44 protein-coding genes, 1 tRNA gene and 1 pseudogene (1 of these 46 cut by a window edge) are annotated in these 52,764 nt (G+C 67.1%); 24 read left to right on the forward strand and 22 right to left on the reverse strand.

What is annotated here, in order from left to right:
- Both ACWGKS_RS00480 and ACWGKS_RS00485 read right to left on the reverse strand, forming a co-directional pair.
- On the reverse strand, positions 1-948 hold the start of the coding sequence (locus ACWGKS_RS00480; RefSeq protein WP_358507332.1) for a DUF262 and DUF1524 domain-containing protein. The gene continues 1,149 nt to the left of window position 1, outside the view; 948 of the gene's 2,097 nt are visible here — the first part of the coding sequence; the start codon lies at positions 946-948; the stop codon falls past the left edge of the window.
- Positions 949-1,006: 58 nt separating this feature from the next.
- Positions 1,007-1,450, reverse strand: coding sequence for a hypothetical protein (locus ACWGKS_RS00485; RefSeq protein ID WP_358507334.1), 444 nt, complete (start codon positions 1,448-1,450; stop codon positions 1,007-1,009).
- Here ACWGKS_RS00485 and ACWGKS_RS00490 point away from each other — a divergent pair.
- Positions 1,449-2,234: an HsdM family class I SAM-dependent methyltransferase gene (locus tag ACWGKS_RS00490; RefSeq protein WP_358507336.1), complete on the forward strand. Its 786-nt coding sequence runs from the start codon at positions 1,449-1,451 to the stop codon at positions 2,232-2,234. The genes ACWGKS_RS00485 and ACWGKS_RS00490 overlap by 2 nt on opposite strands.
- A 594-nt stretch (positions 2,235-2,828) precedes the next feature.
- Here ACWGKS_RS00490 and ACWGKS_RS00495 read toward each other — a convergent pair.
- Positions 2,829-3,080, reverse strand: coding sequence for a DUF397 domain-containing protein (locus ACWGKS_RS00495; protein WP_358507338.1), 252 nt, complete (start codon positions 3,078-3,080; stop codon positions 2,829-2,831).
- Complete coding sequence (locus ACWGKS_RS00500; RefSeq protein WP_358507340.1) at positions 3,077-3,934, reverse strand: helix-turn-helix domain-containing protein; 858 nt, start codon at positions 3,932-3,934, stop codon at positions 3,077-3,079. Before ACWGKS_RS00500 ends, ACWGKS_RS00495 begins: the two co-directional genes overlap by 4 nt.
- A gap of 221 nt (positions 3,935-4,155) precedes the next feature.
- Between ACWGKS_RS00500 and ACWGKS_RS00505 the strand changes: the two genes are divergently transcribed.
- Positions 4,156-4,713, forward strand: coding sequence for an ATP-binding protein (locus tag ACWGKS_RS00505; RefSeq protein WP_358507342.1), 558 nt, complete (start codon positions 4,156-4,158; stop codon positions 4,711-4,713).
- Positions 4,714-4,818: 105 nt separating this feature from the next.
- Positions 4,819-5,214: a hypothetical protein gene (locus ACWGKS_RS00510; RefSeq protein ID WP_358507344.1), complete on the forward strand. Its 396-nt coding sequence runs from the start codon at positions 4,819-4,821 to the stop codon at positions 5,212-5,214.
- Positions 5,215-5,687: 473 nt separating this feature from the next.
- Here ACWGKS_RS00510 and ACWGKS_RS00515 read toward each other — a convergent pair whose 3' ends face one another.
- On the reverse strand, positions 5,688-7,244 hold the full coding sequence (locus ACWGKS_RS00515) for a hypothetical protein (protein WP_358507346.1): 1,557 nt from the start codon (positions 7,242-7,244) through the stop codon (positions 5,688-5,690).
- 518 nt (positions 7,245-7,762) lie between these two features.
- Here ACWGKS_RS00515 and ACWGKS_RS00520 point away from each other — a divergent pair.
- Positions 7,763-8,365: a DUF7691 family protein gene (locus ACWGKS_RS00520; protein ID WP_358507348.1), complete on the forward strand. Its 603-nt coding sequence runs from the start codon at positions 7,763-7,765 to the stop codon at positions 8,363-8,365.
- Positions 8,366-8,509: 144 nt separating this feature from the next.
- Complete coding sequence (locus ACWGKS_RS00525) at positions 8,510-10,273, forward strand: SpoIIE family protein phosphatase (protein ID WP_452521337.1); 1,764 nt, start codon at positions 8,510-8,512, stop codon at positions 10,271-10,273.
- A gap of 196 nt (positions 10,274-10,469) precedes the next feature.
- On the opposite strand, the gene ACWGKS_RS00530 is transcribed toward ACWGKS_RS00525, so the two are convergent.
- On the reverse strand, positions 10,470-10,697 hold the full coding sequence (locus ACWGKS_RS00530) for a hypothetical protein (RefSeq protein ID WP_358507352.1): 228 nt from the start codon (positions 10,695-10,697) through the stop codon (positions 10,470-10,472).
- A 484-nt stretch (positions 10,698-11,181) separates the two neighbouring features.
- On the opposite strand from ACWGKS_RS00530, the gene ACWGKS_RS00535 reads away from it, so the two are divergent.
- Positions 11,182-12,366 (forward strand): DNRLRE domain-containing protein, encoded by a 1,185-nt coding sequence (locus ACWGKS_RS00535; RefSeq protein WP_358507355.1) that lies wholly within the window; start codon positions 11,182-11,184, stop codon positions 12,364-12,366.
- Between the two features lie 217 nt (positions 12,367-12,583).
- Here ACWGKS_RS00535 and ACWGKS_RS00540 read toward each other — a convergent pair whose 3' ends face one another.
- The 3 genes from ACWGKS_RS00540 to ACWGKS_RS00550 form a co-directional block, all read right to left on the reverse strand.
- Positions 12,584-13,213 carry a hypothetical protein gene (locus ACWGKS_RS00540; protein WP_358507357.1) on the reverse strand — a complete coding sequence of 210 codons (630 nt, stop codon included), beginning with the start codon at positions 13,211-13,213 and terminating at the stop codon, positions 12,584-12,586.
- 89 nt (positions 13,214-13,302) lie between these two features.
- The gene (locus ACWGKS_RS00545) at positions 13,303-14,097 is read right to left on the reverse strand and encodes a helix-turn-helix domain-containing protein (RefSeq protein WP_358507359.1); all 795 of its coding nucleotides are present in this window, start codon (positions 14,095-14,097) and stop codon (positions 13,303-13,305) included.
- Between the two features lie 58 nt (positions 14,098-14,155).
- The gene (locus ACWGKS_RS00550; RefSeq protein WP_452457048.1) at positions 14,156-16,045 is read right to left on the reverse strand and encodes a PASTA domain-containing protein; all 1,890 of its coding nucleotides are present in this window, start codon (positions 16,043-16,045) and stop codon (positions 14,156-14,158) included.
- Between the two features lie 154 nt (positions 16,046-16,199).
- Here ACWGKS_RS00550 and ACWGKS_RS00555 point away from each other — a divergent pair, with 154 nt between their 5' ends.
- The 3 genes from ACWGKS_RS00555 (at position 16,200) to ACWGKS_RS00565 (ending at position 18,308) form a co-directional block, all read left to right on the forward strand.
- Positions 16,200-17,138, forward strand: coding sequence for a GNAT family N-acetyltransferase (locus tag ACWGKS_RS00555; protein ID WP_452457049.1), 939 nt, complete (start codon positions 16,200-16,202; stop codon positions 17,136-17,138).
- Between the two features lie 157 nt (positions 17,139-17,295).
- On the forward strand, positions 17,296-17,994 hold the full coding sequence (locus ACWGKS_RS00560) for a hypothetical protein (protein ID WP_452521340.1): 699 nt from the start codon (positions 17,296-17,298) through the stop codon (positions 17,992-17,994).
- The gene (locus ACWGKS_RS00565) at positions 17,991-18,308 is read left to right on the forward strand and encodes a hypothetical protein (RefSeq protein ID WP_452521342.1); all 318 of its coding nucleotides are present in this window, start codon (positions 17,991-17,993) and stop codon (positions 18,306-18,308) included. Before ACWGKS_RS00560 ends, ACWGKS_RS00565 begins: the two co-directional genes overlap by 4 nt.
- Before the next feature lie 74 nt (positions 18,309-18,382).
- Here the strand turns inward: ACWGKS_RS00565 and ACWGKS_RS00570 are convergent, their stop codons facing one another.
- Genes ACWGKS_RS00570 through ACWGKS_RS00580 form a run of 3 tightly spaced genes read right to left on the reverse strand, consistent with a single transcriptional unit; the run spans position 18,383 to position 21,562 of the window.
- Positions 18,383-19,936, reverse strand: a complete 1,554-nt coding sequence (locus ACWGKS_RS00570) for a tripartite tricarboxylate transporter permease (protein ID WP_452521344.1) — start codon at positions 19,934-19,936, stop codon at positions 18,383-18,385.
- Between the two features lies 1 nt (position 19,937).
- A complete protein-coding gene (locus ACWGKS_RS00575) occupies positions 19,938-20,573 on the reverse strand; it encodes a tripartite tricarboxylate transporter TctB family protein (protein WP_452521346.1) in 636 nt (211 codons plus the stop codon).
- Positions 20,570-21,562 (reverse strand): Bug family tripartite tricarboxylate transporter substrate binding protein, encoded by a 993-nt coding sequence (locus ACWGKS_RS00580; protein WP_358507372.1) that lies wholly within the window; start codon positions 21,560-21,562, stop codon positions 20,570-20,572. Before ACWGKS_RS00580 ends, ACWGKS_RS00575 begins: the two co-directional genes overlap by 4 nt.
- A gap of 253 nt (positions 21,563-21,815) precedes the next feature.
- Here ACWGKS_RS00580 and ACWGKS_RS00585 point away from each other — a divergent pair, with 253 nt between their 5' ends.
- From ACWGKS_RS00585 to ACWGKS_RS00595, 3 genes are read left to right on the forward strand one after another with little or no spacing between them, the layout of a single operon-like run.
- Complete coding sequence (locus tag ACWGKS_RS00585) at positions 21,816-22,640, forward strand: IclR family transcriptional regulator (RefSeq protein ID WP_452521348.1); 825 nt, start codon at positions 21,816-21,818, stop codon at positions 22,638-22,640.
- Positions 22,637-23,863, forward strand: a complete 1,227-nt coding sequence (locus tag ACWGKS_RS00590; RefSeq protein WP_452521350.1) for a CaiB/BaiF CoA transferase family protein — start codon at positions 22,637-22,639, stop codon at positions 23,861-23,863. Before ACWGKS_RS00585 ends, ACWGKS_RS00590 begins: the two co-directional genes overlap by 4 nt.
- Positions 23,860-24,705, forward strand: coding sequence for a citryl-CoA lyase (locus tag ACWGKS_RS00595; protein WP_452521352.1), 846 nt, complete (start codon positions 23,860-23,862; stop codon positions 24,703-24,705). Before ACWGKS_RS00590 ends, ACWGKS_RS00595 begins: the two co-directional genes overlap by 4 nt.
- Before the next feature lie 70 nt (positions 24,706-24,775).
- Here ACWGKS_RS00595 and ACWGKS_RS00600 read toward each other — a convergent pair whose 3' ends face one another.
- Together ACWGKS_RS00600 and ACWGKS_RS00605 are read right to left on the reverse strand one after the other, a co-directional pair.
- Complete coding sequence (locus ACWGKS_RS00600) at positions 24,776-25,072, reverse strand: hypothetical protein (protein WP_452521354.1); 297 nt, start codon at positions 25,070-25,072, stop codon at positions 24,776-24,778.
- A 406-nt stretch (positions 25,073-25,478) separates the two neighbouring features.
- Entirely contained in the window at positions 25,479-26,366 is an 888-nt protein-coding gene (locus ACWGKS_RS00605) for a CPBP family intramembrane glutamic endopeptidase (protein ID WP_452521356.1), read from the reverse strand.
- A gap of 230 nt (positions 26,367-26,596) precedes the next feature.
- Here ACWGKS_RS00605 and ACWGKS_RS00610 point away from each other — a divergent pair, with 230 nt between their 5' ends.
- Positions 26,597-27,211, forward strand: coding sequence for a TetR family transcriptional regulator (locus tag ACWGKS_RS00610; protein ID WP_452521358.1), 615 nt, complete (start codon positions 26,597-26,599; stop codon positions 27,209-27,211).
- A gap of 94 nt (positions 27,212-27,305) precedes the next feature.
- On the opposite strand, the gene ilvD is transcribed toward ACWGKS_RS00610, so the two are convergent.
- The 7 genes from ilvD to ACWGKS_RS00645 form a co-directional block, all read right to left on the reverse strand.
- Positions 27,306-29,036, reverse strand: a complete 1,731-nt coding sequence (ilvD, locus tag ACWGKS_RS00615; RefSeq protein WP_452521360.1) for a dihydroxy-acid dehydratase — start codon at positions 29,034-29,036, stop codon at positions 27,306-27,308.
- 382 nt (positions 29,037-29,418) lie between these two features.
- Positions 29,419-29,494: transfer RNA gene (locus ACWGKS_RS00620), tRNA-His, on the reverse strand.
- 67 nt (positions 29,495-29,561) lie between these two features.
- Entirely contained in the window at positions 29,562-30,212 is a 651-nt protein-coding gene (gene orn, locus ACWGKS_RS00625) for an oligoribonuclease (protein WP_452521362.1), read from the reverse strand.
- A 104-nt stretch (positions 30,213-30,316) separates the two neighbouring features.
- Complete coding sequence (locus ACWGKS_RS00630; protein WP_452521364.1) at positions 30,317-32,224, reverse strand: DUF2510 domain-containing protein; 1,908 nt, start codon at positions 32,222-32,224, stop codon at positions 30,317-30,319.
- A gap of 98 nt (positions 32,225-32,322) precedes the next feature.
- On the reverse strand, positions 32,323-32,994 hold the full coding sequence (locus ACWGKS_RS00635; RefSeq protein WP_452521366.1) for a hypothetical protein: 672 nt from the start codon (positions 32,992-32,994) through the stop codon (positions 32,323-32,325).
- A 371-nt stretch (positions 32,995-33,365) separates the two neighbouring features.
- Entirely contained in the window at positions 33,366-35,132 is a 1,767-nt protein-coding gene (locus ACWGKS_RS00640) for a substrate-binding and VWA domain-containing protein (RefSeq protein ID WP_358507442.1), read from the reverse strand.
- Positions 35,133-35,519: 387 nt separating this feature from the next.
- On the reverse strand, positions 35,520-37,253 hold the full coding sequence (locus ACWGKS_RS00645) for a substrate-binding domain-containing protein (RefSeq protein WP_452521367.1): 1,734 nt from the start codon (positions 37,251-37,253) through the stop codon (positions 35,520-35,522).
- Between the two features lie 432 nt (positions 37,254-37,685).
- On the opposite strand from ACWGKS_RS00645, the gene ACWGKS_RS00650 reads away from it, so the two are divergent.
- The 7 genes from ACWGKS_RS00650 (at position 37,686) to ACWGKS_RS00680 (ending at position 47,172) form a co-directional block, all read left to right on the forward strand.
- Positions 37,686-38,303, forward strand: coding sequence for a hypothetical protein (locus ACWGKS_RS00650; protein ID WP_358507446.1), 618 nt, complete (start codon positions 37,686-37,688; stop codon positions 38,301-38,303).
- An 18-nt stretch (positions 38,304-38,321) separates the two neighbouring features.
- On the forward strand, positions 38,322-39,215 hold the full coding sequence (locus ACWGKS_RS00655; protein WP_358507448.1) for a TrmH family RNA methyltransferase: 894 nt from the start codon (positions 38,322-38,324) through the stop codon (positions 39,213-39,215).
- 94 nt (positions 39,216-39,309) lie between these two features.
- On the forward strand, positions 39,310-40,881 hold the full coding sequence (locus ACWGKS_RS00660; RefSeq protein ID WP_452521369.1) for a type I restriction-modification system subunit M: 1,572 nt from the start codon (positions 39,310-39,312) through the stop codon (positions 40,879-40,881).
- Entirely contained in the window at positions 40,878-41,804 is a 927-nt protein-coding gene (locus ACWGKS_RS00665; RefSeq protein ID WP_258299705.1) for a restriction endonuclease, read from the forward strand. Before ACWGKS_RS00660 ends, ACWGKS_RS00665 begins: the two co-directional genes overlap by 4 nt.
- A complete protein-coding gene (locus ACWGKS_RS00670) occupies positions 41,801-42,973 on the forward strand; it encodes a restriction endonuclease subunit S (RefSeq protein WP_452521372.1) in 1,173 nt (390 codons plus the stop codon). Before ACWGKS_RS00665 ends, ACWGKS_RS00670 begins: the two co-directional genes overlap by 4 nt.
- Positions 42,974-44,041, forward strand: coding sequence for a hypothetical protein (locus tag ACWGKS_RS00675; protein ID WP_452521374.1), 1,068 nt, complete (start codon positions 42,974-42,976; stop codon positions 44,039-44,041). It abuts the gene before it with no gap.
- Complete coding sequence (locus tag ACWGKS_RS00680) at positions 44,038-47,172, forward strand: type I restriction endonuclease subunit R (protein ID WP_452521375.1); 3,135 nt, start codon at positions 44,038-44,040, stop codon at positions 47,170-47,172. Before ACWGKS_RS00675 ends, ACWGKS_RS00680 begins: the two co-directional genes overlap by 4 nt.
- 106 nt (positions 47,173-47,278) lie before the next feature.
- On the opposite strand, the gene ACWGKS_RS00685 is transcribed toward ACWGKS_RS00680, so the two are convergent.
- Positions 47,279-47,587: a hypothetical protein gene (locus ACWGKS_RS00685; RefSeq protein ID WP_452521377.1), complete on the reverse strand. Its 309-nt coding sequence runs from the start codon at positions 47,585-47,587 to the stop codon at positions 47,279-47,281.
- Positions 47,588-47,900: 313 nt separating this feature from the next.
- Here ACWGKS_RS00685 and ACWGKS_RS00690 point away from each other — a divergent pair.
- The 4 genes and pseudogenes from ACWGKS_RS00690 to ACWGKS_RS00705 all read left to right on the forward strand — a co-directional run.
- A pseudogene (locus tag ACWGKS_RS00690) lies at positions 47,901-48,332 on the forward strand (TrmH family RNA methyltransferase); the annotation flags it as partial.
- Positions 48,333-48,398: 66 nt separating this feature from the next.
- Positions 48,399-49,316, forward strand: coding sequence for a 2-hydroxyacid dehydrogenase (locus ACWGKS_RS00695; protein ID WP_358508891.1), 918 nt, complete (start codon positions 48,399-48,401; stop codon positions 49,314-49,316).
- 97 nt (positions 49,317-49,413) lie between these two features.
- Positions 49,414-51,105: a bifunctional 3'-5' exonuclease/DNA polymerase gene (locus ACWGKS_RS00700; protein ID WP_358508893.1), complete on the forward strand. Its 1,692-nt coding sequence runs from the start codon at positions 49,414-49,416 to the stop codon at positions 51,103-51,105.
- 193 nt (positions 51,106-51,298) lie between these two features.
- Positions 51,299-52,522 (forward strand): C40 family peptidase, encoded by a 1,224-nt coding sequence (locus ACWGKS_RS00705; protein WP_358508894.1) that lies wholly within the window; start codon positions 51,299-51,301, stop codon positions 52,520-52,522.
- Positions 52,523-52,764: the final 242 nt, after the last annotated feature.

The raw sequence follows: 52,764 nt of genomic DNA on the forward strand, positions 1-52,764 counted from the left end.
GACGGCGCAGTACCGCGAGGCGTAGGAGCGGAGCTCCTTGACCAGTGAATCGATCGTCCCCCCATCGGCACCGTGGCGTCGCGAGTACGTCTTGAAGGCCCCATAGACGTCTCCGATGCGCGGGATCTCCCCGGTCACCACCGTGAGGTAGTGCCGGACGAAGTCGTCGAACTGCTTCTCGTAGGCGGCCTGGCCGAAGTCCTTCTCCATGGGCCGCCAGTAGGTGGTGTACAGGAGTTCCTGCACCTTGGGCTTCAGCCCCATCAACACGAAGTTGCGGATCAGGTCGGCCTGGGTCAGCCTCAACCCGGTCGAGTTCATGGACTCGAAGATCAACTGCGGATTGTCGTGCGTGCGGTCCAAGCGGATGTCGACGACGACCAGCTTCGCCAAACCCCGGCAGACCGCCGCGAGGTCCGTGTCCGGTTTGCTCAGGTGTTTCAGGAAGCTCTCGAAGTTCTCGTGCACACGTTCGGAGGCGTCCGAGGGCAAAGGGGCATCGCCGACGATCGCCTTCAAGGTGTCCTTGTCCTTTTCCGAGAGCAGGAGCTTGAAGTACTCCTCACCGTCCTCGTCGTCGTTCACGAGGTAGCGCTTGCGCAGCTTCTTGGGCGAGAACCCCTTCCACGGCTCACGCTCTCCCTCCGGATACCCGTCCAGGACGCGGGCCAAGGCGGCGATCAACAGCGTCACCGTGGTCATCCGCTGTTGCCCGTCGATGACCAGGTTGGGCTCCTGAGTGGTCAGGTTGGACAAGCCCTTCTCCACGTGCACGATCGACCCGGTGAAGTGGGACTTCAGCGTGTCATTGCTGCCCGCGCGCTCGATGTCGGCCATCAGTTGGTCGCACTCGGACGCGGACCAAGAGTAAGCGCGCTGGTAGATCGGGATCACGAACTGGTGGCCCTGGTCGAGTAGGTCGAGCAACGGTGTCTCGGAGGCTTTCACGGTGTCGAGACGCCTTTCTGATGATCAGGAGGGATTCCGGGAGGGATGACGCCTGACGTCACCCTGCCACAGGACGAGGACACGGGTCACGGGAGAACGGGCAAGAGCGGGCGGTCCAGTGCTGGTCAGGAGACATTGCGGGCGCAATGAACGGTTTTGCGCACTTTGTCATCATTGGCCTCCCAAGCGCTGAATACCGGGTCGTCCCAAGCTTCTTTAGGGGACTTTGAGACGCGGCCATGAGAATGCCTACTGGCACCTGCTCGAAGAACTTGGCAACCAGCCGGGGACACTGGGTCTGATCTTCCGCAAGGAACAGAACAAACTCCAGGACCCGGCCAAGCTCAAGCGTCTGGTCCAGGACTACATCGACAAGGAGAACTGGTCCCTCCAAGGAGTCGATGTCAACGGCGACGCCTATGAGGCCCTCCTGGAAGCCGGTGCGGAGGACACCAAAACCGGCGCCGGACAGTACTTCACCCCCCGCGCTCATCGACGCCATGGTGGACTGTGTTCAACCCACCGCAGGCGACACCATCACCGACCCTTCCGTCGGCACCGGCGGTTTCCTCCTCGCCGCGCACGCCCACATCCTCAAGCAAGCCGAACTCGGACCCCTCACCCCCGAGCAGCGCGAGCACATTCAGCAGGGCGGTATCCGGGTCACCACCACCAACAAACAGCTCATCTTCCTCCAGCACATCGCTTCGCTTCTAGAGATCCATGGCCGAGTCGCCGTGGTGCTGCCGGACAACGTGCTCTTCGAGGGTGGTGCGGGGGAGAGCAACCGGCGCAGGTTGCTCCAACGGTTCGACCTGCACACGATGTTGCGCCTGCCCACGGGCATCTTCTACGCGGGTGGGGTGAATGCGAACGTTCTGTTCTTCGAGCGGAAACCGGCGCGGACCTCCGGCGAGTCTTGGACCAAGAAGATGTGGGTCTACGACTTCCGTACCGGGCAGCGGTTCACCCTCAAACAGAGCCCCTTGACCAGGGCGCATCTGGATGACTTCGTCGAGTGCTACAAGCCGGGCGAGGATCGTGAGAAGCGAGTCGAGACCGAGCGGTTCAAGGCGTTCACCCTCGAAGAGCTCTTGGCGCGCGACAAGGTGAACCTGGACATCACCTGGATGCGGGACCCCGGACTCGACGACGTCGACTCGCTAGCGCCGCCCGAGGTCATCGCCGCCGAGATCGTGGAGGACCTGCAAGCCGCGCTCGCCGAGTTCGCCGCCATCGCCGAATCATTGGGAGCGGCGGAAAAGCCCGAAGCGCTTCCGGAGTAGGGACAGCCGGGCCGCCGGAGTAGATGCCCTGACTGGGGCGGAAATCTGGACGAAGGCCCACGGCCGTCGCCGGCGGAGGTCTGCTTGAGCGCTGCCACCGTAGGTTTTTCTTCGGGGCTCTGTTGCCTGCCTCAGGGCCCGAAACCGATCGCCACCCCCTCTCAGAGCCACCTTCTACGCCGAAAATGGCTCTGAGAGGGGGTGGCATCCCAGCAATACCGGCTGGTTGCCCGAAGCGTCAGAGGGGTCGACCGCGGGGAGGCGCGCAGGCCATCACTAACCCGTTTTGGCCCTTCGTTTCTCTGCCGACGCATGCGGGGACGCACGCACCGATTCCCACCAGACGAAGGCTCAGGGATTCGGCCGGCCACAGCCGGAGGGGTTGGACCCCAACCACCCTCCCCTCACCCGACAGCCCCCAACCGCCGTTGGAGCGAAGCGGGTCGAAGTCACTTGCCACGGCGTAAGGGGACACGACACCGCCTTAACGCGCGCAGCGGAGACAGCAACGATCACGCGGCGGGAAAGGGGAAGGCCCGAGCCTGGTCTCTAGCCCGGGCCGTACTCGCTTTAGGGAAGTCGGTGTTGGTGGTCCTAGCGGGAGAGAGCTGAGGAGAGGAAGCCGGTCCACTCGGGGGCGGGGAAGGGGAGGTATCCGGCGGTGGGGTGCCTGGAGTCGCGGATGGCCGCGCCGCAGGGGAGTTCGGCGACCTCAACACAGTTCTGAGCGTGTCCGCTGTAGCTGCTCTTCTGGAAGTTCGTGGGAATGTGAGCGACCTCGACGCATTCGACCCGGTCACTGCTGTAACTGGATTTGAAGAACCTCAGCCCGGCTCTGGTGGTCATGTCAGTTTCTCCTGCTCCATGATCTGCTGGATGAACTGGGTGGTGCGCGAAGCTTGCAGCGCTGCTGAATTCAGGTGCGAGAAAATCGTGACATAGCGTTGCACGTCATCAGAATCTTGAGCAAAAAGGCTGGCTGTTGCAGATTCGGTGTAGGCGATGCAGGGATCAGCAGGGTTAGGGAAGTCCAACAAGACGAACGAACCAGACAACCCAGCGTGCATACCTGCATCAAAGGGCAACACCTGGATGTCCACGTTCTTTCTGGTTGCCATGTCCAGCAGGTGCTGTAGTTGTTCGCGCATGATCTCTGGATCGTCGAGTCGCCTTCTCAAGGCCGCTTCGTCGATCACAGCCCAAAAGTGCGGTGGCTGGTACCGGCCCAGGACTTGCTGGCGCTGTAGCCGGGCATCAACGTTGCGCCTGACCTCGTCATCCGAGTACGCACGTCCGCCTCGAAAGACGGATTCGCTGTACCTGGGGGTTTGTAGAAGACCAGGGACGACTTGGCACTGATAGGTCCGGATCATGGAGGCTTCGACCTCGAAGTCCGGTATGGCGTTATTGCCGAAGACGTCCTTGTAACTGGACCACCAGCCTTGTTCCTTGGACTCTTTCGCAAGCTCATGAAGCGCTGTACGGACATCGTCTGAGGCTCCGTACAGGCCAGCGAGGGCATCGATGTCCCGCGCCTTGATGCGGCGTGCGTCCGCACCCTCGATGTTGCTGAGTGTGGACTGAGGTACGTCTGCGGTTTTCGCAGCCACAGACAACTTCAATCCCTGTGACTCACGTAGTCGCCGAAGCTCGCGCGCCAGTCGTCGTCGACGCACTGTGGGGCTGAAGGGGCTGTGCATGGTGAGATTCTAGACCAAGTTCTTTTGGATTATCGTTGACAGTTCGATAATCGAGCAGCATCATGTAAGTATAGTCAGTGACCGGTGGATCACTCAGGGTTCATCTGCCCAGGCTATGCCTTGCCCGTTCCGCGCATCACGGCCTCCGTGAGACTCCTCCAACGGGTACTTCGCATGACCCCCGACTCATGTGTTCAGCCATGCCAAGGAGTGTGTTCGTCATGCCCGAAACCGCCCTCGCGCCCACCACTGTCCCGATCCAGGGTGAGGCCACGGTGCCGTTGGCTAGCTTCATCCGGCCCTTCCAGCGCCACTACTTCTCCGGGCTCCCGGAGCGTCCCAACTACCGGGCCCGTAGCTACGACTTTGCCGGAGTCCCCGCGCTGATGCCGCTGGTCCGAGCGTTCCTGGACACCTGCGCGGCCACCGAAACGGGCGACTACCGCTACCTGTTCACCCTGCTGGGCAGTGAACTCGCCAACAACGCGCTCCGACACAGCCTCTCCGGCCTACCTGGTGGCACCTACACCCTGCGGGTGCACCGCAACAAGGAAGGACTCCGCCTGACCTGCCATGACCGAGGGGGCCTGCGCACTCGCAACGCGCAACTCATCCCGGCCCCGGACGGGCTGAAACTGGGAGCCGAATCCGGACGCGGGCTGGCCATGGTCGACGCCTTCGCCACCAGCTGGGGTGACAACGGCAATGCCGAGTACCGCACCGTCTGGCTCTACCTGGCCTACGACCTCACCGACAGCGGCTGGCACAGCCACAACTAACGACATGTCTCGGACATGAGACGGGCCCAGGAGAGCGCGCCAACGCTCTTCCGGGCCCTGAACCCCCGAAACCCAACACGGTCATATGCAAGGAAAGAGGATCTGATGAACCACCCTATCCCCGCGCCGCGACGCCCCGTGGACACTCGCCCCACCCACTCCGCCGGCACGACCTTCACCCCCGCCCCTCGACGCCCGGTCCCCGCCACCGGCCCGGCCTACGCGTCCTGCGTTCACCGCACCTGCCGCACCCAGCGCGCCGGCACCTTGCCCCGCCTGGGTGGGCACCGCGCCGAGTTCGCCTTGGAGCACCACCAGGCCGCCGCTCTCCAAGCTCGTCACCGGGGCCTGATCACATGGTTCGGCGAGGCGACTCAATCGTTCTGGGTGGCCTCCGCGACCGGCATGTACGAGGCCACGACCTACGACGATCTGCTCGCCCACCTGTGGGCCCAATCCCAGAGCCGGCTACTGCCCCGGGACCTTCAGTTCCAACACTGATCCCGAAACCCCCACGCCCCGGCGCCACCTCCTCAGAGGCAGGTGCCGGGGCGGGACCCCAGACCCGGTCAGCACGAAACCGGCGCGAGATCGAGCCGGGAACCCGAGGTTCCGGATCGCCTCATGGGCCGACCGGAAACGTTCACCCGGTCCGTCGTTCACGTCGAAGAAGCTCAAACACGTCTCGTGCCGGGACTCGGTCGGACCGGGCTCGCTGACGATGGTCGTCGAGTAGGGCCACCAAGGAAACGTCAGGGCCCGGATCCGATGCGAGAACGATGGCCGCCGACCGGTCGATGTCGATACGCGGTCTCCCGCGGCCTTACCGAAGTGATCGAAGTGGTGGCCGCGTATCCGATGAACAACGCCGTGAGGGTGCTCGTCGGCCATCTCGGCCTTGTCCTCGCGAGTGGACGCCAACCGAACGGCTACCCCTCGCCGTGCGACCGACGAACCGCTCACCGGTATGCCGGCTACTCCGGCCAACGGCCAGAGCTGTGGTTCATCAGCGGAAGCCCGTCGGTGTGTACTCCGAGCACCACCGACCTCCCCGAGGAAAGGGACACCTCCAGCTCCTGGTAGAGCTGCTCGGTCCCCGTTCCCCGACTACCCAGCCAACCATTGGAGAACAGTGAGATGAAGTCGGAGCCGTTGAGGTAACGAGGGATCTCCCTCCGCCGGATGCGCTTGCCCTTCGCGTAACCCTCTTCTTCGGCGTTCTCGTGCAGGATCTCGAAGTGCTCCCGGCTGAAGTACATCCCGGAGGCGATCTCGACACCGGCGGACATGCGCGTCTGAGGAGCACAGAGCTTGATGAAACAGGGGGTGTCCACCAGACGGATGTCGTGATGGCGCGGGTTGGGGTCCCGGAACCGTTCATCGGTTTCCCGCATGCGATCGATCTGTTCGAGGAAGCGTGGGTCGACGCTGCTGTGCAGGCCGCCTCGCACGGTCTCCTCCAGCACCTTGTATTGGAGCATGACGAAGTTGCCACCGTGCGGGTTGTAGTAGACCAGGTCCACCCCCGTGGCATGTTCGACCGGGGTGCGATCGATGTTGGCCACCAGAAGCGACCTGGACTTGTACTTGTTGGTGAACACGCCCCAGGCCACGTAGTCGGACCGGTGAAAGGACCAGCCAGGCAGGTGGGTGGCGTCGAAGTCCACCAGCCACTTCTCCTGAGGGTTGTAGCGCCCTCCCTTCAGCGCACCGTTGACGCCGCTGAGGAACGGGTCCCCGTCACCGGTCGGACGCCAACTCAGCAGGTGCTCCCGGTCGATGTCGAAGGCCTCGAACAGCACACCGACGGCGTCCTTCTCCAGAGCGCGGACAGGCCGGTCCTTGATGTCGGGTTCTTCCAGGGCCAACCGTGTTTCGAGGGAGCGGATCCGCTCCGCCGCCTCGTCCGAGGTCGCGGCCAACTTGTTCAGGATCTTCTTGCCGGTGGCTGAGGGAATTCCTCGGTTGCGGTCGAAGGCGTCCCGCACGAGCTTGCCCAGGTGCGAGAAATGTTCCACCGGAATCGGTAGTGACAGGGCGGTGAAGTGGGAGACCTCGACCTTACGTTCGAAGGTTCCGGACTTTCCGATCGGTGCCACCAAACCCAGAGCCGCGATCGTACGGTGTTCAGGCCCGGGCCGCTCGTTGAGGAAAAGCCCCAGGTAGGTTCCGCGTTTCCACGATTCTGAGCCGCTGCGAACGGCGTACTGACCACTGTCGGTCCGGCCAGGGAGGAGAAATTCGTGCATCACGTCGGTGAGCGCCAAAGCAGCGAGGCTCGTCTCCGTGTCGTGCTGCTTCTGCTTCGGGAACTGCCCCTTTGCCTGGAGGTCACCGAAACGCTTCGAGTGGATATCGAAGGCCGCGAGCTCCTGGCCGATCTTCTCCGTGGTCTCGGTGCGTAGCACGCTTTCCGTGTGCAGGTCGACCAAGGTGAAGAGGGTGTCGTCGCTCGCGCCCCGAACCTCATCGATGACCGAGTACACCCAGTCGGCGACGGCGGAGACACCGACGACGGATCCTCGATTCATCCAATACCGTACCTCTGGCTCTTCAGTGGGAGAGAGCGAGAGAGACCACCCCGCGGCTTCGTGCCACTCGATCGATCCGCCACTGATGCCTCTGGGATAGGGGGAGCGTAGGAGCGCTCGCGCTGACCGCTCTGTGCTCGTACCTGAGGTTTCCAAAGGGCGCAGGCTCAGCGACGTGCTCAGGGCCGCGTAGACCCGTCCGACATAGGGTCTGTGATCGCTCATGTGGGGGTTTCTAGTGAGAGGATTATTCAACTGAATACGGGCTTCGGCGAGCCGGTCGGCCCCGTAGCCGTTTCGGGATCGTCGGTATTCGTTGGGCCCCACAGTTGTATCGTGTGATGGTCGTGTCCTGAAACACCGGGCGTGCGGCCGGAGGAGCGCTTCGGTGATCTGTGAGAGTTTCCCATCGCCGCATACGACACGGATGCCCTCTTTCGGTGCGCGTCGATCGTTGGTGACGGTAGGGGCCCAGGGGACAACCGGGAATGTCGGTGGCTGTCGGTAGCTTCCGGGGTATGAGTTTCGCGCTGATGCCCTACGTGGTCGACCTCGACGTTCTGAACGGATCCGTTGGATCCAAGGACGAAAAGCTGCGCCGGATGATCGGCGGGCGGTTCAGGCAGCACCTGGCCCACTTCGACTCCCAGTTCGATCATCTCATCGACGATGGTGGCCTTCCCATCTACGAGGCGATCCGCGCGGTCATCGACGGTGGACCCTTCGATGAGCGGTACAGCGTCATGTACAACTACGCCTTCAAATGGATCTGTGAGTTCCACGGTCGTTTCCTGGACAACTCGGACTTCTCTCCGATGAGGGCCGGATGGACCGCGAGGGTCGACGAGGGTTTGGCGGACCTGGGCGTGACCGCCGTCAGCGTCGAAGGCCTTGGCGCGGGGAGCGCCCCCTCGCCCATTCCGTACTCGTCCGAGGGGTTTCCCTTCTACGGCGAGTGGAGCCTGGCGGAGTGCGAGAAGGCCCTCGAACAGTGGAAGCAGGTCACCGAGGACCGGAAGGCCGCCATCGACCCCTACGTGCTGAAGGCCGCCGAGTCCTCCATGGGTTGGTGCGAGACCGCTGCCGCCGCAGGGCGGGGCGTGGCGGCCTTCTTCTACTGACCCGGGCTCCGACCGCCCCCGGGAGAAGGGCGGCCCACCGTCCGCCACGCCCCTTGCCTCCACCGGTCTCGGGAGCGGCGTCAATAGGCTTGGCGCCTATGTATCGGTGCTGGTCGTAGTGGGAAGGCTGGGGCGGCGTAGTCGATGGACAACGACGACGAGTTCTACGGCGGTTCCGCTCGACCGTCGGATGCCGAGGTCCCGTCCGTGACGGAGCGCCTCGGTCTGGGAGCCGAGCCGGACGAGAGCATGGATCGTTTCGCGAGCCTGGCCACGCACCTGCTCGAAGCCCCGGTGGTGGTCACACTGGCGGAGGAGGGCCGTCACGTCCTTCCCGGCCTGGTGGGGTTGGGAGAACCATGGTCCTCCTCCAGACAGGTGCCGCTGCCTCGCACGGAGGGAGCAGGTGCCCCATCCGCGAGCGAAGACGACCAAGACCTCTTCGCCTCCGTGGCGAGCGTGGCCCAAGCCCTCGGAGGGATCACCTGGATCGGGGCGCCGCTCGTCGACATGGAGGGGACCTTCCTGGGTTGCGTCCTCGCGATCGATACCGCCGAACGCACCTGGAGTGACAGGGAGATCAACGCACTGCGCGACCTGGCGCATGTGTGCGAGGCGGAGTTGCTCCTGCGCCTGTTCGTGGAGGAGAACGGAAAGTCCCGGCAACAGGACCAGCGCGCCTACGAACGCTCCCGAATGCTGATGCGTACCGCCGAGGAACTCGCCGGGGCCACGGATGTGACCCTGGTGCGGCGCAGCGTCAAGGCGCTGATCACCCTCGATCTGAGCACCGTCCGGGTGGAGTTGATGCTGGTCGAGGGTGACCGGCTATGCCGCGTCGTCGACTCCGAGGACCCCCCGGGTGCGGAAGCGGTCCATGCGGAATGCGCGTTGGACAGCGACTGGCCCGAGGCCCAGGCGGCGCGTACCGGAACCATCGTGGAGGTGCCCGATGCGGACGCCATCGCGAAGCTGTCCCCCGAGGTACGAGCCGGGTTCACCCGAATGGGGCTGGCCGGTGCGGTGTTCCTCCCCGTGCCCGTGGGCCGTGATCCCGTGGGTGTGCTCGTGTTGGGATGGGACGTGCCTCATCGAATGGAGGTCGTGGAACGCGCGTTGCTCGGTTCCCTGGCCGAATACGCCGCTCGTGCCGTGGAGCGGGTGTCATACGTGGCCCGCCGTGTCCAGGCCGCGCACATGATGCAGAAGGCCATGCTGACCGAGGTTCCTCGTATCGAAGGTTTGGAGATCGAGGCCCTTTACCGCCCCGCCGAGGGGGGAGCCACGGTGGGTGGTGACTGGTACGACGTCTTTCCCTTGGTCGACGACGAGAGCGGAACCCTGGCGATCACGATCGGCGACATCACCGGTCACAACCTCCGAGCGGCCATCTTCATGGGGCAGGTGCGCACCATGTTGCGGCAGGCCGACCTGGACCACCCCGACTATGGGCCCGCGCGGATCCTCTCGGCCTTCGAACACGCCAACCGAATACTGGGCCTGGGGGCCAGTGGCACGATGGTGCACGCCCACCTGAGGCCATGTTCCGAAAGGTGGCTGTTGACGTGGACCAACGCGGGCCACATGTGGCCCCTGGTCGCTTCTTCGGATGGGGTCGTCGAGGAGCTGACCGAGCATGGTCTGCTCTTCCATCCCGACCTTCCGGACCTGTCGCGCATCGACCACCAAAGACTCCTGGAGCCGGGCAGCACGTTGTTGATGTTCACCGACGGGCTGGTCGAGCATCGTGGCCTGGAGATGGACGTGTTCATCGCCCGCACCAAACGCATACTCGCGGCCGGTGTCGACAGCCCGCTGCCCGAACTGTTGCGACGGATCGTGGAGGAGAACGTCACCGGGACCGGTGAGGACGACATCGCGTTGCTGGCGGTACGGCTGGTGGGGTAGAAGCCTCTGTGGCCTGCCTTGTCTCACGGGTCGACTCAGGCGCGGGGGATAGTCGTCAGGTGGGGTGCCGAGGCCAGGCGGGTCGCTCCGGCCGGGGCGGGTTCCCTCTACCGGGCGGCCCGAAGACGCCGAAGGCGATCCCGGTCGTGTCCGGGATCGCCTTGGCCTGTCTCGGTTCCAGGCGAAGGGCGGGGCCTCAGCCGTTCTCCTTCTGGATCCGAGCCATGAGCATCCGCTTGCCCTGCTCACCGGCCTTCTGGTTGTTCTCCTGGATCCGACGGAACCAGCGGACGAGTTCCTCGTCGCCCTGGCTCTCCGCGTCCTTGATGTAGCCCTCCAGGCGCCAGACGTTCTCCAGCGACTGATGAAGGGCCCAGATCAGGTTGTAGTTCTTGTCCTTGATCGGGCTGGACGGCTCGGCCACGACGACCTCCTGGATGGCGCGTTCTCCCTTGTGGGGACCCGACTGCCCGGCCTCGTGGTCCGGTACACGTCACTTGGACGATGTCTCTCCGGTCTTGCCTCCCCTTGGTGTGAACACCGGTCTCGGTCGACGTGGTGTGCCGGCATGGGTGCCCGCTTCCGGGGCGGGCATGAGGCGCGTCCGGATTATCGATGGCGCGACAAAACCTTCCTGGGAAATCCGGGCTCGTCTGTTTCGGTTTTAATGCTGCTCCGAAATGGCTCCATGTGTGCGTGTCGGGCTGGTGCGATGTGGGCTTCCATCTGCGGTAGGGATGACTTTCGGTTTTCTGGTGGTGGTAATTCTGGTTTAGGTCGGTATTTATATATCCGGGGTTTGTGGGTGGCTGTGCGGATTTGGTAACTTCCTTGTTGTTGGAACGGGGCGAAAGGCCTCGCTCTGATTCTTTTTCGGACATAAATGGAATGTGTAGGCACCACCCGTAATGCGTCGTTCCCTGGCCCGTGCGACGGCGGCTTGCGCGGCCCACGCCCTGGCCTTCGCGTTGGGGACGTCGGTCGCTCCGGCCACAGCCGACGAGAAGCCCCCCGCCGAAGCCGGTGACACGGCCTCGGCCGGCACGGAATCCGGTCGGGTCGAAGCCGGTGACGTGTTCGCCGCCGTGCATTCCGATACCGAGCGGGTCGAGGTCGAGAGTGCCTCGTGGACCTACGTGGACCGTGCCTTCCCCGACCGCGCCTACGACGGCGCCCGGACCCCGAGCGTGGGCATCGGGCACCTCGAATGGGACCACGCCTACACCCGCAGGGCCCTGTTCCGATTCCCGGTCGAGTCCGCGCCCGGCAGCGTCGTGGAGTCCGCCGTGCTGCGCGCCGAAGTGGTGTGGTCCTACGACTGCGCCGGTGATTCCGTCCTGCAAGCGCATAGGGTCGACCCCTTCCACACCGGGTCCACATGGAACGATCAGCCGAAGGCCCGCGCCCTTCTCGACACCCGAAGTGTCACGGGCGGGCAGGCCGCCTGCCCGGTGAACGGCGGCGTGGAGTTCGACGTGACCGAGGCCTACCGGTGGGCCGTGCGGCGGGGTGAGTCCCACGTCCACCTGCTGCTCCGTGAGCGTGACGAGTCCCAGAGCGCGGCCTGGCGTCGTTTCGACGTCGAGGACGAACCACCGGTGCTGAGGGTCGACCACGGCGAGCCGCGGGCTCGGGCCAAGGCCGTCGCCCATGACGGGCGCGCCTTGGAACCCGCGCCCTCCCGAACCACGGAAGGCCTCACGTCTTCCGACGACCTCTCCCCAAGGGCGGGGGAGAGCGATGAAGTCCGTGTCCGCGACCTGGCCCCGGGCGGTCCACACCGGGTCGGCGGTGGGCCGGTCCGTTTCCGTCGGGGGGAACGCACCGGGCATCCGGCCGCTTCGGTTGATCGCCGCGGGCAGGTCGAGGACACGATTCCCATGGCTCGGGGGCCGCCCAGGACCACCCCGAAAGAAGAAGACGGCTTCTCTCCCGATGTGGCGCCCGTTCGGGCGGAAGGGACACGTCGGTGGCGGTCCGAGGGAGCAGGACGGACCGTTCCCGGAGCCTCGCGGTGGGGCGGGGTCCGGTGGTGGTCAGGGAGTCGTGTCATCGCCGCGCAGGTTACGGAGCAGGGTGACCGATCGCGGTAGCGACGCGCTCCGCGCCGATGAGAGAGGTGTTCGTCCCGAGATAGGACGTGTCCGAGGCAGAGTCTGGCGGGGCTCTGCGTCGGGAGGTCGAGGCGGCTCGGAACCGCCTGTGCGCGTGGGCACCGCACGGGAGGGTTCCGGGCCGCCACCGGTGTGTCGGGTGGATCGTTGTGGCCCACCTGTCCGCGCGATGGTCGGGTACGTCGACGGCGGAGGCTCAGACGACGACGGCCTCGGGGTGTTCGCGGGCGTAGGCGTCCTGACAGCCCTGGGAGCAGAACCCCAAACGCCGTCCGTCGTCCTCCATGACCAGGCTGTTCCTGCCGTCGGCCACGGTCATCCCGCAGATCGGGTCGGGCAGCCGACCCTCGGGTACCGGTGCGGAGGTTCCGCTCTCCCAGGCGGTGCGGAACTCCTCGGTGAGGAAGGCCAACACGTCGGCTCCGGTGGCCGGACGCCCGTCCAAACCGAGGCTGCCGTCCGGAACACCGTCGACCCGCACCCACAGGCTGCCGCGCGGACGCCGCCTGCCGTGGTGGTCGTCCAGCCGTTTCACGGCGGTGCGCACCAGGCCGATGAAGGTACCGGCGGCCTCCTCCCGCCACGCTTCGGGCACGGTGAGGGTGATGATGAGCGGCGGGGCGACGTCGTCGGGCAGGGGCCCGTCGCCGGTCCACCAGCCCCGTAGCTCCCGAAAGGCGATGTGGGTGGCGGTCCGCGCCCGGCGGATGGTCTCCGTCGCGTGTCCGTGGGCGTCGAGGAACAGGTCGACGACGGCGCGGGAGACCAGTTCACGATCATGGTCGTCCAGGCGCCCGGTCGGGTGGGCGATCTCGATGAGAAGCATGGGTCCGCCTTCCGCTGGGGGCGACCCGGTGGCCGCCGCTGGGATCCAGCCTGGTCGGGGTGGCGGCGGCGCGGCAATGACCTCGCAGGTCAAGCCTCGGAGGTCTCGCCGAGTTCGCGCAGGACACGGCGGGTGTGTTCGTTCGCGGGGAAGAAGGTCTCGATGGCGATCTCGTCGAGGGTGACGTCGCGCGGGGACCCGAACACGGTCACCGCGTAGACCAGGCTGAGCCGCCCGAACCCGGTGTCGAGCAGCATCGGCGCGACCAGGTCGCTCTCGGGCCCGGGCACCTCCTCGGTGGGTCGCGGCGGGGGCGGGTAACCCTCCAGTTCACGGAGCAGGTCCACGAGCGCGGGGTCGGCGGTGCGTTCGTACTGACGGCGTACCCGCCGCAGGGTGAGAGAGCGCCACTGGGCGTGGTTGACCAACTGGTGGGAGAGCCCATCGGGGTGCAGGGTGGCCCGCAGCATGTTCGGGCGCGGTTCGCGCAGTGCGGCCGGAACGGCCTGGAGGAAGCGCGACATGGCCCGGTTGGCGAGCAGTAGGTCCCAGCGGGCGTTGACGGCGACGGCCGGGTGGGGTTCGTGCCCGGACAGGACCGCGTCGACGGCACCGCGCACCGCGCCGAGATCGTCGAGGGGGCGTTCGGGGTGGGCGGGTGCGAACCCGGCGGCCAGGTACAGGTCGTTGCGTTCGCGCAAGGGGACGTCGAGTTCTTCGCAGAGCCGGTCGATCATGTCGCGGCTGGGGCTGGACCTGCCGGTTTCGAGGTAGCTCAGGTGCCGGGTGGAGACCTCGGCGGCGATGGACAGGTCGAGCTGGGACCGTCGACGGCGCTCACGCCAACGGCGCAGGTGGACTCCCACGGGTTCGTGTGCGTTCATCGCTCCAAGGTAGGGCGGGCCGGGGCGGCCCGGGGGGACCATCACCCGGCCGCCCGACTCAGCAGGTTCCGATCTCCTGCCAGGGACCCCACTCGGAGCTCTCCGGCGGTGAGACGTGGCCGGTCCACCAGATCGCCTCGTACTCGCGCCCCTCGTGGACGACCCGCGACCCCTCGGAGTAGTTTCTGCCCTCCGACCAGGGCTCGGAGGCGCACGTCGCGGGTTCGGGCGAGTCCGTCTCGGGCGACTCTTCCCCCGGCTCCCGGTGGTCTCCGTTCCGGGGGTCCCGGTCCGGGCCGTCGTCACCGCGGTCGTGCCGCTCGTTCCCCCGATCCGAGGTATCGTCTCGCGGTTGCTCGTCGAGGGTCTGGACATCTTCGTCCTCGGGGCCGGGCGAGACCGTCAGGACCACGGTGGACTCGGGCTCGACGATCGCTCCGGCGGTCGGGGACTGGGAGACGACCTCTCCTTCGGGGCTCTCCGACTCCTCGGACACCACCACCTCCGCGGCCAGACCGAGGGATCCGAGGGCCGCGAGGGCCTCCTCCTCGCTGCTTTCGACCAGGTCGGGCAGGGTAACGCCCTCGCTGACGGTGAGGGTCACGGGTGTGTCGTAGTCCACCGTCTCCTCCGCCTCGGGGTCGGTCTCCAGCACGGTCCCCGAGGGCACGGAGTCGGAGGCCTCCTGAGTGACCGTCACGTCCGTGAACCCGAGGTCGGCCAGGGCCTGACGGGCGTCCGCCTCGCGTTCGTCCACCAGATCGGGCATGGGCAGGCGCTCGGGGCCGATCGCCACCACGATGGTCACCGGGTCGTTCTCGGCGAGGGAGGCGCCCGGTTCGGGGGTGGTGGCGGCGACCAGACCCGCGTCCACGTCGTCGTCGTGGACCTGGTCGTAGGAGACGTCTGGGGAGACGGCGAGTCCGTCGATGTGTTCGGTGGCGTCCTCGGGGCTGATGCCGACCAGGTCGGGCATGGTGGCCACGACCGGTGTGGCCTCGGTTCCGTCGTCTGAGGAGGTGAGGGTCCAGGTCAGCAGCGCGGCCACGAGGAGGAACAGGACGACGCAGGCGGACGCGAGGAAGAGGGTGCGGCGGCGCCTCGTCTTCTGGGCCGGTGGCTCGTGCGCGGAACCGCCGGGACCTTCGGAGGGGTCCGTGGGGTCACCCGTGGAGGGGGCCGACGACGCGCCGGACGCGGCGTGTCGGCCGGGGGCGGCCGGGAGGCGTTCCCGTACTCGGCGAACCAGGGCCCGGTAGCGGCCCGCGTCGCGCGGGCGGTGGTCGGGGTCGGCCGCGGTGGCCTTGTCCACCAGCAGGGCGAACTCGTCGCCGGCCTCGAAGAGCGCGCCGTCGTCCTCCCCGGCGCCCGGCCCGGCGATCATGACGCGCAGCAGCTCTCCCACGGCTCGGACGTCCTCGCCGGGGTCCGTCATCGTTCGGGCGGGAGCGGTCACCAACGGCAGGAGGCGCACCGAACCGTCGTCGGCCAGGAACACGGTGTCGGGACCGACCGCGCCGTGCACCAGCCCTTGGTCGTGGAACTCCTCCAACAGCGACAGGAGGGTGTCGATCACGTCCAGGGCCTCGCGCCTGGAGACGCGTTCGCCGAACCGGCCGCCGACGATGTCCTTGAGCGGCTCGCCCGCGGGTACGTCGCAGACCACCCACGCGCGGCCGGCTTCGACTCCGTGGTCCCGGGTCCTTGGCAGGACGGGATGGTCGATCCCGCGGAGTCGTCCCCAACGCGTCGCGGGCTCGTCCGAGTGCTCGGTCACGGTCTCGTCGAGCAGGACGAGGACAGGCGTGTCGGCCACGAGGTCCCGGGCCTCGAACAGCAGTGTGTGGTCGTCCACGCGGATGCCGGCGGCGCACCGGTAACGGCCGGCCAGGGGCGCCGGGGGGACCGGGGGAGGGTACGCCGAGGAAGCGTGGGTGGAGGTCTCCATGAGGGGAATTCTATGGAGTCTGAAAGGTCTGATCTCCCACCTTTAGAGTGGAAAAGGGTGATTCGTCGGACGGGGTCGCGTGGTGCCAGGTGGCGGCCGTGCCGTGGCCGAAAATCCTTCGACAACGCGGGGCGCCCTTGCGAGGCTTGCCGGCATGGGAGATTTCAGTAGGGCCGAGCTACGGCTGATGCAGGATCTGTCCCAGCGGGTGTCGGCGCGGTGGCCGGAACTGGTCAACGGTGACGCGACCGTGGGTGAACTGGCCTGGGTCTGGGGCATGGCCCAGGACACCTTCGGGTCGTACTGGCGGCGTCGGCTGTGGTTCGACGAGGACCGGCCGGTCGCCTGGGGGTGGGCGCGCCTGCCGTACCGGATCCCGCGCGACGATGGGACGTTCCGTGAGACGAGGTCGGCCGAGCTGGTCTGGCAGACGGACCCGGACCGGCCGGAGCTGATCGACGAGGTCCTGGACTGGTACGACGAGGTGGCCGGTGACGTCGACCGGACGATGACCGTGCAGGTCGCCGACGCCCGGGCGCGTCAGCGGGTCGAGGCGCACGGGTTCGTGTTCGACGTCGAGGACGGGGGCGACGAGGGGCACTGGCTCCAGACCAACGAACGCGACCTGGTCGATGTGCCGGAACCGGTGCTGCCCGAGGGGTTCCGGTTCGTGACGGCCGAGGACGTGTCGGCGGCCGGGGTGGTGAAGGCGCATCGGGACGCCTGGCCGAACTCCCGGTTCACCGAGGCGGGGCTGGAGCGGATCCGGGAGACCTGGCCGTACCGGGGTGACCTGCACGTGCTGGTGGAGGCGCCGGGCGGGACCCTCGCCGCGTCCGCGATCATCTGGCTGGACGAGGTCACGCGCTCCGCCGAGTTCGAGCCGGTCGGCACCCACGTGGACTTCCGGCGTCGGGGGTTGGGTTCGGCGTTGCAGCTGCACGGCATGCACCGGGCCAAGGCGGCGGGGGCGGAACGCATGGTGGTCGCCTGTCTGGGCGCGCCGGCGCACCCGTCCGCGCGAGGGCTGTACTACGGCGTGGGGTTTCGTGAGTTCACCCGCGACGTGCCCTACGTCAAGACCGCGGGCTGAGGCGGGGCGACGTCGTTTCCGCTGGATGGGCGCGGGGTAGGGGCGCGAACACATGGTTCGCAAAAGGTGCAAATCAGACTTTCGATTCGATCTCCGGCGCCCGGGGCCGGTCGTGTCGACGCGCACCTACCCCACCGCTCGAAAGGGGGCGGAGGACATGCAGCAGGATGCCCAGGATGATCACGGTGCCGGTGGTTCCGCGCGTCGTCGCACCCGTCACGGGGGCCGCAAGAGGCACAAGGGGCCGGGGATGCGGCCCGAACAGGGGCCCGAAGCGGAGGCCGGGCTCGTGGAACAGCCCCGTGTGGAGAAGAAGGCGCCGCGGACACGTGAGGAGCGATCCGCCCGCCCCTCCACAAGGGACGATCCCGATGTGTACCTCGACATCCCGGTCGTGAAGGTCGACGAGATCGAACTCGACGTCGAGGACCTCGCCGCTTCCGTCTCGCTGGAGGCCGACGTGTTGGACCTGCTCAGACTGAAGGTGGGTGTCGACGTCGAACTCGGCCACGTCGGACTCACGATCAAGGGGGTCGAGGCGCAGGCGCTGCTCAAGGTTCAGCTCGACAACGTGCGGGAGATCATCGCCCGGGTCCTCAAGACCATCGACTCCAACCCACAGATCATCGAACACGTGGCCCGAGGGGTGGGCAGGTCGCTCGAAGAGGTGTCGGAGGGCACCGGCGCGGCCGTCTCGGAGGCCGGCCGGGGAGCCGGTGACGCCGTCGCGGGAGTCGGGCGAGGCGCAGGCGACGCCGTCTCCGGGGCCGGGCGGGGAGCCGGAAGGGCCCTGGAGGAGACGGCGGGCGCCGTCGGCGACGTGGTGGGGGACTTCGACGAGGAGGACGACGGATGAGGCGCCGCCGCGAGGACGAAACGGATGACATGGACGACGTGGACGACGTGGAGATCCGTGCGTCGGTGTCGGCGGAGGAACTGCTCTTCCATGAGGAACCGGACGTCCGGACCCGCGTACGAGGAACCCCCGATCGAGAGAGCCTCTCGGTCCGTGAACGCGACGGCCTGCCTTGGCGGGTGCGTGGGGGAGAGGTGTATCGCGGCGTCCACGTCGACTACCGGCTCGCCGGTGCCGTGCGGGCTTCGGAGGACGATTCCGAACCCGAGCATGGGGATGACGGCCGTGAGAGCGGACCATCGGCGAGCGGGTGAACCGACCGGCACCGTTCGAGCGGCCCGAGACCGGTCGGGAGTCGTGGCTCCTCCCGACCGGCCGCCCTCTCGGTTCACACGGTCGAGGGGGTCTTGGATTCCTCCGCGTCGGCCGAGCGTCGGGACGAACGCACCCGCGCCACCACCACGATGCCCACGGCCAGCAGGATGACGGCGTAGATGCCCAGGGTGATGGGGCCGGTGAACATGACGCCCACGTCGCCCTGACCGATCGCCAGCCCGCGTCGCAACTCGCTCTCCGCCAAGGGGCCGAGGATCACGGCGATGAGCACCGGCGCCAAGGGGATCGCGTAGCGGCGCATCATGAAGCCCAACAGTCCGAGCAGGATGAGGAGCCAGAGATCGGTGATCGCGTAGGAGGAGGCATAGACGCCGAGCGCCGCGAAACCGGTGATCCCCGCGTACAGGTACCTCTTGGGGATGAGCAGCAGTTTGGCCCACAGCGGTGCGAACGGCAGGTTCAGGATCAGCAGCATCACGCTTCCGATGAACAGGCTCGCCAGGAGCGCCCACACGAGGTCGGCGTTGCGTTCGAACAACAACGGTCCGGGCTGCATGCCGTACTGCTGGAAGGCGGCGAGCATGATGGCCGCCGTGGCCGAGGTCGGTAGGCCGAGCCCGAGGAGGGCGCCCATGGCCGTGCCCGCGGTCGCGCTGGCGGCCGCCTCCGGTGCCGCCACCCCTTCGATGGCGCCCTTGCCGAATTCGTCGGGGCGCTTGCCTCGGCGGGCCCTGAGCTGGGACAGCTTCCTCTCGGTTCCGTAGGCGAGGAACGTCGGGATCTCCGAGCCGCCGGCCGGGATGGTGCCGAAGGGAAGCCCGAAGCCCAGACCGCGCAGCCAGGCCGGGATGGCGCGGCGCAGGTCGCCGCGTCCGAGCCAGAGCGTCCCTCCCGTCTTGACCGGTCGGGCGTCGGGCCCCTGCCGGTGGATGCGGGAGGCGACGTGGAGCACCTCTCCCAGGGCGAGCAGGCCGACGGTCACGGTGACGATGCCGATGCCCTCGAAGAGGGAGGGTACGCCCAGGGTGAACCGGGCGGCGCCGCTCTGCGCGTCGATGCCGACCATCGCGATGCCCAACCCCAGGGTCAGCGCGATGAGACCGCGCACCATGGACTGGGCGACGACCGCGGACGTGGCCACGAAGGCGAACACCGCCAGCGCGAAGTACTCGGCGGGGCCGAACCGCAGGGCGATGTCGATGATGACGCCGGAGAAGAACGCGACCACCGCCGTGGAGACCACCGCGCCGATGAACGCGCCGATCGCCGAGGTGGCCAGGGCCTGGGAGGCCTTGCCGCGCCCGGCCATCTTGTGGCCTTCGATCGCGGTGGCGATGGCCGAGCTGTTGCCCGGGGTGTTCATCAGGATCGACGTGGTGGAGTCACCGAACAGACCGCCATAGTAGACGGCGGTGAACATGATGAACGCGCCGGTGGGATCGAGTTTGAAGGTGACCGGGAGCAGCAGGGCCACGGCCATCGCCGATCCCAGGCCGGGAAGCACGCCCACCGCGGTACCGAGCACCACGCCGACGAACGCCCAGAGCAGGTTCTCGGGGGTCAGGGCGGAGGCGAAACCGCCGCCCAGGAGCATGAGGGTGTCCATGTCAGAGAAGCCCTCCCAGGATCCCCGAGGGCAGGTTCAGGCCCAGCCCCGCGACGAAGGCGAGTTGGACGACGGCGGAGTAGACCAGGGCGACGGCCGCCTCGAACAGGGGCCGTTTCCCGCCGAAGGCCCAGCTCACGCCGAAGAACAGCAGGGCTCCGGACAGCAACCAGCCCAGGGGTTGCAGGAGCAGGGTGAAGGCGACGACCGCCGCCAGGACCATGCCGACCGTACGCCAGTCGCTGTGGGGACCGGTGTGTTCGGGTTCCCGGCGCACCTCGGCGGGGGCGCTCGCGGAGGTCTGGCCGGGGTCTTCGACGGACTCGTCGACCACCTCGGCGTTCTCCGATCCCTCCTCCTCCGGCGCGGTCGTCGGTCGGCGGACGATCTGGAGTACGAGGAGCGCGCCGAGCACGACCATCAGTCCGGACACCAGGCTCGGGAAGAGCCGGGGGCCGGGGCCGGTGGAGGTGTCGGGGACGTGCATGGTCAGGGTCTGGGAGGCGAGGAAGACGCCGATGCCGATGACGAGCACACCGACGAAGAGCTCGCTGCGACCCCTCCACCAGGGATCTGGTGTGTGGTCCGTCGCGTCGCCCGACGAAACGGGCGACGCGGATTCTCTGAGTGGGTTCATGACAGTCCCAGGTCCTCGGTGACGTCGGTGATACGGGTGATCTCTTCGCGCAGGAACGCCTCGAACTCGGGACCGGACTGGAAGGTGTCGTCCCACTTGTTGCGTTCGAGGGTGTCCCGCCACTCCGGGGTGGCGACCATTTCCTCCACGATGGCCGTGAGCTCCGCGCGTTCGGCGTCGGTGATCCCCGGCGGCGCCATGAAGCCGCGCCAGTTGGGGAGCACGGCCTCCACGCCCTGTTCGGGGAGCGTGGGATGGTCCTCCAGGCCGGTGACCCGCTCGTGCGCGGAGACACCCAGGACACGGAGGGCGCCCGTCTCCACCTGGTCGCTGAACTCGTTGTAGCCGGAGACGCCCACGTCGATGCTGCCCGAGAGCAGTGAGGTGAGGGCCTGGGCGCCGCCCGCGAAGGGGATGTAGTTGACGTCCGAGGGGGCGATGTCCTGGGACTGGGCCGCGAGCCCGGCCAGGAGGTGGTCGGTACCGCCGAGCGATCCGCCACCGACGGCCACCGCGCCCGGGTCGTCCTCCCAGGCCTCGATCAGGTCGCCCATGTCCTGGAGGGGGGAGTCGTCGCGGACCACGAAGACCTCGTAGTCGTCCGCCACCCGGGCGATGGGCACCACGTCCTCCAGCGTCTGGGCTGAGTCGTTGACGATGATGCCGCCGATCATGACGGTCCCCGTGGTCATCAGAGTCGTGGCGCTGCCCTCCCGCCGCACGGTCTGCGCGAGGCCGATGGTGCCTCCCGCTCCGGGCAGGTTGAGGACCTGGGTGTTGGCCACGATGTCGTTCAGCCGCATCGAGTGCTGCGCCTCTCGCGCGACGAGGTCCCAACCGCCGCCCGGGTCGGCGGGCACCACGATGTCCACTCTTGCCCGGGCCTGGGAGTCGTGCGTCTGCGAGAGCGCGGCGTTCACCCCGGCGGCACCCACCACGAGCGCCGCGCACACGGCCCCCACCGCGCGCAGGGTCCGCTGCTTGTCCATCTTCACTCCCTCTCGATCCACGTTGGTCCACTAGGTGGACCTAATGGGCCGCTGATTGGTTCAGAGAATGATGCAAATCACTCGGGTCGGTGTCAATGCGTCCCGGAGATCTTTCCTTAACGAAGTCGTCACGTCAGGCGGTTCACCATCACTTCGAAGTGGGGAGTGCGCGGGGATGTGGTGGTCGTCGGTCACTGGTGGATCGTGGCCCCTTGGGTTAACCTGTTTCGCATCGAACCATCTAGTAGTCCAAATGGTCCGTCAGATGGACCAGGGCGGGAGGGTGATGGCCGGGGAAACCGAAGGGGGAGTGCGCAGTGTGGTGCGTGCTCTGGACCTGCTGGATCTCTACGACGAGAGGAACCAGCGCTACACCACGCGAGAACTGGTGGAACTGACCGGACTGGCCAAGACCACCGTCCTGCGACTGGTCGGGACCCTCGAACAGCGCGGCCTGCTGTGGACCGGACCGGACGGTCGCGTCGGAGCCGGCCCGGGGCTGCTGCGCTGGGCGCGTCTGGCCCACGCGATCTGGCAGGTACCGGAGACCATTCGCGCGATCATGCGAGAACTCACGGTCGAGACGTCCGAGACGGTCAACCTGTACGTGCGAGCGGACACCGTTCGTGTCTGCGTCGCCCAGGAGGAGGGGCCCCAACGGCTCCGCCACGTCGTCAACACCGGTGAGGAGATGCCGCTCTGGGGCGGCGCCGCCAGCAAGGTCCTGCTGGTCGGGGTCCCCACGTCGGTGGTACGACGGGTCGCCGCCGCCTCCCCCCAAGGCCCGCGGTACGCCGATCGACTGCTCACCGAGATCGACGAGGCCCGGACCCGAGGCTTCGCGGTCAGCCACGGCGAGCGCGAGAACGGCGCCTCCGGTGTGGCCGCACCGGTGTACGGCGCCCAGGGGGCGACCCCCGTCGCCGCGCTCGCCGTCGGCGGGCCCACGGCGCGTTTCACCGATGCCGCGGTCCGCGTCTTCGGCGGTGCCGTGAGCGAGGCGGCCGAGCGCATCGGTCGGATCGGATTCGAGCCCGCCTCGCAGAACACGGCCTCGGACGAGAAGGAGAAGAGATGAGCCCCTCGACGACGGCGCGGGACGACCTGCCCCTGGCGGGAATCCGTGTCCTGGACCTGACCAACGTCCTGGCCGGACCCTTCGCGGGATACCAGCTCGCGTTGATGGGGGCGGACGTGGTCAAGGTGGAGGTCCCCGGGGCGGGTGACCTCGCACGGCAACTCGGGGCCTCACCGGAGCTGAACCGGGAACGCCTGGGCGCCTCCTTCCTCGCCCAGAACGCGGGCAAGAGGTCCCTGACCCTGAACCTGAAGTCCGACGAGGGGCGGAAGGTGATGGAGCGCCTGATCGGCGACGCGGACGTGCTGGTGGAGAACTTCCGTCCAGGGGTCATGGACCGCCTGGGGTTCGGCTGGGACGAACTACGCGGCATCAACCCGGGGCTGGTGTACTGCGCCGTCTCCGGTTTCGGGGCCGATGGTCCGCTGAGCGATCGCCCCGCCTACGACCAGATCATCCAGGGCCTCTCCGGCATGATGGACGCCACCGGAACCGAGGAGAGCGGCCCCCTGCGCGCGGGTTTCCCCATCGCCGACGTCATGGGCGGACTGGCCGCGGCGTTCGCCATCGGCAGCGCCCTGGTCCGTCGAGAACGCACCGGCCGAGGCTCCCACCTGGACGTCTCCATGTTGGAGACCGCCATCACCGCCCTGGGCTGGGGCGCCTCCAACCACCTCTCGGCCGGCGTGGAACCCACCAGGATCGGAAACGAGAACGCCACCGCGGCGCCCTCGGGCACCTTCTCCACCGCCCAGGGCATGCTCAACATCGCGGCCAACAAGCAGGAACAGTACGAGATCCTGTGCCGGCGGATCGGCGCCCCCGAACTCCTCGACGACCCCCGCTTCGCCGCACGTGAGAGCCGCAAGGACAACCGTGCCGAGCTGCGTGAGGCGATCGAGGAACACCTGGAGAAGCGGACCGCGGTCGAATGGGAGGAGATCCTCTCCGCGGCCGGGGTCCCCGCGGCCCGGGTCCTCAGCGTTCGCGACGCCCTCGAACTCGAACAGATCGACCACCGCGGCCTCGTGCGCACGCTCCCCTTCCCCGGGGACGAGGAACGCGAACTACGGGTTCTCGGCACCGGCGTACACGTGGACGGAGCGTCCCTGGGCCCGGACCGGTCACCGCCCCTGCTGGGAGAACACACCGATCAGGTTCTCCACGAGGCCGGATACGAACAGGGCGACATCGACGCGCTCAGAGAGGCCGGTGCGCTGTGACCGCTCCGAACGACCAGGCGATGACCCACGAGGAGATCGGCGACTGGTGGTCGAACTCCCTGACGCGGATCGCACCGGGTGAGATCGAACTGCGCGGCTACCCGGTCCAGGACGTCATCGGCCGCTACGGATTCATCCAGGTGGTCTGGCTCATGCTCCGGGGGGAGCTTCCCGAGCCGGCCCAGGCCCGCATGCTGGAGTCGGCGATGGTGGCCGGCGTCGATCACGGCCCACAGGCGCCCTCCATCGCCGCCGCCCGCATGGCCGCCACGTGCGGACTGGGGCTCAACAACGCGGTGGCGACGGGGGTCAATCTCCTGGGTGACGTGCACGGAGGCGCCGGACAGCAGTGCGTCGCGCTCCTGAACCGGATGGCGGAGTCGCGTTCCCACGGCACCGACGTGGGCGAGGTCGCCGAGGCGATCGTCGCCGAGTACCGGGAGAAGGGTGCCTACGTGCCCGGCTTCGGGCACCGCTTCCATCCACGGGATCCCCGTCGGGACCCGCTCCTGGCCATGGTGGAACGGGCGGTCGAGGACGGGACCGTCGACGCGGGGCCCCTGGAATCCGCGCTGGCCCTGGAACGGGCCTTGGAACAGCGCGGGGGGCGGGCGGTCCCCATGAACATCGACGGAGCCACGGCCACCGTCTACGCCTCCCTGGGCTTCGACGCGGAACTGGCCAGGGGGCTCTTCGTGCTCTCCCGTTCGGTCGGCATCCTCGCGCACGCCTGGGAGGAGAGCAACAGCGGGGCCCGGATCAAGGGCCCCCTCCCGCGCTCGGTGCTCGCCGGTTACACGGGCCCCGAGACCCGGGTCCCGGGTGAGCGCGGCGACGACTGATCCTCGCGGGAGGCCTCGCGTGCGGGCCGTGGATTCCGAGAAGGCCGATCCTTGCGACCGGTTCGACCGATCAGCCCGTGGCGGCGAACATCATGAGGTTCGCCGCCACGTAGATCACGGTCGCGACCGCCAGGCCGAGGAGCATCACCCAGACCGCGGGCCTCCTCCTGACGAGGCGCACGATGGCCCAGACGGTGACGATCAGCCAGATCACCCAGGGCGAGAAGATCATCAGCGGGAGGGCCACATCGACGGCGGTGCCGCATTCGCTCCCGCAGCTCGCGGTCGCCATGATCGAGAAGAAGCCCCAAAGGCTCGCTCCGATACAGACCGGCGGCGCCAGGCAGATGAGGACGATCGTGATCACCCTGTCCGCGGTCGACCCCTGCCCGTGCCGTGGCACAGTGCCCGGTCGATGATCGGGTCGGTGGGCGTTCGGGGGGACCCCGAAGGGGGAGGCCGAGTGCATGAGCGTCATCCTGCCACGCGCACGGGCCGACGACCAGGGTGATCGTCTTGTGGTTCCACCACTGTTCAACCTCCGGCGATCATCTCCCCGGTCCGGACGAAGGGCCCTGACCTCGCGACGTCGTCGCCGGTCAGGGCCCTTCACTGTCGGCTGCGGCTCCCCCATGTCGCCGTACTCGCGGGGCGAGCCTCGTACGCACCAGCGGGGGAGTGAGGACGAGGAGGCCGAAGCCTCCGCCACGCGGCCACACCCGTAGGGCATGACACTCGTCCCGACGGGATCGGGGTCGGGTCGTCTGGGAGGGTCACCGGGTCGTCACTCCCGATTCCTGCGCCCTTCCTTCGCGTATCCAGACGACGACCACGGTCGCCAGGACGAACACGACGGGAATGAGAAGGTGGGGGCCGCCGGCGCCCTCACTTCGCGCGACGGAGAATTCACCGCCGCCCGCCAGAAGGGTGTTCAGAATCGCGGTGAAGGTGTTGTTGGCGATGTGCCAGGCGATCGGGGCTTCCAATCCTCGGCTTCGGATGGCCATCGTGGCGGTGGCCAGACCCAAGAAGACGTGGTAGCCGAACAGCCACGGGTCCGAGGCGAAATGCGAGACGGCGAAGAGAACGCTGGACACCACGACGCCCAGGCCGAGCGCGAGCCGCTCGGGCCTGACCCACGACGCGACGGCCGGCATGGTGGCGCCACGGAACATCAGTTCCTCCGCCGCGGCGGTCAAGGGCGTGGTCAGTACCATGATCACGATGAGCGATCCGGTGGTGCCGGTGATGCCGAAGCCCACCCATGGTGTGTGGTCGATGGCGAAGACACCCAGTGCGGCGTTGCCGAGCACGGTGAAACCGAGGGCCCAACCCAGGTAGACGGTGAGTCGACGGAAGTCGAATCCTCGGCGATGGCTCAACACCTCACGCCACGAGACCCTCGCGAAGCCGGCGACGATGGGCACCGTCAGAAAACCGGTGACGATCATGCTGATGTTCACCGCGAGAAGACGCAGCGGACCGAGCGTTTCCGACTGCTCGCTCGGCCCCTCGATGAGGGTCGCGACCTGGTACAAGCCGACCTGCACAATGATCATCGCGATCGGCGGCACGAGGATCACGATGAGCGACTTCCACCGGCTCATCGATAGGTGGGCGCCGAATCGGCGTTCGTTGATTCCGGTGTTGCTCGAAGACATTCTCGGTTTCCTATCGCGTCGAGCCATCATCGGTACCGCGGCCGCGACGCGCGTTCTGCGCTCCCTACGGCGGCAGGATCCCCATACCGACCAGTAGGGCCGGTACCGGTGCGCCGGCGACCCAATCCCCTTGGTGAACGTCCGCTCGCGCGCCACCACGATAGTACATCGTACTAGTACGTAGTACTAGAGATTCTGTTGCGGCATACTGGAGGCAAGAGGAGACCTTCATGACGACGACACCACCGCTCGATACACGCGAGCGGATTCTGGCGGCCGCTGCCGCGATCCTCGCCGAGGACGGCATCACCGCACGGCTGACCGTGCGGGCGGTGGCCGCTCGTGCCGGTGTGAGCATCGGGTCCATGCGCTACCACTTCCCGACGCAGCAGGAGTTGCGAGATCAGGTCATGGAACGGGTCGGTGAGTGGCTCGCCCCGACGGAGTGGATGCGCGACGCCTCCCTCTCCGGACACGAACGTCTCCTCCGGAGTCTGCGTCAGGTGCTCGCGCGTGCGGGCATGGGACAGCAGGCGCGTGACGCCATGGTGGCCGCGGTCAACGCGTTCGTCGCCGTTGAACAGACCGATCAGGTCAGGGAGGCGCACCTGTCCATCGAACGCGACGGTCAACGACGCATCGAAGGATGGCTCGACACGCTCGCGAAGGAGGGGCTCCTCTCCCCGGACGACGTCCCTCGAAACGCTCGATTCCTCGGGACGGTTCTGAACGGCCTCTCACTACAGCGAGCCTTTCCGGCGATCGACGCGCTCGTGGAGGTGGAAGAGCAAACCCTTCAGGTGGCGGTATCCGCGGTCCTTCGGGCCGAGGGCGACCAAGCTTGAGCCGTACCCGCGACGATCTCTCCCCGACCCTTCCAGGTCGGGGTCCCTTCGTCTCCGGGGCGGGCGACGGGACCCCGACTCCGTCAGGGAGGGGTCAGTGGGTGATGGCGCCGGTGGACGCGGAGTGGACGAGTTTCGCGTACTTGCCGAGGACGCCCTCCGGGAACCTGTTGGGCAGAGGTCGCCAGTGCGCTCGACGCGCCTTGAGTTCCTCCGGGTCGACGTGCAGGGCGATGGTGCGATCGGCGATGTCGACGGTGACGCGGTCCCCCTCGTGGACGAACGCGATGGGTCCGCCCTCGACCGCCTCCGGGGCGATGTGACCCACACACAGGCCCGTGGTGCCGCCGGAGAAACGTCCGTCGGTCAGCAGCAGGACGTCGCGGCCCAGCCCCGCGCCCTTGATGGCGGCGGTGATGGCCAGCATCTCTCGCATCCCCGGGCCGCCCTTGGGGCCCTCGTAGCGGATCACCACGACGTCCCCCTTCTGGATCTCACCGGCGCTCAACGCCTCCATGGCCGCCTGCTCGCGTTCGAACACACGCGCGGGGCCGGTGAAGACCGTGGTGTCGAAACCCGCGGTCTTCACGACCGCTCCCTGCGGTGCGAGTGAGCCGCGCAGAACCGTGATGCCGCCGGTGGGGTGGAGGGGATCGTCGAGGCGGCGAAGGACGGTTCCGTCGATGGGGTCCGGTGCGAGTTCTCGGAGGTTCTCCGCGATGGTCCCGCCCGTGACGGTGAGCGCCTCACCATGCAGCAGACCCGCGTCCAGGAGCGACTTCATCAGAACGGGGATGCCGCCGACACGGTCGACGTCGTTCATGACGTACCTGCCGAACGGCTTGAGGTCGCCGATGTGGGGGACGCGGTCGCAGATCCGGTTGAAGTCGTCGAGTTCGAGATCGACCTTCGCCTCATGGGCGATGGCGAGCAGGTGCAGGACGGCGTTGGTGGATCCGCCGAGCGCCATGACCACGGTGATGGCGTTCTCGAACGCCTGCTTGGTCATGACGTCGCGCGCGGTGATCCCCTGTTCGAGCATGGCGACCACCGCCTCACCGGACCGGTGCGCGTGGTGGTCGCGACGCCGATCCGCGGACGGGGGAGCGGTGGAACCCGGCAGGCTCATACCCATCGCCTCGGCGATCGCCGCCATGGTGTTGGCCGTGAACATGCCACCGCAGGCGCCCTCGCCGGGGCAGATGGCGCGTTCGATCCGATCGAGGTCATCGACGCCCAACCGCCCGGCCTTGCACGCCCCGACGCCCTCGAAGGCGTCGATGAGCGTCACGTCCTTCTCGGTGCCGTCGGCCAGCTTCACCCATCCGGGCGCGATGGTGCCCGCGTACATGAAGACGGAGGCGAGGTCCAGGCGTGCTGCCGCCATGAGCATGCCGGGCAGCGACTTGTCGCAGCCGGCGAGCAGGACCGATCCGTCCAGGCGCTCCGCCTGCATGACCGTCTCGACGGAGTCGGCGATCACCTCACGTGAGACGAGGGAGAAGTGCATGCCCTCGTGACCCATGGAGATGCCGTCGGAGACGGAGATCGTGCCGAACTCCAAGGGGTAGCCGCCGCCCGCGTGCACGCCCCCCTTCGCCGCGCGCGCGAGACGGTCCAGGGAGAGGTTGCAGGGGGTGATCTCGTTCCACGAGCCGGCGACGCCGATGAGCGGTTTGTCCCAGTCGCCGTCGCCCATGCCGACCGCCCGGAGCATGCCACGGCTGGGGGCGGCCTCGATGCCGTCGGTGACGGTGCGGCTGCGCGGTTTCGGATCGATGCCCATATCGGTGCCTCGCATGGAGTCGTCAGCGGACCGGTTCACGGATTTCCTCCCCCTTGAGTTCGGTGTGTTCCGTGCCTTTCCGGTTCGGGGGCCCGCCAACCCTGCCGGGGCGGTACCGGCGAACGGAATTCGCCAGGGCGGGCCATTCACACAGGGCGTCCCTCCCCGGCTCATGCTCGGCTCGGGAGGGGTGTGCGTGGACCATCGCTTGGGTGGGGGTCGAAGCGAGGGAGATCGGAGAAGGTTCTCGACGACCCTTCCCAGGTCATCAGAGGGGTCCGGCCCACCCGCCGATCGCCGCTTTGTCGTGGATACGGTGGTCCGGGCCGGGTCGTGGCCGCTTCGTGTACTCGGGTGCACCCCCGGACACGCAAAAGCCCCTGACCATTTTGCGTTGCCGCTGGTCAGGGGCTTGAGCCTCTGGGGTGAGTGACGGGACTTGAACCCGCGACTTCTTGGACCACAACCAAGTGCTCTACCGACTGAGCTACACCCACCATGTGCGCCGGGCCTCTCGGCCCTGCGTACGTATGTAATCCTAGCGGACTCCGGGGAGTGCTTCGATCACTTTTCCGAGGAGGGCCGGGCGAGAGCCGCGTCACGCGCCTTGAAGCCCGTACCACCCTCGACGGTCTCGGCGGCGATGGCGCGGGCGGTCGCGGAGTCCGGGCCGGGATCGGCGACGAAGGCGGCGGCGCGGAAGTAGCGCAGCTCTCTGATGCTCTCGGTGATGTCGGCCAGCGCCCGGTGGCCGCCATTCTTCTCCGGGCTCGCGTAGTACACGCGCGGGTACCAGCGGCGCAGCAGCTCCTTGATGGAGGAAACGTCGACCATCCGGTAGTGCAGGAACTCGTCGATGCGCTTCATGTCGCGGGCCAGGAAGGTGCGGTCGGTGGCGATGGAGTTGCCGCACAGGGGCGCCTTGCCCGGCTCGGACACGTACCGGCGGATGTGCTCCAGGACGCGGTCCTCGGCCTCCTGCAGGGTCACGCCCTTGTCGAGCTCCTCCAGCAGGCCCGAGGCGGTGTGCATGTTCCGGACGAAGTCGCCCATCCGGTCCAACGTCGACTGCGGGGGTTTGATGACGATGTCGACACCCTCGTCGAGGATGTTGAGTTCGCTGTCGGTGATGAGACAGGCCACCTCGATCAACGCGTCGTTCTCGAAGTCGAGGCCGGTCATCTCGCAGTCGATCCACACCAAGCTGTCGTTCATACCGGTCAGCTTAGGGGTTTCGGGCCGTGAATCGGACGATGCGCGGGGTGCCGGGTTCTGTGCCCCGGCACCCCGCGCGCTTCACCCGGAGCCGTTCGCTCCGGTCAGTCCCAGACGAACGGGTCGGACATCCCCGGAGGGTTACCGAGGTCGAAGATCGTGTACATCCAGTCCCACACGTCCCAGAACTGCAGGTAGCCCAGGGCGAGGACGACCAGGATGATCAGCGCGAGGAAGAAGCAGCCGCACCCGCAGCCACCCTTCTTCTTCCTTTTCTGCTGCGGTGGTCGACCGTACGGGTTGCCGTGCGAGCCGGGCGGGGGGTTGTGACCCCACTGCGGACCACCCGGGGGAGGACCACCGGGGCCGGGAGGCCGCCCCGGACCACCGGGGGCGCCGCCCATGGGGGGCTGTCCCGGAGGCGGACCGTAACCCTGTGGGGGATGGCCGTGCGGCGGCATCGGGGGCTGCCCCGGAGGCGGGCCGAAACGCTGGGGCGGCTGGGCGTACTGCTGGTGAGGCGGCTGCCCCGGGGGCGGGTATCCCGGAGGCGGGAAGCCCGGCGGGGGGTTGTTGGGTCCGGACGGGGGGCGGTGGGGGGCCTGCTGAGCACCCGAGGGGGCCTGTTGGGCGCCGGGCGGCGGTTGATGACCGGGGAAGACGCCGGGCGGTGGGGCGGCGGGGGCGTGTCCCGGCTGGGGTCCCGAGGGCGGCTGTTGGGCGCCGGGTCGGGGCCGGCCCGGGTTCTGCGGGGTCCACTCTGCGGGTGGAGCGCCCGCCGCGGACGCGCCCGCGGGCGGGGCCGGGGTGCCGGGAGCTCCGGGGGCGCCGGGGGTTTCGGCCTCACCAGGGGCGCCGGGGATACCGGGCGTGCCGGGGGGAACGGGGGGAGCGTTCTTGGCGGCCTCCTCTGCGCGCTTACGCTCCTCCTCGGCCCGCTGCCGAGCCTCCTCGGCCTGCTTCTGGGCCTCGGCCTCCTTGCGAACCCGCTCTTCCTCGCGCTTCTTGGCGGCCTCTTCCTCGGCGTGGCGGCGCTGTTCCTTGCGCTCCTCGGAAAGGTCGGCCCAGCCTTCCTTGAGGTTGCCGAAGAACTTGTTGAACTTGCCGCCCTTGCCGTCCTCGGATTCGCCGGAGCCCTGTTCGACACCGCCGGAGAACATCGGGTCGTTGGGGTCGAAGACGGCGGTACCGCCGGGGGCCGGTGCCCCGGCTCCGGGGTCGAACACCGCGGTGCGCGGCGCCTCGCCGACCACGTCCGGGTTGAAGACGGCCGTGCGGGGAACGTCACCGGCCCCGCCGGTGCCGATCTCGTCGGGGTCGAACACGGCGGTGCGCGGTGCCTGGCCGGCGCCGGCATCGTCACCGAGGTCGGCCGTTGGTGTCTCGTCGCCGGTCAGGTCCGCGGTGGGAAGCCCGTCCTCGCCGGTTCGGGGCAGGTCGGAAGGGTTGACCCGGATGGTCGCGCCGGCGTCGCCGCCCGGGGCGTCGACCGGTGCGTGGTCTCTGAAGTCCTGGTCGGCGCCACCGAGGTCCGCGGTGGCCTCGTCGTCCTCGTCCCGACTCCAGGACGGGTCGATCCGCATGGTGCTCGGTTCGTCACCGACGGGCGGGGGCGGCGTGGGGGTGGCGGCCGGCTCCTGCCATGAGGGGTCGATCCGGACGGTTCCCTGCTCGTCGTCGGACCCGGCGGGGGGACCGGGTGTGGGGGAGGCCTGCCGAGCCCATGAGGGGTCGATCCGCATGGTGCTCGGTTCGTCTTCGATCGGAGCGGGCGACGGTGCCGGTGAACCCAGCCGGACCGTGCCTTCCTCTTCGTCATCCGTGGGGGCGGTGCCCCCGTCCTGTCCGCCCAGGTAGGTGGTGGCGGGTTCCTCGTCGGAGCCACCGGCGCCGCTCTGGAGCTCACTCAGTGAACGGGTATGCCGCGTCCACCCCTCGCCGTTCCACCATCTGAGTGTCTGTGCGTCACCCTGCGGGTCCGCGTACCAACCCGGCTCGATAGATCCACCCATGGGCGACAGACTAAGGGGTTTTGGAGCCGTACTTAACCAGTGGTATCCGTTTCTCCGAGAAGGCAAGGAATCGGGGGCCGAAGCCTCGCGGAAAGTACCTAGGTGATCACCGGGAGTTGTGGCTCCTGGTGCGAGCGAGGCATCCCGGAGCCCTTCGGGAACAGGGGCACCCCCTGCCCGCCGGAAGCCCCGGAACCACCACCGGAGAGCAACAGCCCCACGGAGACGGGCCCGGGGGCGGAAGCGACCGAACCCGGTACCTGGTCGTGGCCGAAGTGGCCGCCCCGGGACCAGCACCGCACCGCGGCCTCGACCGTGGCCCCGCCCCCGACGCCCCTGCGTCCGGGAGGTCCGGCCGGCCAGGTCCGGGACACACCCCAGGAGTCCAGCCACCCCAAGAGCGTGGACAGGCCCGTCATGGGGCCGTCGGTGAAGGGCCGCTCCTTCGTGCCCACCACGGCCACCACGAGGCACACGCGCCCCTCGTCGCCGTGGTCCAGGTGGCGACCGAAGATCGTGGTGCCGCCCAGCGCCATCCCCGCGCGGCGGGTGGCGGCGAGCAGCTGGACGACCTCCCCGCTCACCGGGTTCCACACCAGGTGCGTGGTCCGGCCCTCGTGGAGTAGTCGCCGTGCCTCCTCGGCCGCCGACCACACGCCCGGATCGCTGCCGGTCACCGTCCAGACCGCTCGTGGGGCCCCGGCCCCCTTCACCGTGTGGGCGGGCCCGCCGTCGATCCTCTCGGCACCGGGCATCCACGCCTTCGCCATGGCACTCCCATTCGGTCGTACTGCTCGTCGTGCCTGGGGATCCGGGGAGAGAGGGCTTAGGGCGGCCCGGATCCAGGTCTATCCGTGGTACGCCACCGTGGGTGAGAAGTCCATAGCCCTTCGGCGTCCGGTTAGGTTCATGTCACCTTCCGTTCCGCGCACCGAACCCGCGGGACACAGACGTCCGTGGAGAACCCCGGAAGCACTATGGAGTACTGGAAGGCCCGGTAAGGGACGGTCCGGAACGGTTGTGGTCGGACCGCAACGATCGGGCTCACGTCGGGTCCGCCACCGGGCAAGACGAAGGGGCCGGTCCGCGGTCTGCACCACGGCCCGGCCCCGGACCCCGTTCGCGCCCCGAGGCGCCCGGGTCACTCCGCTTCTTCCTCGCCCTCCTCGGCGATCCGCAGCGAGAACGCCTGCAGGAAGATCTCACCGATCTCCGTCGGGTCCTCGGTCATGTACGCGGCGCCACCGGTGGCCGCGGCGATCTGCTGCAGCGGCTCCAGGTGCTGAACGTCCGGGCCGAAGGCGATCGTGATGATCGGGATCGGCCGGGAGGGGCTGGACAGCTCGTTGATCTGCTCCAGCAGTTCCTCCAGTTCCATGCCGCCGGGGTTGTCGTTGTCCCCGTCGGTGAGCATCAGGATGACGTTGGTGCTGTCCGGCTGGTAGTTGGTGGACATCTCCTGGTAGGCGGCCAGGTAGGTCTCGTACAGCGCCGTGTCGCCCTGCGGGAGCGGTTGCAGGTTCTGCAGGGACGAGCCGATCACGTCGCGGTGCGTGTTGCCGTTGTCGTCGGTGGCCTGCAGTTCCCGGACGGGGGCGAGCTCCTGGTAGTGGAGGTCGTCGTTGACGTTGGTGGAGAACTCCCACAGACCCAGCTCGGAGGTCTCGGTGAACATCTGCAGACCCTCGCCGGAGGCCGCGGCGGTCACCTGCATACGGGTCAGCCCGGTCCCGGGCACCTCGGCCAGCATCGAACCGGAGACGTCCACGATGGTCAGGACCCGCGAGTCCATCTTCATCTGGGTCCAGGACCGGGTCAGGTCGGTGATGGAACCGTCCGACGGGGCGGCCAGCTCGGTCGGCTCCCCCTCGGCGAACCCGGCGTCGGTGGACAGCACCGAGGGGTCGGATCGGCCCTCGGCGCCACGGAACCCCTCGTCGAGCAGCCGCTGCTGGGCCTCGTCGGAGCGCACCGCGGTGCGGAACACCTCGGCGGCGCGGGTGATGTCGCTGTCCTCGCTGCGCACGATGTACGGGAAGTCGAGGAAGTAGGTGCCGTCGTCCAGGTAGCCGGGCTGGGCCGGGTTGTCGCCGTGGGCGGCGTTGTACCGCCACACCGCCTGCTCCGACATCACCATGACGGGCGGGGAGCTTTCCGTGCCGCCGCTCAGCGCGAGGAACGCGGCGTCCTCGTCGGCGGAGGCGCCCTGGTGCAGGGACTGCAGGGCCGCGGTCATGTGCGCGTTGAAGGTGTCCGCGTCGGAGCTGGACTCCTCCAGCGCCCCCTGCAACAGGTACAGGGTGCCGAGGCCGCTGGAGCTGCGGACCGGGTCGACCACGCGGACGGTGCGACCGCTGTCCTCACCGGGGGCGGCGGTGGGGACCACGTCGGACCAGGTGGTGGGCTCTTCGTCGGCCTCCGCGAACCGGGCGAGCTCGGCCAGGACCAGCGGGGTGCGGGCGACGGAGGTGCCGGTCTCGGTGATGACGGCGTCGCCGGCCTGGCTCTGCACCAGACGGCTCCACAGCGAGGAGTCGGGGATCCACACGTCGGAGTCGGTGTCGCCCATGGTCGCGCCGGAACCGGTGATGCCGTAGGCGACGTTGGCCGAGTCGACCTGGCGCACCTCGGCGCGCACGCAGTTGCCGTCGACGTTGTGGTCCTCGGCGTTGAAGTCGCTCGCGACGTCGGTCAGGGCGGGGCCCAGTTCGGGGCTGACCGCGATGTCCAGTTCGATGTCGGAACCGCCGCAGCCGCCCTGCTTGCCGAACATGTACACGCCCGCGACGGCGAGACCGACGACGATCACCATCGCGGCGGCCAGAGCGACGAACGCCCCGCCACGGCCACGACGGCGTCTGCTTCGGCCGGAGGGTTCTTCTGCGTATTTTCCGCGGTGACGTCCCACAGCTTTCCTCACGGGGTGGTGTACGGACGGATCTCGTACAGGGGGATGATCGGGTACGGGGATAGGGGGTACGGGTCAATTCGTACTTACCGGTTCGGCTCGGGGCGAGGCGAACTTATGAGTGTTACTGGTGGGAACCGTACTCAAAGCCTCAGACCGAGTGAATGGGGGCCGGCTCCCCGACAGGGGAGACGGGTCGTGGTCCGGTGGTGGGAAACCGGGGCATATCGGCAGTCACCTTGGGGAATCCGATCGGGCCGGTTCCCCGAGGTCGCTCGGGAACCGGTCCGACCGAAACGCGATTCCGATATTCAATCGAGACCACCGGTGTCGGTGTGGCCGTTCGACTTGCCGGGTACCCGATCCGCCGACCACCGGGTCGGCCGATCAGTTGTCGCAGTTGGGCACGCACAGGCGGCGCGAGATCGAGCTGAGGAAGAAGTCGCCGATCTCCGCCGGGTCCTCGGTGACGAACGACGAACCACTCGTGGCCCGCGCGATCTGCGCCAGCTCCTGCTCCTCGGCCTGGTCGCCGAAGCCGATGATGAACATCGTGACCGGACGCTCCGGGTCGAAGCGGTCCTGTAGGGCGGCCACCAGTTCGTCGTGGGAGATCTCGCTGGAACCCTCGTCCTGACCGGCGGTCAGCAGGATGACGCTGTTGATCTTGTCCTCGTGGAAGCCGTCCTGAACCTCGTCGTAGGCGGCCAGGATGTTGTCGTACAGGCGCGAGTCGCCGCCCTGTGTCTCCAGGTCCTCGGCGACCGCGCTCATCTCCTGGCGGCGCGTCACGTCCCCGTCGTCGGCCTGGCCCAAGGGGTGCATCTCCGCGGCCTCCTCACGACCGCTCTCGCCGTATCGGTCGGACATCAGCCACAGGCCCATGTCGGTCTCGTCCGGGAACAGCGACAGGCCCAGGAGCGCGGCCTGCTTGGCGACCTCGATCCGCGCGGGGCCGCCGTTGAGGTCCTCGGACATGTTCTGGGACGCGTCGGCCAGCACCAACGTGCGGCTGGGCATCGAGAGCCGGTTCCAGTCGGTGACCGAGGCCAGCAGGGCGTCGCCGGTCAGCTCCTCGTGCGTGGGCGGGGCCGCCGCCTCGATGCCGGGCTGGGCGGCCAGCACCGAGGACGCCTCACCGTTCGGGTCGCGGAAACCCAGCTCGCGCAGTTGACCGCGGTAGGCGTCGGTGCCGACCACCTGGTAGAGGTCGGCGGCGGCCGACCGCAGCGCGGATTCCTCGGTGACGGTCACGTAGGGGTAGTCCAGGCCGACGGTGCCGTCCTCGACATAGTGCGCCCGCAACTCGGGCGCGGAGTCGGCGCGGCGCAGGTTGTAGGAGACCACCGCCTGTTCGGGCACCGCGATGACCGGGTCCCGCCGGTCCTGTGAGGCGGTCGAACCGGTGAACACGGTGGTCAGGTCCAACTCACCGAAGGCCGAGTCCATCTGGACCTCGCGGACGAAGTCGGTCATGGCGGTGTCGGCGTCGTCGCCGGTGCCCAGGTGTTCACGGATCGCGTGCATCACCGTCATGCCGTCGGCGCCGCGGTTGGGGTCGACCATCACCACGGGCCGGTCGGGGTCGCGTTCCCCGGGCAACAGCATGGTCCAGTCGGCCTCGTCCTGGTCGGGCATGCCCTCGGTGTCCGGTGGGGCGGCCAGCACCACGGGGGAGCTGGCCAGCGAGGGCGGGTCGGTCTCGATGCCGTGCGCGCCGCCCGCCGACACCCGGGCCAGTTCCACCCAGGCCGAGGATTCGGGGATCCACACGTGCGGGGTGATGCTCGATTCGCCCAGCTGGTTGCCGGACAGCGCGTCCATGATCCGGTGCGGGGCGATCTCGTCGACCTGCGCGTACACGCACACGTCGCCGTAGCGGGGTTCGTCGGAGTTGAACTCCGTGGCGGCCTCGCGCAGCACGGGAGCGACGCTCTGGGTCGTGGACACCCGCAGGTAACGGGTGTCGCCGCAACCGAGGACGTTCATGCCGACGGGGACGGCGATGGCCGCGACGGCGATGAGGGCGACGACGATCGCGGTGATCCCCATCGGCGACCGCACCGCCTTGCGCGAGGTGGTGACGGCCGGGGAGGGAAGTCGATGGCGTCCAGTGGACACGGGCACTCCGGGGGTGGGACTGGTCGTCCGGCGCCCGGTCGCCCGGGGCCGGCTCGTGTGGCGGTCGCCGGGTGCGGTTCCCGGCACCCGCGGAAGGCTCGTGGGGTGAACCGTTCTCGCGCGGGCTGCGTCCTAATATGTGCGAGGACGACCGTAGGCCGCGAAACGAACGATTCCTCCCCCGGACCTTACTGGCAGGTAATGCGAGAGTGGAAGGGTGGGGGTGGTGCCGCTCACATCGGTACCGGGTCAAGGTGCTCCTTGACCGCTTCGTTACGGCGCTCCTCAAGATGTACTTCCGACTCCCCGCTACCATTGGCCCCCGGTATTCGCTTGACCGATACTTGACGTCCGATCGGCGCAAGCCCCACCAAGACGGGGCCCGGCCCGCGTGGACGCCCCCGCGACCATTCGACCCCCGAGGGTTTTGGCATGTCCCATTCGCACAGTGACCGACGGAACCGAGGCAACCTCGGCTCCATGATCCTCGCCGGTGCCTGCTGCACCGGTGCGGTGACCTACGCCGTGTTCGTGGGCCCATCGATGCTGCCGCCCCAGGACGTGGAGGCCACCAACGCGACCAGCCCCGAGGTGCTGAGCAGCGTCATCGAGCCGGACCCCGAGGAGCCCGTGCTCTCCGGCCCGATCGGAACGTTGCGGGTGCAGGTCACCGACCGACACCACGCCTGGGTACAGACGCTGGAGTGCACCGGGGACCTGGACAAGGACCCGGCGGCCTGCACCGCGATGGCCGAGGTCGCCGCCGGAATGGCCGAGGACCCCACCATCACCGAGCCCCCCGCCGAGGAGGCCGAGGAAGAGGACTCCGGGTCCGAGGGCTCCGAGAAGCCCGTGGGCCACCCGCTGTTCGCCGAGATCAGCGACGGCACCGTGTGCACCGACAAGGTCTACGGCCCCCAGCAGGCCGGTATCGAGGGCGTTTGGGAGGGGCGCGAGATCGACACCTCCCTGACCCGCCGCGGCTCCTGCGAGGAGGCCCGCTGGCAGCGCCTGATTCCCCTCACCGAACGGTTCGAGACCGAGCAGTAGGCGCGATAATCGGTGACCATGGATGTCATCAGGGTCAGTGACCCCACCGACCCGCGCCTGGCCGACTACACCCGTCTGCGCGACGTCAACCTGCGCCGTCACCTGGAGGCCGAGCACGGCCTGTTCATGGCCGAGGGCGACAAGGTGATCCGCCGCGCCGCCACCGCCGGGTACACGCCGCGCAGCTTCCTGCTGACCGAACGGCGGGCCCGGGCCCTCGACGACGTCGTGGCCACCACCGAGGCGCCGCTGTACGTCGTCAGCGAGGAGACCGCTGAACGCCTCGTCGGATTCGACCTGCACCGCGGCGCCCTGGCCGCCTACCACCGCAAGCCCCTGCCGGAGCTGGGCGAGGTGCTCGCCCAGGCGCGCGCCATCGTGGTGTTGGAGGACCTGGTCGACCACACCAACGTGTGTGGTCCCAAACTAGCCCATCCGGAACCCGCCGCCGAGCCTCGCAGACGCAGTCGGATCGCGGTGCTGGAGGGGCTCGTTGACCATACCAACGTCGGCAGCGCCTTCCGTAATGCAGCCGCCTTGGGCCTCGATGCGGTGCTGGTGTCTCCGACCTGCGCTGACCCGCTGTACCGGCGCTCGGTACGGGTCTCGATGGGCACGGTCTTCCAAGTGCCGTGGACACGGATCCCCGATTGGACAAAGGGCATTGCGGAGCTCAAGGCGGCTGGCTATATCCTGGCCGGCATGACGTTGGGGGAAGGCGCGATCACCCTCGACGAGCTGGTGGCCGAAGATCACGAGAAGCTCGCTCTCGTGTTCGGCACCGAAGGCCACGGCATCACCGCGGAGACGGATGCACTGCTCGACCGCCGGGTCACGATCCCGATGATGGGCGGAGTCGACTCGTTGAACGTGACGGCAGCCGCCGCCGTGGCGTTCTACGCGACGCGGTGATGATGCGGGAAGCCCGAGTGTCAGTGGCACCCGATATCGTAAGAGCAAACAACCCAACACCGTGATTGCGCAGTGGCGCGGAGGAGCACGACCCATGGCACCGACGACCAAAGAGGCGCAGCGAGCAGAGTTGCACAAGACGATCTGGCGCATCGCCAATGACCTGCGCGGCAGCGTCGATGGGTGGGACTTCAAGTCCTACGTGCTGGGAATGCTCTTCTACCGGTTCATTTCTGAGAACCTCACGGCGTACCTCAACAAGAACGAGCACGATGCGGGCGAGGTGTCGTTTGACTACCGGCTGGCGGCGGATTCTGACGCGGAGTTCGCTCGCGACGAGGTTGTCGCGGAGAAGGGGTTCTATATCCTGCCGTCCGACTTGTTCGCCAATGTGCGCGATCGTGCCGCGGGCGACGAGAATCTCAACGAGACGCTCGAGCGGGTCTTCAAGAACATCGAGGCGTCGGCGCTGGGTACGGACAGTGAGGACGACATCAAGGGTCTGTTCGATGATCTGGATGTCAACAGCAACAAGTTGGGCTCGACGGTCGCCAAGCGCAATCAGAAGCTGGTGAAGCTGCTCGACGCGATCGGCGACCTGCCGCTGGGGCGGTGGGAGGACAACTCGATCGACCTGTTCGGTGACGCCTACGAGTACCTGATGCAGATGTACGCCGCCAACGCCGGCAAGTCTGGTGGGGAGTACTACACGCCGCAGGAGGTCTCCGAGCTGCTGGCGCGCATCACGGTGGTCGGCAAGAAGCAGGTCAACAAGGTCTATGACCCGGCGGTGGGCTCCGGGTCGCTGCTGCTGAAGTTCGACAAGGTGCTCGGCAAGAACAACGTCCGACAGGGGTTCTACGGTCAGGAGATCAACCTGACCACGTACAACCTCGCGCGGATCAACATGTTCCTGCACGACGTTAACTACGCCGATTTCAACCTCGCCCACGGCGATACCCTGATCGATCCACAGCACTGGGATGACGAGCCGTTCGAGGCGATCGTCTCCAACCCGCCCTACTCGATCAAGTGGGAGGGCGACGCCAACCCACTGCTCATCAACGATGAACGGTTCGCACCGGCAGGAGTCCTCGCGCCGAAGTCGAAGGCCGACCTCGCGTTCACGATGCACATGCTCAGCTGGCTGGCCGTCGACGGCACCGCGGCGATCGTCGAGTTTCCTGGCGTGCTGTACCGCAGCGGGGCGGAGAAGAAGATCCGCCAATACCTCATCGACAACAACTACGTGGACGCGGTCATCCAGCTTCCGCCGGACCTGTTCTTCGGCACGACGATCGCGACCTGCATCCTCGTGCTGAAGAAGTCGAAGAAGACCAGCGACGTGCTGTTCATTGACGCGTCAGCCGAGTTCAAGCGCGTCGGCAACAAGAACAAGCTGCTCGAGGAGCATCAGGCGAGGATCCTCGGAGCGTTCACGGCGCGCGAGCCTGAAGACTACTTCACCACCGTCGTCAGCAACGAGGACATCGCCGCTAACGACTACAACATTGCGGTGTCGTCGTATGTCGAGGCCGAGGACACTCGCGAGGAAGTCGACATCACGGAGCTTAACGCCGAGATCGCGCGCATCGTGGCGCGCCAGGCTGAGCTCCGCACGGCGATCGACGAGATCGTGGCGGATCTGGAGGGCGCGCGGTCATGACGGACATGCCCAACTGGGAAGGCTTCATGATCCCGACGCTCAAGGTGATGAGCGATGGCATCATCCGCCACTGGCGCGAGTTTCAGCCTCTCGTAGCTGATCAGGCGCAGCTCACCGATGAGCAGAGGAAGGAGATGCTTCCGTCCGGGAGCGCGCTCAAGTATGAGAACCGCATCGGCTGGGGTGTCTCGTTCTTGACGAACGTCGGCGCGCTCAGGCGTCCGAAGCGTGGTCACTACCAGATCACTGATGCCGGCAAGCAGCTCATCGAGCTGTTTCCGAATGGTGCCAAGGAACGTGACATCAAGGCGCTCGGTGCAGATCCCAGCTCGCCGATCCGCGAGTACGTGGCGACCACGACCCGCAAGACGAGCGAGTCTGCAACGACCGCTCCGACCGAAGAGTCGTCGATGACTCCTACCGAGCAGGTGCAGAGCGGCGTCGAGCGAATCCACGACGAGATCGCGGTCGAGCTGCTCACTCGGCTGCAGGACAAAGAACCAGGCTTCTTCGAGCAGGCGGTTGTCGATCTCCTGCTGTCAATGGGCTACGGCGGCACCACCGGGGCCGGCAGCGTCACCCAGCTCACCAACGACGGAGGCATAGACGGTGTCATCGACCAGGACATCCTCGGCCTCAACCGCGTCTACATCCAGGCCAAGCGTTACCAAGACGGCAACACTGTCGGACGCCCCGACCTCCAGGCGTTCGTTGGAGCACTCAGCGGCAAAGCCGACAGCGGCGTCTTCATCACGACCAGCCGCTTCTCGGACGGCGCACGTACCTACGCCGAGAATGTGCCGACCCGCATCATCCTGATCGACGGCAAGCGCCTCACCAGCCTCATGATCCGGTACGGCGTCGGCGTGCAAGTGAAAGAGACCTACAAGGTCGTCGAGATCGACGAGGACTTCTTCGCATGAGCCGCATCGATGACCTAATTCAGGAGTTGTGCCCGGACGGGGTGGAGCACAAGACTCTCGGTGGGGCCGGGAAGTTTATTCGTGGGAGTGGCCTTCAGAAGGCCGACCTTCGTGAAGAAGGTGTCCCCGCTGTTCACTATGGGCAGATCCACACCTTCTACGGTGTCTACGCGACTGAGACGAAGTCTTTCACCGATCCAGTGATCGCAGCGAAGCTTCGTCATGCGCAGCCTGGCGACCTGCTGATCGCTACAACGAGCGAGGATGACGATGCGGTCGCGAAGGCGACGGCATGGCTCGGGGACTCTGATGCCGTCCTCAGTGGCGACGCCTACATCTATCGCCACGAGCTTGATCCGAAGTACATGGCGTATTTCTTCCAGTCATCGTCATTTCAAGATCAGAAACGGCGCTTCATCTCTGGGACGAAGGTGCGCCGCGTGTCTGGTGCTTCGTTGGAGAAGATCCGGATCCCCGTGCCGCCTCTCGAGGTGCAGCGCGAGATCGTGCGAGTACTGGATAAGTTCTCTCAGCTGGAAGCGGAGCTGGAAGCGGAGCTGGAAGCGGAGCTGGAAGCCCGACGCGCCCAGTACGACCACTATCGTCATGTACTTCTCAAATCTTCGGATCATGAAGGTGCACGCGAGGTCGCACTGGGTGACATTATTCGACTCAACTTCGGGACGCGGATCACGAAGAAGAACGACGCAGGATCTCTGTACCCGGTGTATGGCGGCGGAGGAGAGAGTTTTCGAACCGATGCATTCAACCGTGAGAATGAATGGGTAATCTCACGCTTCGCTATGTCGGCCAACTGTGTCCGGCGGGTCAGAGGCCAGTTTTGGATGCTTGACTCAGGATTCACATTCGACGTAGCCGACACGTCTGTGGACAAGAATTTTGTAGGTCAGCTTCTTTTGAGTATGCAGCCGATCATCTTTGCGACCTCCACGCAGTCCGCCCAGAAGAACATCGATGTCGACGGCTTCAAACGTCTGCGGGTTCAGCTTCCGTCGCTTGAAACTCAGCGTCGTGTTGCGACGGGACTCGCAAGTTTCGATGGAATCGTTCACGATTTGACTAGTGGGCTCCCCGCCGAGCTCACCGCCCGTCGCAAGCAGTACGAGTATTACCGCGACCGCCTGCTGACGTTCAAGGAGACTGTCTAGATGACGAACGTTCATGAAACGGTCGCGAGCTTGGCCGACGAGATACTAAACGACCTTGCCGGGTCGCGTACCGCCCTGATATACGCCCCGAACACGATCGGTAAGACTCGGCTGGCACAGTACTTAAAGGAGCGCGATCCAGATGGCGTGGTTCTCTACAACTCTTTTGTAGAAGACGTGTTCACCTGGGACAACGAGCGAGTTGTGCTCAAGGTAAACCCCGCGTCAGAGCTATTAGGAACGATCGTTACCCAAGGCCTTGACAGTACGATCATCGACAACTTCCAAGCTTTCACGAGCGGCAGAATTGAACCAAGGCTCGACTTCGAAAGCGGCGAGGTTGGCTTTGGCATACACAAGGGCGACGACAGTTCGACAGACGGCATCAAGATATCTAGAGCCGAAGAGAGCATATTTGTTTGGAGTGTCTATTACTCTGTATTGAGCGAGGCGGTTGAGACGCTTCGTGATAACCCCGAGCTGCGTTCTACGCCCAACTACGACCAGCTGACGCTTGCTGTCATTGATGACCCGGTGTCATCCATGGATGATGTGCGAATCGTATCAGTGGCTCTTGCGTTGGCGGAGCTTGTTAAGCGAGCATCAGAGTTGGACTTGAAGTTTGTTATCGCCACTCACCACGCTCTCTTCTTTAATGTCCTGTTCAACTCGCTCCGTCGGAGGAGTGACCGAGCGTACGTCCTTGCACAAAGCACAGCAGAGGGATGGACGCTTGCTAAGCAGTCGAAGGACGCACCTTTCAGTTACCATCTTGGGATCGTCAAGGATATACAAAAGGCGATCTCTGAGAATGCGATCGAGCGAGTTCACTTCAATCAGTTCCGAGCGCTGCTCGAGAAGACGGCGAACTTCCTCGGCCATACAGGAGGCTGGGGCGAACTGCTGGTCGGGCCAGATGCCTCCCTGATGACCAAGGTCCTCAACCTATACAGTCATGACCGATTCGCTGATATCGACACGTCCGCGGTAGCCGAAGAGTACAAGGACGCCTTTAAGAGCGAGTTCCAGGAGTTTCTGAAGACGTTCAGATGGGCGGATGCGGCATGAGCGATTCACCGGCACGCACCTTCGATCCGATTGCGATCTCGTCGGAGAGCACGGTCGTCGCTGAATACGTTCACGATCCGTCGCAGGCTGATGCGTATCAGTCGGAGTCTGCGCTCGAGAAAGAGATGATCCGACTCCTACAGGGGCAGGCATACGACTACCTGCCGATCACATCGGAGGCAGATCTGGTCGCGAACCTGCGCATGCAGGTCGAGAAGGTCAACAATATCTCCTTCTCAGATGCTGAGTGGGAGCAGTTCTTCACGACGAAGATCGCGGGTGCCAACGACGGCATCGCCGAAAAGACGGTGCGTGTCCAGGAAGACCACGTCCAGATCCTCAGGCGCGACGACGGTACGACGAAGAACATCACGCTGATTGACAAGACGAACATCCACAAAAATCAGCTGCAGGTCATCAACCAGTACGAGATCGCGCGCGGCACAGGTGACGCCGGCGATGGTGGTGCGAAGTACGCCAACCGTTACGACGTGACCGTGCTCGTCAACGGTCTGCCGATGGTGCACATCGAACTGAAGCGTCGCGGTGTGGACATCCGGGAGGCCTTCAACCAGATCAACCGCTACCAGCGAGACAGCTTCTGGGTGGGCTCGGGCTTGTTCGAGTACGTACAATTGTTCGTGATCAGCAACGGCACGCTCACGAAGTACTACTCCAACAGCACTCGCAACAAGCACCTGGCCGAGCAGAAGAAGTCTGGTGGAGCTGGCAAGGGCAGGAAGACGAGCAACTCGTTCGAGTTCACCAGCTGGTGGGCCGACGCGAACAACAAGCCGATCACCGAGCTGACGGCGTTTGTGAAAACGTTCTTCGCGAAGCACGCGCTGTTGAACATCTTGACGAAGTACTGCGTGCTCACCGCCGATCGCGACCTGCTCGTGATGCGGCCGTACCAGATCGTCGCGACCGAGCGGATCCGGCAGAAAATCCAGATCTCGACGAACTACAAGACGCTCGGCACACTCGACGCCGGAGGGTACGTCTGGCACACGACCGGATCCGGCAAGACGCTCACCTCGTTCAAGGCGGCGCAGCTCGCATCCAAGATGCCGAGTGTGGACAAGGTGCTGTTCGTCGTGGACCGCAAGGACCTCGACTACCAGACGATGCGCGAGTACGACCGGTTCGAGAAGGGCGCGGCGAACTCGAACACGTCCACGGCAGTATTGAAGAAGCAGCTCGAAGACCCCGGTGCGCGGATCATCATCACGACGATCCAGAAGCTGTCCACGTTCATCAAGGCGAACAAGGGCCACGAAGTCTTCTCGGGCCACGCGGTGATCATCTTCGATGAGTGCCACCGGTCGCAGTTCGGCGACATGCACACAGACATCACGCGTGCGTTCAAACGATACAACCTGTTCGGGTTCACCGGTACGCCGATCTTCGCCGCGAATGCTGGCAGTGGCGGGAACCCTCAGCTGCGTACGACCGAGCAGGCGTTCGGCGACAAGCTGCACACGTACACGATCGTCGACGCCATCACCGACAAGAACGTGCTGCCGTTCCGGATCGACTACATCAACACCATCAAGGTCGGAAACCCCGACGACTCACAGGTGTCCGCGATCGACCGTGAGCGGGCTCTCCTGGACGTGCGTCGGATCCGGGACGTCGTGACGTACACCCTGGAGCACTTCGACCAGAAGACGAAGCGCTCATCGAGTTACGAACACGGCGTCGTGACGAACGTCGCCGACTCGGTTCGAGGCCGCCGGCAGGCGGAGGCACTAAAGGAGCGGAAGCGAGTTCGCGGGTTCAACGCGCTATTCGCGACTGCGTCGATCGATGCCGCACGCCGCTACTATAAGCAGTTTCAGCTGCAGATGGAGCAACTGCCACCGGACAAGCGGTTGAAGATCGGCCTGATCTTCAGCTACGGCGCGAACGAGGCCGAAGCCGACGGCATCCTCGATGATGAAGCGTTCGACACCGATGCGCTCGACGTTGACACGCGCTCGTTCCTGGAAGACGCGATCCAGGACTACAACGACATGTTCGGGACCAGCTACGACACGAGCGCCGACCGGTTCCAGAACTACTACAAGGACCTCTCTCAGCGGATGAAGAACCGCGAGATCGACCTGGTCATCGTGGTGAACATGTTCCTCACCGGCTTCGACGCGACGACACTGAACACGCTGTTCGTCGACAAGAACCTGCGTGCTCACGGCCTGCTCCAGGCGTACTCGCGCACGAACCGCATCCTCAACTCGGTGAAGACCTACGGCAACATCGTCGCCTTCCGCGACCTCGAGGAAGAGACGAACGCTGCGCTGGAGCTGTTCGGCAACAAGGATGCCCGCGGCGTCGTGCTGCTGAAACCGTACAGCGACTACTACGGCGAGTACGTCGACAAGGTCACCGAACTGCTCGCGCGATTCCCCATCGGGCAGCAGATCGTGGGGGAGCAGGCTGAGAAGGACTTCATCCAACTCTTCGGCGCGATCCTGCGGCTGCGGAACATCCTCACGTCGTTCGATGACTTCGACGGCAACGATCCGCTCACCGAGCGGCAGCGGCAGGACTACACCAGCATCTACCTGCGGCTCCGCGACGAGTACACGCGCGATCGAGACGGCGACAAGGAGGTCATCAACGACGACGTCGTGTTCGAGATCGAACTCGTCAAGCAGGTTGAGATCAACGTCGACTACATCCTCATGCTCGTTGAGAAGCTCCGCGCCGAGAAGGGCGACGGTGAAGACAAGGAGATCCGCGCCGAGATCACCCGCGCCGTCGACGCGAGTCCGAGCCTGCGCAGCAAGCGGGACCTCGTCGAGGACTTCGTCGAGTCGGTGTCGCAGCTGGGCGGGGTCGATGAGCAGTGGCAGGCGTACATCGCCGCGAAGCGAGAGGCCGAGCTTCAAGAGCTCATCGAAATGCACAAGCTCAAGCTGGAGCAGACGCGGTCGTTCGTGGATGAGGCGTTCCGGGACGGCCAGCTGCGCACAGCGGGCACCGAGATCACCCGCATCCTGCCGCCCGTGTCGCGGTTCAACCGCGATTTTAACCATGGCGACAAGAAGAAGCGGGTCATCGAAGCGCTCTCCAGGTTCTTCGAGCGGTTCCGGGGACTTGCCACTGGGGGTGGGGAGCCTGGGGACTGAGGTCAGCACGAAGGGTGCTGGCGGCACAGCCGCTCACGCGCCACAATCTGCGCATTCAGCCAGGCACGCAAGGGTGCGGCATGTTCGAGCATCTCGGCCGGGCCGTTCAACCGTGCACTGCTTCCTTCACAGCTGTCCTGATCCGCGCGGCCAGGTCGTCGACGAGCTGCTGGCACAGCGTGATCCCGTCCGGGCCGTCCTGCTCTTGCCGGCACTCGGACAAGCGTGCCTCGTCGATCGGGATCCGCTTGGCGAATCCACGAGTGGTGCTGACCTCGATGTACGCGCCGGTCTCGCCCGGCCCGTCGGCTCCCAGCCGCATCTCCACGGGAGTGGCCGACGGGACGCCGGCCGCCTGCCTCGCCGCATTGCCGAAGTTGGACGCGCTCGTGTTGAACGGGCTGCTAATCATCAATGCCCCTCGTCCTCAGATGCTCGTGATCGTACCGTGTGGCACAGGTCGGCGGAACCAGTACCTCCCGCGGCTTGTCCGCCGTCCCAAAGTACATCCCGGGGTCGTCGGTATGCCGCGCCAGCACGCAGCCTGGACAGTCGCCGGAACTGCCATTGTCGCGTAACGACTCGGCGCTGTGATGGCCTTACGCGCCACGACCCAAAGCCGAAGCCACCCCTATCAACATGATCTATCCATCTGCTCATTCGATAAGTACTTATGCCGTTGTGCCTGGTCAGAGGTGGTTTCCCTGCCGTCGATCGTAGCCAGACACCACTTCAACGTCGGCGCGATCTTCCGCAGCGCCGCCGGGCTGGGGGTGGACGCGGTCGTCCTCGCGCCCCGCTGCGCGGACCCGCTGTACCGACGTTCGGTGAAGGTCTCCATGGGCGCGGTCTTCACCCTGCCCCACACCCGCATGGACGACTGGTACGGCGGGTTGGACACCCTGCGCGAGTCAGGGTTCGACCTCATGGCGCTCACCCCGGGGGAGGGGTCCGTGCCGATGGGGGAGGCGATGGACCGCCTCGCGCCCGACGCCAAGGTGGGGTTGTTGTTGGGGACCGAGGGCGACGGGTTGTCCTCGCGCTGGTTGGAGCGGGCCACCTCACGCGTGCACATCCCGATGACCGACCGCGACGTCGACTCCCTCAACGTCACCGCGGCCGCCGCCATCGCCTGTTACGAGCTCGGACGTCCCCGGTGAGCCTCGGCCGACGCGGCGCTAGGGTGGCGCCTGACACGGACGGCCACGGCAGGGAGGACGCACGACATGGGCGGCCGAGCACTGGTGCAGTGGGAGCAGAACCGGGACAACGCGCCCGACGGGCTCCACGTCGATCTCTACGCGGGAGGACCGGCACCGGCGGAAACGAAGGAGGTCACCTTCTACCAGGTGCCCTACGCCCCCTCCACCCAGGGAGTGGACGAACGGCTGGAGATCATCGATCGGATGCCGCGGCTGCGCGTCCTGCAACTGGTCTCCGCCGGCTACGACCAGGTACTGGGACTGATTCCCGACCACGTCACCCTGTGCAACGGGCGGGGGCTGCACGACGCCGCCACCGCCGAACACGCGCTCGCGCTCATCCTCGCCGCCCAACGCGAACTACCTCGTTGGGCCATCGACCAGCGCGAACACCGGTGGGCTCCCGCGCCCCAGCGGTCACTGGCGGACTCCCGGGTGATGATCGTCGGCTACGGCAGCATCGGTAAGGCCATCGAACGGCGGCTGCTGCCGTTCGAGACCGAGGTGGTGCGGGTGGCGAGCCGCCCTCGCCCGGAGGAGGACGTCCACTGCGTCGAGGAACTGCCCGCGCTCCTGCCGGGAGTCGACATCGTCGTGCTGGTCACCCCGCTCAGCGAGGCCACCCGGGGCCTGTTCGGCACCCGTGAGTTCGCCCTGCTGCGTGACGACGCGCTCGTGGTCAACGTGGGCCGCGGCGCGGTACTCGACACCGACGCCCTGCTCGCCCAGAACGGCCGGGTGCGCGCCGCCCTGGACGTGACCGACCCCGAACCGCTGCCCGTCGACCACCCGCTCTGGGAGGCGCCCGGCGTGTACTTCACCCCGCACGTGGCCGGTGGCTCGACCGCGTTCTATCCGCGGGCACGCGCGTTCATGGACTCCCAACTGGCCCGATGGGCCGCGGGGGAGCCCCTGGCCAACGTCGTCCGCCCCGGCCGTTAGCGCAAAACCGCACCGGGCCCCGCCCTCTCCGGAAACGGCCACGAACGAACACGCGTGGATTCGTCCGATTGTCATACCTGCGGGGAAGGATGTGGGTATGCGGATCGCGGTGGTCGCAGACGGGGAGGGCGGCGGCCGGTTGAGGGAGCTCGACGGCTCCTCACCGGTCGGGCCCGCCCGACGCGTGGCCGACCTCGTCGCCGAGATCCGGGAGATCGAGACGGGTTCCACCGAACCCCCGCGCTGGGTCTGGGCCCGCACCGAGGACGTCTACCCCGAACTGGTCCGGGCCGGGGTGCGGGTGCGCCGCTGCCACGACGTCGAACACACCGAGGCGCTGCTGCTGGGCCACGCCGCCCGCCACTACGAACCCCACTCGCTCGGGGCCGCCTGGGCGCGACTGCGCGACCTTCCGGTGCCCGACGACCCCGTCCGGCCACTGGGGGAGGGCGCCGCCGCCCAACCCGCCCTGTTCGAGGCGGACCGGTCCACCCTGCCACCGGGCACCGACCGGCTCGACGCCCTCGTGGAGGTCCACCGTGACCAGGGCGAACGCATCGGTGAGCTGCTCGCCCCCGATCGCTTCTCCCTGCTGGTGGCGGTGGAGTCGGCCGGGGCCCTGGCCGCGGTGGAGATGAGCCACGACGGACTGCCCTGGCGCCCCGACGAACACGACCGAATCCTCACCGAGCTCCTCGGCCCCCGGCCGACCGGCGGAGGGCGCCCGCGCGTCCTGGCCGACCTGGCCGAACGGATCGGCGAGGTGGTCGGACACGACGTCAACCCCGATTCCCCGGCCCAGGTCATGCGGGCCATGGCGTGGATCGGACATCCGGTCGAGTCCACCCGTTCCTGGGTGCTGGAACGCGTCGACCACCCCGTGGTCCCCCTGCTGCTGCGGTACAAGGAACTCGCCCGGCTGTATTCGGCCAACGGGTGGACCTGGCTGGAGACCTGGGTCAGGGAACTCAAGACGGGGGGAGAGGGCCCGCGGCTGGGTCGTTTCCAACCCGACTACGTGATCGGCGGGGTCGTCTCCGGTCGGTGGGCCACCAGGGGCGGCGGCGCACTGCAGATCCCCAAGGCGGTCCGTGGCGCGGTGCGTTCCGATCCCGGCTGGGTGCTGGTGCGCGCCGACGCGGGCCAACTCGAACCACGTGTCCTGGCCGCGCTCTCCCACGACGACGCCCTCGCGGCGGCCGCGGCCGAGGAGGACCTGTACGCGAGCCTGGCCGACCAGGTGGGCGGGGACCGAGAACGCGCCAAGATCGGCCTGCTCGCCGCCATGTACGGGCAGACGTCCGGAGACGCCGCGCCCCTGCTCGCCACGATGCGCCGCCTCTATCCCCGGGCCCTGGACCACGTCGACGCCGCGGCGCGCACCGGGGAGGGCGGAGGCATCGTCCGTTCCTGGCTGGGGCGCACCTCCCCGCCACCGCGCGGCTGGGCGGCCACGGTCGCCGCGCCGGACGGCGATGGTCGAAGACGCGCCCACGGCCGCTTCACCCGCAACTTCGTCGTGCAGGCCACCGCCGCCGAATGGGCGTTGGTCCTGTTGGCGGCCCTGCGCCAGGAACTACGAGACCATCTTCCGAACATGCCGGAGGGCGGCGGGATCGTCTTCTTCGTGCACGACGAAGTGGTCTTGCACGTGCCCGATGACCTGGCCGAAGAGACCGTCCGAGCCGTCCGCAGAGCCGAGACCCGCACCCGGGAAATCCTCTTCGGTGATTCCCCGGTCCGTTTCCCGTTCGACCTGTCCGTGACGGATCGGTACGACCATCCCTGACCAGGAGCGAAGGCGGCACTCGTTCAGGAAACGGTCATTCGGCGGAAAGGTAGCCGTCCGATATCGGACGGCGTGGACTTCTTGCAAACAAACCCCTGGGCGCCCATTCTTGGATCGGTACACGCAACCAAAGGCCGTGCGCCGCAGCGGTCACCCCCGCCCGCCGCGGTCACAGAAAGGGTGATGACCCCCCGTGCGGAAACGGCTCAGAACATGTGCGGGAACAACGGCCGCTTTCGCGGTCGCCTTCACCGCCTTCGGGGCGACCCCCGCGATGGCCGAACCCGTGGTCGAGGAACGCCCCTCCCTCGCCGACCAGTCGGCCCACGACGTGGCACCCCCCACCGACGCGGAACCCAGCGGGGCCCGACCCCGGTCCCAGGCCCAACAGGACGGTTCGCGCGGCGATGACACCACGGCGGCGGCCTCCCCCGACATCGCGGACGTCGACGAACTCCGCCGCGACACCTACGTCGCGCCCTTCCGTGAAGCGCGCTCGGTCGAGTACATCGCCGTCGCCCCCCGGACGCTGCCCTCCGAGGTCGTCGACGAGATCCGCGGCATCGACGGCGTCGACCACGTCCTGACCGTCGACGCCGCGCGCGTGGAGGTCGACGGCGAGGCCACGTCGGTGATGGGCGTGCAGCCCTCCACCTTCCGCAACCACGCCCCCGAACCCTCCGCCGAGTCCGACGAGATCTGGCAGGGCGTCGCGGAGGGCCACATCGCCCTGTCCAACGACGTGGGCAAGGAACGCGAACTAGAGGTCGGTGGCGAGGTCACCGTCGCCGGCGGCAACGGCGAGGTCCCCATGGAGGTGTGGACGCACGCCACCTCCGGCATCGCCGGGATCGACGCCCTCGTCTCCCGCGACCAGGCCCGAGAACTCGGCATGCCCGAGGGCAACGCCCTGGTGATCTCGGCGGCCGACGCCGACCTGTGGGAGTTGCACGAGGCCCTGGAGGAGGCCCTCGGCGAGGACGCCCAGCTCCAGCTGATCGCCGACGTCCCCGAACCCCTCGACGATGGCGAGGCCGTGCCGACCACGGTCGTCGAACAGGTCATCGCCAACGCCGAGACGCAGTTGGGTGTTCCCTACGTCTGGGGCGGCACCACCCCCGACGTCGGCTTCGACTGCTCCGGTCTGCTCCAGTGGGCCTTCCAGGAGGCGGGGGTGTCGATCCCCCGGGTCACCCACGACCAGTGGAACGCCGGCAGCAAGGTGGAGTGGGACGACCTCGAACGCGGAGACCTGCTGTTCTGGCGTTCGGACCCGACCGCTCCCGACTACATCTCGCACGTGGCCATCTACCTGGGCGACGGACAGATGTTGGAGGCTCCGCGCACCGGCCTGAACGTGCACGTCACGCCGGTCCGGACCAACAACTACGCGGGCGCGGTGCGAGTCCACGCCTGAGCCCTCACCCTTGGGTGACGGGAAGAGCGAACGCCGACCCGGTCGGGCCCCGAGCCCGGCCGGGTCTTCGCTGTCCGAAACCGATCCGACCGCACCGATCGCCGCACCGACCGCGAGAATGACGATGGGCCGTGGGGGGGCCCCCACCGGGGCACCACCCCCCCACCCGCGACCCCGCCGACGAAACACCCGGCGGGGGCGGCCCGTCTGGGGGGGGGGGGGGGACACGGCCCGCGCGGCGG

The sequence above is a fragment of the Nocardiopsis sp. NPDC055879 genome, assembly GCF_053615935.1.

What these genes read in the sequence shown, in the direction of transcription:
- ACWGKS_RS00500 (WP_358507340.1), bottom strand. Translation starts at nt 3,934, where the DNA reads ATGCACAGCCCCTTCAGCCCCACAGTGCGTCGACGACGACTGGCGCGC.
- ACWGKS_RS00505 (WP_358507342.1), top strand. Translation starts at nt 4,156, where the DNA reads ATGCCCGAAACCGCCCTCGCGCCCACCACTGTCCCGATCCAGGGTGAG.
- ACWGKS_RS00555 (WP_452457049.1), top strand. Translation starts at nt 16,200, where the DNA reads ATGGGAGATTTCAGTAGGGCCGAGCTACGGCTGATGCAGGATCTGTCC.
- ACWGKS_RS00510 (WP_358507344.1), top strand. Translation starts at nt 4,819, where the DNA reads ATGAACCACCCTATCCCCGCGCCGCGACGCCCCGTGGACACTCGCCCC.
- ACWGKS_RS00660 (WP_452521369.1), top strand. Translation starts at nt 39,310, where the DNA reads ATGGCACCGACGACCAAAGAGGCGCAGCGAGCAGAGTTGCACAAGACG.
- ACWGKS_RS00630 (WP_452521364.1), bottom strand. Translation starts at nt 32,224, where the DNA reads ATGGGTGGATCTATCGAGCCGGGTTGGTACGCGGACCCGCAGGGTGAC.
- ACWGKS_RS00665 (WP_258299705.1), top strand. Translation starts at nt 40,878, where the DNA reads ATGACGGACATGCCCAACTGGGAAGGCTTCATGATCCCGACGCTCAAG.
- ACWGKS_RS00560 (WP_452521340.1), top strand. Translation starts at nt 17,296, where the DNA reads ATGCAGCAGGATGCCCAGGATGATCACGGTGCCGGTGGTTCCGCGCGT.
- ACWGKS_RS00700 (WP_358508893.1), top strand. Translation starts at nt 49,414, where the DNA reads ATGCGGATCGCGGTGGTCGCAGACGGGGAGGGCGGCGGCCGGTTGAGG.
- ACWGKS_RS00565 (WP_452521342.1), top strand. Translation starts at nt 17,991, where the DNA reads ATGAGGCGCCGCCGCGAGGACGAAACGGATGACATGGACGACGTGGAC.
- ACWGKS_RS00490 (WP_358507336.1), top strand. Translation starts at nt 1,449, where the DNA reads ATGGTGGACTGTGTTCAACCCACCGCAGGCGACACCATCACCGACCCT.
- ACWGKS_RS00540 (WP_358507357.1), bottom strand. Translation starts at nt 13,213, where the DNA reads ATGCTTCTCATCGAGATCGCCCACCCGACCGGGCGCCTGGACGACCAT.
- ACWGKS_RS00550 (WP_452457048.1), bottom strand. Translation starts at nt 16,045, where the DNA reads ATGGAGACCTCCACCCACGCTTCCTCGGCGTACCCTCCCCCGGTCCCC.
- ACWGKS_RS00670 (WP_452521372.1), top strand. Translation starts at nt 41,801, where the DNA reads ATGAGCCGCATCGATGACCTAATTCAGGAGTTGTGCCCGGACGGGGTG.
- ACWGKS_RS00535 (WP_358507355.1), top strand. Translation starts at nt 11,182, where the DNA reads ATGCGTCGTTCCCTGGCCCGTGCGACGGCGGCTTGCGCGGCCCACGCC.
- ACWGKS_RS00610 (WP_452521358.1), top strand. Translation starts at nt 26,597, where the DNA reads ATGACGACGACACCACCGCTCGATACACGCGAGCGGATTCTGGCGGCC.
- ACWGKS_RS00485 (WP_358507334.1), bottom strand. Translation starts at nt 1,450, where the DNA reads ATGGCGTCGATGAGCGCGGGGGGTGAAGTACTGTCCGGCGCCGGTTTT.
- ACWGKS_RS00495 (WP_358507338.1), bottom strand. Translation starts at nt 3,080, where the DNA reads ATGACCACCAGAGCCGGGCTGAGGTTCTTCAAATCCAGTTACAGCAGT.
- ACWGKS_RS00680 (WP_452521375.1), top strand. Translation starts at nt 44,038, where the DNA reads ATGAGCGATTCACCGGCACGCACCTTCGATCCGATTGCGATCTCGTCG.
- ACWGKS_RS00585 (WP_452521348.1), top strand. Translation starts at nt 21,816, where the DNA reads ATGGTCCGTCAGATGGACCAGGGCGGGAGGGTGATGGCCGGGGAAACC.
- ACWGKS_RS00545 (WP_358507359.1), bottom strand. Translation starts at nt 14,097, where the DNA reads ATGAACGCACACGAACCCGTGGGAGTCCACCTGCGCCGTTGGCGTGAG.
- ACWGKS_RS00525 (WP_452521337.1), top strand. Translation starts at nt 8,510, where the DNA reads ATGGACAACGACGACGAGTTCTACGGCGGTTCCGCTCGACCGTCGGAT.
- ACWGKS_RS00675 (WP_452521374.1), top strand. Translation starts at nt 42,974, where the DNA reads ATGACGAACGTTCATGAAACGGTCGCGAGCTTGGCCGACGAGATACTA.
- ACWGKS_RS00575 (WP_452521346.1), bottom strand. Translation starts at nt 20,573, where the DNA reads ATGAACCCACTCAGAGAATCCGCGTCGCCCGTTTCGTCGGGCGACGCG.
- ACWGKS_RS00580 (WP_358507372.1), bottom strand. Translation starts at nt 21,562, where the DNA reads ATGGACAAGCAGCGGACCCTGCGCGCGGTGGGGGCCGTGTGCGCGGCG.
- ACWGKS_RS00635 (WP_452521366.1), bottom strand. Translation starts at nt 32,994, where the DNA reads ATGGCGAAGGCGTGGATGCCCGGTGCCGAGAGGATCGACGGCGGGCCC.
- ACWGKS_RS00515 (WP_358507346.1), bottom strand. Translation starts at nt 7,244, where the DNA reads ATGAATCGAGGATCCGTCGTCGGTGTCTCCGCCGTCGCCGACTGGGTG.
- ACWGKS_RS00520 (WP_358507348.1), top strand. Translation starts at nt 7,763, where the DNA reads ATGAGTTTCGCGCTGATGCCCTACGTGGTCGACCTCGACGTTCTGAAC.
- ACWGKS_RS00655 (WP_358507448.1), top strand. Translation starts at nt 38,322, where the DNA reads ATGGATGTCATCAGGGTCAGTGACCCCACCGACCCGCGCCTGGCCGAC.
- ACWGKS_RS00650 (WP_358507446.1), top strand. Translation starts at nt 37,686, where the DNA reads ATGTCCCATTCGCACAGTGACCGACGGAACCGAGGCAACCTCGGCTCC.
- ACWGKS_RS00590 (WP_452521350.1), top strand. Translation starts at nt 22,637, where the DNA reads ATGAGCCCCTCGACGACGGCGCGGGACGACCTGCCCCTGGCGGGAATC.
- ACWGKS_RS00605 (WP_452521356.1), bottom strand. Translation starts at nt 26,366, where the DNA reads ATGTCTTCGAGCAACACCGGAATCAACGAACGCCGATTCGGCGCCCAC.
- orn (WP_452521362.1), bottom strand. Translation starts at nt 30,212, where the DNA reads ATGAACGACAGCTTGGTGTGGATCGACTGCGAGATGACCGGCCTCGAC.
- ACWGKS_RS00695 (WP_358508891.1), top strand. Translation starts at nt 48,399, where the DNA reads ATGGGCGGCCGAGCACTGGTGCAGTGGGAGCAGAACCGGGACAACGCG.
- ACWGKS_RS00570 (WP_452521344.1), bottom strand. Translation starts at nt 19,936, where the DNA reads ATGGACACCCTCATGCTCCTGGGCGGCGGTTTCGCCTCCGCCCTGACC.